Origin of the sequence: Saccharopolyspora hattusasensis (genome assembly GCF_050972075.1) — a bacterium.
Taxonomy (GTDB): Bacteria; Actinomycetota; Actinomycetes; order Mycobacteriales; family Pseudonocardiaceae; genus Saccharopolyspora; species Saccharopolyspora hattusasensis.
The window spans coordinates 2,515,385-2,573,055 of the sequence record NZ_JBPCDC010000001.1; the positions used below are offsets into that span (position 1 = coordinate 2,515,385).

General features: G+C 68.0%; 48 protein-coding genes and 1 pseudogene (1 of these 49 cut by a window edge). 23 read left to right on the plus strand and 26 right to left on the minus strand.

Going from position 1 to position 57,671, the window contains the following annotated elements; all coding sequences use genetic code 11:
* From murG to ACRXBZ_RS11125, 7 genes are all read right to left on the minus strand, one after another.
* Positions 1–742 carry the 5' portion of an undecaprenyldiphospho-muramoylpentapeptide beta-N-acetylglucosaminyltransferase gene (gene murG, locus ACRXBZ_RS11095; RefSeq protein ID WP_168589793.1) on the minus strand. It extends 374 nt beyond the left edge of the window, so the window shows 742 of its 1,116 coding nt (coding positions 1–742); it begins with the start codon at positions 740–742; its stop codon lies beyond the left edge, outside the window.
* Between the two features lie 35 nt (positions 743–777).
* Entirely contained in the window at positions 778–2,193 is a 1,416-nt protein-coding gene (ftsW, locus tag ACRXBZ_RS11100) for a putative lipid II flippase FtsW (RefSeq protein WP_433879046.1), read from the minus strand.
* 6 nt (positions 2,194–2,199) lie between these two features.
* Complete coding sequence (murD, locus tag ACRXBZ_RS11105) at positions 2,200–3,633, minus strand: UDP-N-acetylmuramoyl-L-alanine--D-glutamate ligase (RefSeq protein WP_433879047.1); 1,434 nt, start codon at positions 3,631–3,633, stop codon at positions 2,200–2,202.
* A gap of 367 nt (positions 3,634–4,000) precedes the next feature.
* Positions 4,001–5,074, minus strand: coding sequence for a phospho-N-acetylmuramoyl-pentapeptide-transferase (mraY, locus tag ACRXBZ_RS11110; protein ID WP_190822296.1), 1,074 nt, complete (start codon positions 5,072–5,074; stop codon positions 4,001–4,003).
* Positions 5,071–6,540 carry a UDP-N-acetylmuramoyl-tripeptide--D-alanyl-D-alanine ligase gene (locus ACRXBZ_RS11115; RefSeq protein ID WP_433879048.1) on the minus strand — a complete coding sequence of 490 codons (1,470 nt, stop codon included), beginning with the start codon at positions 6,538–6,540 and terminating at the stop codon, positions 5,071–5,073. The genes mraY and ACRXBZ_RS11115 overlap by 4 nt, the downstream gene beginning before the upstream one ends.
* A complete protein-coding gene (locus ACRXBZ_RS11120) occupies positions 6,537–8,105 on the minus strand; it encodes a UDP-N-acetylmuramoyl-L-alanyl-D-glutamate--2,6-diaminopimelate ligase (RefSeq protein WP_433879049.1) in 1,569 nt (522 codons plus the stop codon). The genes ACRXBZ_RS11115 and ACRXBZ_RS11120 overlap by 4 nt, the downstream gene beginning before the upstream one ends.
* Before the next feature lie 857 nt (positions 8,106–8,962).
* A complete protein-coding gene (locus tag ACRXBZ_RS11125) occupies positions 8,963–9,217 on the minus strand; it encodes a hypothetical protein (RefSeq protein ID WP_433879050.1) in 255 nt (84 codons plus the stop codon).
* A gap of 685 nt (positions 9,218–9,902) precedes the next feature.
* Between ACRXBZ_RS11125 and ACRXBZ_RS11130 the strand changes: the two genes are divergently transcribed.
* Both ACRXBZ_RS11130 and ACRXBZ_RS11135 read left to right on the plus strand, forming a co-directional pair.
* Positions 9,903–10,784, plus strand: a complete 882-nt coding sequence (locus ACRXBZ_RS11130) for a helix-turn-helix domain-containing protein (protein ID WP_433879051.1) — start codon at positions 9,903–9,905, stop codon at positions 10,782–10,784.
* Positions 10,741–10,929, plus strand: a complete 189-nt coding sequence (locus ACRXBZ_RS11135; protein ID WP_433879052.1) for a DUF397 domain-containing protein — start codon at positions 10,741–10,743, stop codon at positions 10,927–10,929. The genes ACRXBZ_RS11130 and ACRXBZ_RS11135 overlap by 44 nt, the downstream gene beginning before the upstream one ends.
* A 256-nt stretch (positions 10,930–11,185) precedes the next feature.
* Here the strand turns inward: ACRXBZ_RS11135 and ACRXBZ_RS11140 are convergent, their stop codons facing one another.
* The 4 genes from ACRXBZ_RS11140 to mraZ form a co-directional block, all read right to left on the minus strand.
* On the minus strand, positions 11,186–13,039 hold the full coding sequence (locus ACRXBZ_RS11140) for a peptidoglycan D,D-transpeptidase FtsI family protein (protein ID WP_433879053.1): 1,854 nt from the start codon (positions 13,037–13,039) through the stop codon (positions 11,186–11,188).
* The gene (gene ftsL / locus ACRXBZ_RS11145) at positions 13,039–13,896 is read right to left on the minus strand and encodes a cell division protein FtsL (RefSeq protein ID WP_433879054.1); all 858 of its coding nucleotides are present in this window, start codon (positions 13,894–13,896) and stop codon (positions 13,039–13,041) included. Before ftsL ends, ACRXBZ_RS11140 begins: the two co-directional genes overlap by 1 nt.
* A gap of 22 nt (positions 13,897–13,918) precedes the next feature.
* Positions 13,919–14,938, minus strand: a complete 1,020-nt coding sequence (gene rsmH, locus ACRXBZ_RS11150) for a 16S rRNA (cytosine(1402)-N(4))-methyltransferase RsmH (RefSeq protein ID WP_433879055.1) — start codon at positions 14,936–14,938, stop codon at positions 13,919–13,921.
* Between the two features lie 219 nt (positions 14,939–15,157).
* Complete coding sequence (gene mraZ / locus ACRXBZ_RS11155) at positions 15,158–15,589, minus strand: division/cell wall cluster transcriptional repressor MraZ (RefSeq protein ID WP_168584823.1); 432 nt, start codon at positions 15,587–15,589, stop codon at positions 15,158–15,160.
* A gap of 608 nt (positions 15,590–16,197) precedes the next feature.
* Here mraZ and ACRXBZ_RS11160 point away from each other — a divergent pair.
* From ACRXBZ_RS11160 to ACRXBZ_RS11170, 3 genes are read left to right on the plus strand one after another with little or no spacing between them, the layout of a single operon-like run.
* Positions 16,198–17,211 (plus strand): AAA family ATPase, encoded by a 1,014-nt coding sequence (locus ACRXBZ_RS11160; RefSeq protein WP_433879056.1) that lies wholly within the window; start codon positions 16,198–16,200, stop codon positions 17,209–17,211.
* 2 nt (positions 17,212–17,213) lie between these two features.
* Positions 17,214–18,467, plus strand: coding sequence for a DUF58 domain-containing protein (locus ACRXBZ_RS11165; RefSeq protein ID WP_433883847.1), 1,254 nt, complete (start codon positions 17,214–17,216; stop codon positions 18,465–18,467).
* Positions 18,464–20,713, plus strand: coding sequence for a transglutaminase TgpA family protein (locus tag ACRXBZ_RS11170; protein WP_433879057.1), 2,250 nt, complete (start codon positions 18,464–18,466; stop codon positions 20,711–20,713). The genes ACRXBZ_RS11165 and ACRXBZ_RS11170 overlap by 4 nt, the downstream gene beginning before the upstream one ends.
* Positions 20,714–20,921: 208 nt before the next feature.
* On the opposite strand, the gene ACRXBZ_RS11175 is transcribed toward ACRXBZ_RS11170, so the two are convergent.
* Together ACRXBZ_RS11175 and ACRXBZ_RS11180 are read right to left on the minus strand one after the other, a co-directional pair.
* Positions 20,922–21,338, minus strand: a complete 417-nt coding sequence (locus ACRXBZ_RS11175) for an SCO2097 family morphological protein (RefSeq protein ID WP_168584827.1) — start codon at positions 21,336–21,338, stop codon at positions 20,922–20,924.
* A 310-nt stretch (positions 21,339–21,648) separates the two neighbouring features.
* Positions 21,649–22,380 (minus strand): class I SAM-dependent methyltransferase, encoded by a 732-nt coding sequence (locus ACRXBZ_RS11180; protein ID WP_433879058.1) that lies wholly within the window; start codon positions 22,378–22,380, stop codon positions 21,649–21,651.
* A 202-nt stretch (positions 22,381–22,582) separates the two neighbouring features.
* On the opposite strand from ACRXBZ_RS11180, the gene ACRXBZ_RS11185 reads away from it, so the two are divergent.
* Genes ACRXBZ_RS11185 through ACRXBZ_RS11195 form a run of 3 tightly spaced genes read left to right on the plus strand, consistent with a single transcriptional unit; the run spans position 22,583 to position 24,841 of the window.
* Entirely contained in the window at positions 22,583–23,419 is an 837-nt protein-coding gene (locus ACRXBZ_RS11185) for a ParA family protein (RefSeq protein ID WP_433879059.1), read from the plus strand.
* Positions 23,416–24,054, plus strand: a complete 639-nt coding sequence (locus tag ACRXBZ_RS11190) for a LysE family translocator (protein WP_433879060.1) — start codon at positions 23,416–23,418, stop codon at positions 24,052–24,054. Before ACRXBZ_RS11185 ends, ACRXBZ_RS11190 begins: the two co-directional genes overlap by 4 nt.
* Positions 24,055–24,061: 7 nt before the next feature.
* Positions 24,062–24,841, plus strand: coding sequence for a DNA-formamidopyrimidine glycosylase family protein (locus tag ACRXBZ_RS11195; protein WP_433883848.1), 780 nt, complete (start codon positions 24,062–24,064; stop codon positions 24,839–24,841).
* 191 nt (positions 24,842–25,032) lie between these two features.
* Here ACRXBZ_RS11195 and ACRXBZ_RS11200 read toward each other — a convergent pair whose 3' ends face one another.
* From ACRXBZ_RS11200 to rimO, 7 genes are all read right to left on the minus strand, one after another.
* The gene (locus tag ACRXBZ_RS11200; RefSeq protein ID WP_433879061.1) at positions 25,033–26,310 is read right to left on the minus strand and encodes a uracil-xanthine permease family protein; all 1,278 of its coding nucleotides are present in this window, start codon (positions 26,308–26,310) and stop codon (positions 25,033–25,035) included.
* Between the two features lie 161 nt (positions 26,311–26,471).
* The gene (gene pspM / locus ACRXBZ_RS11205; RefSeq protein ID WP_433879062.1) at positions 26,472–27,317 is read right to left on the minus strand and encodes a phage shock envelope stress response protein PspM; all 846 of its coding nucleotides are present in this window, start codon (positions 27,315–27,317) and stop codon (positions 26,472–26,474) included.
* Positions 27,318–27,328: 11 nt separating this feature from the next.
* Positions 27,329–28,165: a PspA/IM30 family protein gene (locus ACRXBZ_RS11210; RefSeq protein ID WP_433879063.1), complete on the minus strand. Its 837-nt coding sequence runs from the start codon at positions 28,163–28,165 to the stop codon at positions 27,329–27,331.
* Between the two features lie 383 nt (positions 28,166–28,548).
* Entirely contained in the window at positions 28,549–29,022 is a 474-nt protein-coding gene (locus ACRXBZ_RS11215; RefSeq protein ID WP_433879064.1) for a helix-turn-helix domain-containing protein, read from the minus strand.
* A 181-nt stretch (positions 29,023–29,203) separates the two neighbouring features.
* Positions 29,204–29,695 carry a CinA family protein gene (locus tag ACRXBZ_RS11220; RefSeq protein WP_433879065.1) on the minus strand — a complete coding sequence of 164 codons (492 nt, stop codon included), beginning with the start codon at positions 29,693–29,695 and terminating at the stop codon, positions 29,204–29,206.
* Entirely contained in the window at positions 29,692–30,315 is a 624-nt protein-coding gene (pgsA, locus tag ACRXBZ_RS11225) for a CDP-diacylglycerol--glycerol-3-phosphate 3-phosphatidyltransferase (RefSeq protein ID WP_433879066.1), read from the minus strand. Before pgsA ends, ACRXBZ_RS11220 begins: the two co-directional genes overlap by 4 nt.
* Positions 30,312–31,748, minus strand: a complete 1,437-nt coding sequence (gene rimO, locus ACRXBZ_RS11230; RefSeq protein WP_433879067.1) for a 30S ribosomal protein S12 methylthiotransferase RimO — start codon at positions 31,746–31,748, stop codon at positions 30,312–30,314. Before rimO ends, pgsA begins: the two co-directional genes overlap by 4 nt.
* A 444-nt stretch (positions 31,749–32,192) precedes the next feature.
* Here rimO and ACRXBZ_RS11235 point away from each other — a divergent pair.
* The 5 genes and pseudogenes from ACRXBZ_RS11235 to ACRXBZ_RS11255 all read left to right on the plus strand — a co-directional run.
* Positions 32,193–32,505, plus strand: a pseudogene (locus ACRXBZ_RS11235) (GNAT family N-acetyltransferase); the annotation flags it as partial.
* A gap of 57 nt (positions 32,506–32,562) precedes the next feature.
* Positions 32,563–33,096, plus strand: coding sequence for an amino-acid N-acetyltransferase (locus tag ACRXBZ_RS11240; RefSeq protein WP_433883849.1), 534 nt, complete (start codon positions 32,563–32,565; stop codon positions 33,094–33,096).
* 121 nt (positions 33,097–33,217) lie between these two features.
* Complete coding sequence (locus ACRXBZ_RS11245; RefSeq protein WP_433879068.1) at positions 33,218–33,787, plus strand: phospholipase; 570 nt, start codon at positions 33,218–33,220, stop codon at positions 33,785–33,787.
* Between the two features lie 133 nt (positions 33,788–33,920).
* The gene (locus tag ACRXBZ_RS11250; protein ID WP_433879069.1) at positions 33,921–35,135 is read left to right on the plus strand and encodes an alpha-hydroxy acid oxidase; all 1,215 of its coding nucleotides are present in this window, start codon (positions 33,921–33,923) and stop codon (positions 35,133–35,135) included.
* Positions 35,136–35,316: 181 nt separating this feature from the next.
* The gene (locus ACRXBZ_RS11255) at positions 35,317–36,627 is read left to right on the plus strand and encodes an IS701 family transposase (protein WP_433879070.1); all 1,311 of its coding nucleotides are present in this window, start codon (positions 35,317–35,319) and stop codon (positions 36,625–36,627) included.
* A 531-nt stretch (positions 36,628–37,158) separates the two neighbouring features.
* Here the strand turns inward: ACRXBZ_RS11255 and ACRXBZ_RS11260 are convergent.
* The gene (locus ACRXBZ_RS11260; RefSeq protein WP_433879071.1) at positions 37,159–39,651 is read right to left on the minus strand and encodes an FtsK/SpoIIIE family DNA translocase; all 2,493 of its coding nucleotides are present in this window, start codon (positions 39,649–39,651) and stop codon (positions 37,159–37,161) included.
* Between the two features lie 119 nt (positions 39,652–39,770).
* Here ACRXBZ_RS11260 and ACRXBZ_RS11265 point away from each other — a divergent pair, with 119 nt between their 5' ends.
* The 4 genes from ACRXBZ_RS11265 (at position 39,771) to ACRXBZ_RS11280 (ending at position 43,524) form a co-directional block, all read left to right on the plus strand.
* On the plus strand, positions 39,771–40,607 hold the full coding sequence (locus tag ACRXBZ_RS11265; RefSeq protein ID WP_433879072.1) for a lysophospholipid acyltransferase family protein: 837 nt from the start codon (positions 39,771–39,773) through the stop codon (positions 40,605–40,607).
* A gap of 200 nt (positions 40,608–40,807) precedes the next feature.
* Positions 40,808–41,467: an HNH endonuclease family protein gene (locus ACRXBZ_RS11270; protein WP_433879073.1), complete on the plus strand. Its 660-nt coding sequence runs from the start codon at positions 40,808–40,810 to the stop codon at positions 41,465–41,467.
* 9 nt (positions 41,468–41,476) lie between these two features.
* On the plus strand, positions 41,477–41,731 hold the full coding sequence (locus ACRXBZ_RS11275) for a hypothetical protein (protein WP_433879074.1): 255 nt from the start codon (positions 41,477–41,479) through the stop codon (positions 41,729–41,731).
* Positions 41,732–41,967: 236 nt separating this feature from the next.
* The gene (locus tag ACRXBZ_RS11280) at positions 41,968–43,524 is read left to right on the plus strand and encodes an alpha/beta hydrolase (RefSeq protein WP_433883850.1); all 1,557 of its coding nucleotides are present in this window, start codon (positions 41,968–41,970) and stop codon (positions 43,522–43,524) included.
* Positions 43,525–43,578: 54 nt separating this feature from the next.
* Here the strand turns inward: ACRXBZ_RS11280 and ACRXBZ_RS11285 are convergent, their stop codons facing one another.
* Both ACRXBZ_RS11285 and ACRXBZ_RS11290 read right to left on the minus strand, forming a co-directional pair.
* Positions 43,579–45,678 carry an AIPR family protein gene (locus ACRXBZ_RS11285; protein ID WP_433879075.1) on the minus strand — a complete coding sequence of 700 codons (2,100 nt, stop codon included), beginning with the start codon at positions 45,676–45,678 and terminating at the stop codon, positions 43,579–43,581.
* Between the two features lie 48 nt (positions 45,679–45,726).
* Complete coding sequence (locus ACRXBZ_RS11290) at positions 45,727–47,295, minus strand: class I SAM-dependent DNA methyltransferase (RefSeq protein ID WP_433879076.1); 1,569 nt, start codon at positions 47,293–47,295, stop codon at positions 45,727–45,729.
* Positions 47,296–47,543: 248 nt separating this feature from the next.
* Between ACRXBZ_RS11290 and ACRXBZ_RS11295 the strand changes: the two genes are divergently transcribed.
* The 4 genes from ACRXBZ_RS11295 to ACRXBZ_RS11310 are packed head-to-tail and all read left to right on the plus strand — an operon-like array spanning position 47,544 to position 50,575.
* Positions 47,544–47,870 (plus strand): hypothetical protein, encoded by a 327-nt coding sequence (locus tag ACRXBZ_RS11295; RefSeq protein ID WP_433879077.1) that lies wholly within the window; start codon positions 47,544–47,546, stop codon positions 47,868–47,870.
* Between the two features lie 7 nt (positions 47,871–47,877).
* Positions 47,878–48,465, plus strand: coding sequence for a DUF3558 domain-containing protein (locus ACRXBZ_RS11300; RefSeq protein WP_433879078.1), 588 nt, complete (start codon positions 47,878–47,880; stop codon positions 48,463–48,465).
* A 20-nt stretch (positions 48,466–48,485) separates the two neighbouring features.
* Entirely contained in the window at positions 48,486–49,748 is a 1,263-nt protein-coding gene (locus ACRXBZ_RS11305; protein WP_433879079.1) for a hypothetical protein, read from the plus strand.
* Complete coding sequence (locus tag ACRXBZ_RS11310; protein WP_433879080.1) at positions 49,745–50,575, plus strand: ESX secretion-associated protein EspG; 831 nt, start codon at positions 49,745–49,747, stop codon at positions 50,573–50,575. Before ACRXBZ_RS11305 ends, ACRXBZ_RS11310 begins: the two co-directional genes overlap by 4 nt.
* A 159-nt stretch (positions 50,576–50,734) precedes the next feature.
* Here the strand turns inward: ACRXBZ_RS11310 and ACRXBZ_RS11315 are convergent, their stop codons facing one another.
* Entirely contained in the window at positions 50,735–51,049 is a 315-nt protein-coding gene (locus ACRXBZ_RS11315) for a hypothetical protein (RefSeq protein ID WP_433879081.1), read from the minus strand.
* Between the two features lie 251 nt (positions 51,050–51,300).
* On the opposite strand from ACRXBZ_RS11315, the gene ACRXBZ_RS11320 reads away from it, so the two are divergent.
* Both ACRXBZ_RS11320 and ACRXBZ_RS11325 read left to right on the plus strand, forming a co-directional pair.
* Complete coding sequence (locus tag ACRXBZ_RS11320) at positions 51,301–52,161, plus strand: helix-turn-helix domain-containing protein (RefSeq protein WP_433879082.1); 861 nt, start codon at positions 51,301–51,303, stop codon at positions 52,159–52,161.
* Between the two features lie 15 nt (positions 52,162–52,176).
* Positions 52,177–52,380 (plus strand): DUF397 domain-containing protein, encoded by a 204-nt coding sequence (locus tag ACRXBZ_RS11325; protein ID WP_433879083.1) that lies wholly within the window; start codon positions 52,177–52,179, stop codon positions 52,378–52,380.
* Between the two features lie 57 nt (positions 52,381–52,437).
* On the opposite strand, the gene ACRXBZ_RS11330 is transcribed toward ACRXBZ_RS11325, so the two are convergent.
* Both ACRXBZ_RS11330 and ACRXBZ_RS11335 read right to left on the minus strand, forming a co-directional pair.
* Entirely contained in the window at positions 52,438–53,949 is a 1,512-nt protein-coding gene (locus ACRXBZ_RS11330; protein WP_433879084.1) for a restriction endonuclease subunit S, read from the minus strand.
* On the minus strand, positions 53,946–57,524 hold the full coding sequence (locus tag ACRXBZ_RS11335; protein WP_433879085.1) for a type I restriction endonuclease subunit R: 3,579 nt from the start codon (positions 57,522–57,524) through the stop codon (positions 53,946–53,948). The genes ACRXBZ_RS11330 and ACRXBZ_RS11335 overlap by 4 nt, the downstream gene beginning before the upstream one ends.
* Positions 57,525–57,671: the final 147 nt, after the last annotated feature.

Here is a 57,671-nt window from a genome sequence, read left to right on the forward strand (position 1 = left end):
CCGGAACCTGTTGCACCGCAATGGTGTTCTTCGGTCCGTGCGCGTGCAGCACGCCGATCCCGGCGCGCCCCAGCGCTTCCGCCGCGCCGGAGAACGCGGTGTTCAGGGTGCGAGCGCCCTGCGAGCCGCCGAACACCAGGATCGTCGGGGCGTGCGGGTGCAGCCCGAAGTGCTGGCGGGCCTGCATCCGCAGCGCCCAGCGGTCCAGCCGGGTGATCGACTCGCGCAGCGGGATGCCAATGGTCTGCGCCCCGGCCAGGCCGCTGTCCGGGGTCGCCGCCAGCACGCGTTCCGCGAACTTCGCGCCGACCTTGTTCGCCAGCCCGGCGCGCGCGTTCGCCTCGTGCACCACGATCGGCACGCGGCCGCGCGCGGCGAGGTAGGCGGGCAGCGAGACGTAGCCGCCGAAACCGATCACCACGTCCGCGCCGACGCGTTCCAGCACCTCGCGGGTCTGCTTCACCGAATTCCGCACCTTCAGCGGCAGCTTCAGCAGGTCGATGTTGGGCTTGCGCGGCATCGGCACCGGCGGGATGAGCTCCAGCGGATAGCCGCGGGCCGGCACCAGCCGGTTCTCCAGGCCCCGCTCGGTGCCCAGCGCGGTCACCCGGGCGTCCGGCCGCAGTCGGCGCACCGCGTCGGCCAGCGCCAGCGCGGGCTCGATGTGCCCGGCGGTGCCGCCCCCGGCGACGACCACCGACAGCGGCCGCCGGCCCACGGCGGCACCCCGAGGGTCGGCCATCGCGGCCTGGTCGATGCGGACCGTCTGGTCCCCGCTCAACGGTGTCCTCCTCGTGTCTGCGCCCGGGATCCGGGCCCGCTGCGCGTACCACGCGCCCGCGTGCTCCCGCCTCCCCGGCGAGTTGCCGCCGCCCCGGAGCTCTTCGCGCCGGGCCGGCTTCGTGGGGTCGGTCGTGCCGGACGCCGCTTGGCCGGTGGCCGGTACGGCGCCGGGGTCGGCAGCCGCAGCAGCTTGCCGACCCGACCTGGTCCCAAAGACCGTAGCGCGGCGATCGCCTCGGGCTCGTGCCGGGCGAAGTTCGCGAGCAGGCCGAACACCAGCATCGTAGTGACCACCGACGATCCTCCGGAGGAGATCAGCGGCAGCGGCAGCCCGGTGGTGGGCAGCAGGCCCACGACGTAGCCGACGTTGATGATCGCCTGCCCCACCAGCCACACGGTCAACGTCGCCGACACCAGCCGGATGTACGGGTCGGTGTTGCGGAACGCGATGCGCATGCCCACGTAGGCGGTGGTGGCGAAGAGCATCAGCACGATCGCGCAGCCGACGAACCCGAGCTCCTCGCCGATCACCGCGAAGATGAAGTCGTTGTGCACGTTGGGCAGGTACTGCCACTTCGACCAGCCCTGCCCCAGCCCGCGGCCGAACAGCCCGCCGTCGGCCAGCGCGAACAACGACTGCCGAGCCTGGTAACCGGAACCGGACGGGTCACCGAGCGGATCCAGGAACGAGGTCAACCGCGCCATCCGGTAGTCGGCGACCATCGCCAGCGCCACGCCGCCGGTCACCGCGCCCAGCAGCATCACCACGAACAACCGCAGCGGCGCGCCCGCGAACCACAGCAGCGCCAGCAGCACGATGAACAGCGTGATCGTCGAGCCCAGGTCCGGCTGCATCATCACCAGCGTGAACATCAGCAGCGCGGCCGGCACCACCGGCACCAGCAGGTGCCGGTACTGCGTCATCAGGCCGCGCTTGGTGACCAGCACGTGCGCGCCCCACAGCGCGAAGGCGATCTTGGCGAACTCCACCGGCTGAAAGGACACCCCGGCGACCATGAACCAGCTCTTCGCCCCGTTGATGTTGGCGCCGAGCGGGGTCAGCACCGCCACCAGCAGCCCCAGGCAGATAGTCAGCAGGATCAGGCTGTACCGGCGCATCAGCCGGACCGGTATCCGCAGCGCGGCGTAGAACACCCCCAGCCCGGCCAGGCAGTACATCACCTGCTTGCTGAACACGCTGTAGGACGAGCCGTTCTTGTTGAACGCGTCGACGCTGGAGGCCGAGAGCACCATCACCAGGCCGAAGATCGTCAGCAGGCCGAAGACCGCCAGCAGCAGGTGGAACGACGCCAGCGGCCGGGTCAACCAGGCGGTCAGCGGCGACAGCACGCCCAAGCCCGCGCGCTTCCTCGCAGCGCGCTTGGGCGCGGGCTTGGTCGCGGCGGTCACTGCGGATCACCCGCCGTGCGTGGCAGCCGTAGCGTCCGCCAGCACCGCGCGCACCGCGTCGGCGAAGGCCCGGCCCCGGTGGGCGTAATCGGTGAACATGTCCATCGACGCGGCGGCCGGGGCGAGCAGCACCACCGAACCGGGCCGCGCGAACCCGTTGGCCACGCGAACAGCTTCCAGCATGCCCGCATCGTCTCCTGCCGCGACCTCGCGGACCGGCACATCCGGGGCGTGTCGGGCCAGAGCGGCCGCGAACCGGTCCCGATCGCGCCCGATCAGCACCACTGCCGCCAGCCGATCGGCGTTGGCCGCGACCAGGTCGTCGACCTCGGCGCCCTTGAGCAGGCCGCCCGCGATCCACACCACTCTCGGGTGCGCGCGCAACGCCGCGTCCGCCGCGTGCGGGTTCGTCGCCTTCGAATCATCCACATAGGACACACCGGCGGCCTCGGCCACCGGCACCGACCGGTGCGCCCCCGGCTCGAACGCGCGCAGCCCCTCGGCCACCGCCGCCGGCGCGACGCCGTGGGCCCGCGCCAACGCCGCCGCGGCCAGCGCGTTCGCCACGTTGTGCGGGCCCGCCGGATGCACGTCCGCGAGCGATGCGAGCACCACGCCGTCGCCGAAGGCGCGATCCACCAGCGAGGCGTCCTCGACGCCGAGCTGGCCCTCCCGCGGAGCGCCCAGCGTGAAGGAGACCCTCCTGGCGTCCGCCGCGGCAGCGGCGGACAGCCGGGTCGACCACGCGTCGTCGGCGTTGGCGACGGCGACGGAGTTGCCGGAGTAGACCTTCGCCTTGGCGTCGCCGTAGGCGGCGAGGGAGCCGTGCCAGTCCAGGTGGTCCGCGGCGAGGTTCAGGACGACGGCGGCGAACGCCGCCACGGAGTCCGACCAGTGGAGCTGGAAGCTGGACAGCTCCACGGCGAGCACCTCGTGCCCGGCGCGGACCGCGTCGACCACCGGAAGCCCGACGTTGCCGCAGGCCACCACGTCGACCCCGGCGGCGCGCAGGATCGACTCCAGCATGCTGACCGTGGTCGTCTTGCCGTTGGTGCCGGTGACCGTCAGCCAGGTAGCCGGCGCTGTTCGCCGGCCCATCGCCACCGTGGCGGGCGTCGCCTTCTCCTGGTCCAGCCGCCAGGCGAGCTCGACCTCCCCGATCACCTCGACCCCGGCCGCGACCGACGCCGCCAGCAGCGGCGAATCCGGCCGCCAGCCGGGGCTGGTGACGATCAGGTCGGTGCCCGCCGGCGGCTCGCTGAGCCCGGTGACCAGCTCCGCGCCCTGCGCCTGCAGCGACGCCAGCGCGGCCAGCCGGTCGGCGGCGGCGTCGGTGACGGTGACCGCCGCACCCACCGCAAGCAGCGCCTCGGCGGCCGAGCGGCCGGACACCCCGGCACCGGCCACCAGCACGTTCCGCCCCTCGAACCGCCCTGCCACCGAGTCGTCTCCCTAGTCTCCTCGTCCGCCGCGCGTCACCGCCGCGCGGATCGGAAACGCCTGCAACGGCACCGGCGTCGAATCTGGTCTTGGTCTTCGCCTTTGAAGCGGCGCCAGCCGCTTAGCCCACCGACGGAGACAGCCTCTCAGAGCCTGTTGGTGAATGGTCTGGGTGGGTGGTCGCTTAGCGGAACCTGAGAGAGGTTCCCTGGACTGCGGGTGCCCCTCCTGATGTATGTCCAATACACGGCGGAGGGGCCGTCCTCACCAGAAAACCTCTCAGAACCCGCCGATGGTCGTCTTGGCAAGGTGAATGCAAGCGGCTACGCCGCTTCCAAAGGCGCGGACGGCATTCGCCGACAGGCTCTCAGGGATTGGCCAGCGCCAGCCAGTCCGCGTAGAACAGGCCCACGCCGAACATGCAGCTGATCCCGGCCAGCACCCAGAACCGGATGATCACCGTGGTTTCCGCCCACCCGGCGAGCTCGAAGTGGTGGTGGAACGGCGCCATCCGGAACAGCCGCCGCCTGGTGGAGCGGAACACCACGATCTGCAGCACCACCGACAGCGCCTCGACCACGAACACACCGCCGATGACGATCATCAGCAGCTCGGTGCGGGTGACCATCGAAAGCCCGGCCAGCAGGCCGCCCAGCGCCAGCGAACCGGTGTCGCCCATGAAGATCTTCGCGGGCGCCGCGTTCCACCACAGGAAGCCGACACAGGCCGCCATCGCCGCCGCGGCGACCACCGCGATGTCCAGCGGGTCCCGCACCGTGTAGCAGCCCGCCGTCGGGCCGGCCTCCCCGAAGCAGTCGTTGCGCAGCTGCCAGAACGAGATCAGCACGTAGGTCGCCAGCACCATCGCCGCGGTGCCGCCCGCCAGGCCGTCCATGCCGTCGGTGAAGTTGACCGCGTTCGACCAGCCGCTGATCGCCACGTAGGCGAAGATCACAAACCCGATCACGCCGAAGGAGATCACCGAGATGTCGCGCAGGAACGACAGTTCCACCGACGCGGGTGTGACGCCGTGCTTGTTGGCGAACTGGATCGCCAGGATCGCGAACAGCACCGAGGCGATCAGCTGGCCGACCAGCTTCGCCGTCTTGTTCAACCCGAGGTTGCGCTGCTTGCGGATCTTGATGAAGTCGTCCAGGAACCCGACGATGCCCAGGGCCGTGGTCAGGCCGAGCACCAGCAATCCGGACGCGGTCATCGGGTCGCCGCCCATCAGGTGGCTCACCAGGTAGCCGACCCACATGGCCACCAGGATCGCCACGCCACCCATGGTCGGGGTGCCGCGCTTGGCGGCGTGCTGGCTCTGCACCTCTTCCCGGATCTCCTGGCCGAAGCCCTGCCTGGAGAACACCCGGATCAGGTACGGGGTGAAGAGGATCGAAACAACGAGCGACACGGCGGCCGCCACCAGGATTGGTTTCACGGCTTGCGCCCCCCTGAATCTCCCTCGGCCAGCAGGGCTTCGGCGACCCGCCACAGCCCGGCGGAGTTCGACGCCTTGGCGAGCACCACGTCACCGGGACGCAGCTCGGCGCGCAGCAGCGCGACGGCCGCATCGATGTCCGGCACCAGAACCGACTCCTCTCCCCACGACCCTTCCAGCGATGCCGCCTGGTGCATCGCCCGGGCCTGTTCGCCGACCACCACCAGCCGGTCGATGTTCAGGCGGACGGCCAGCCGCCCGATCTCGTCGTGCGCTTCTACATCCAACTCGCCGAGTTCGGCCATCGGCCCCAGCACCGCCCACGCCCGGCCCGGGCGCCCGCGGGTCATCGCGGCCAGCGTCTTCAGCGCCGCCCGGACCGATTCCGGGTTGGCGTTGTAGGCGTCGTCGACGACCGTGACGCCGCCCGGTGTCTCGCTGACCTCCATGCGCCGCGCGGACACCCGGCGCACCGAGCCGAGCCGCTCGGCCACCTGCTCGACGGTCGCGCCGAGCTCCAGCGCGATGGCGGCCGCGGTCAGCGCGTTGCCCACGTGGTGCTCGCCGAAAAGCGGCAGCGTCACCCGGGCCTCGCCCTGCGCGGTGACCAGCGTGAACGTCGGTCGCGCCAGCTCGTCGACCTCGATGTCCGCCGCGCGCACCTGCGCGCCGGGGCTTTCCCCGACGAAGACCACGCGGGCCTTCGTCCGGTCGGCCATCGCCGCGACCAGCGGGTCGTCGGCGTTGAGCACCGCCACGCCGTCGGCGGGCAGCGCCTCGACCAGTTCGCCCTTGGCCTGCGCCACCGCCTCCTGCGAGCCGAACTCGCCGAGGTGCGCGTGGCCGACGTTGAGCACCGCGCCGATGCGCGGCGGAGCCACCTCGCACAGGTTCGCGATGTGCCCGACGCCGCGCGCGGACAGCTCCAGCACCAGGTGCCGGGTGCCCTCGTCGGCGCGCAGCACGGTCCACGGGTGGCCGAGCTCGTTGTTGAACGAGCCGGGCGGCGCGACCGTCGGCCCCATCGGTTTCAGCAGCTGCGCGATCAGGTCCTTCGTGGACGTCTTGCCCGACGAGCCGGTCACGCCTACCACGGTGAGCTGCGGCAGCCGGTCGACCACGTGGCGGGCCAGCTTCGCCAGCCCGGCCAGCACCGCAGCGCCGGAGCCGTCCACGTCGCCGGCCAGCGCCAGCGCGCCCGCCCCGTCGCCGCTCACCGGCGGCACGATCACTGCCGGGGCGTCGACCTCCCGCGCGGCGAGAACGCCCACCGCACCATTCGCGACGGCCTGCGCCGCGAAGTCATGCCCGTCGACCCGTTCCCCGGGCACGGCCACGAACAGCCCGCCGGGTTCGATCTTGCGCGAGTCGAACTCGACACCCGCGCTTACGATCTCCGAGCTTTCCGCACGATGAAGCCTGCCACCCACCGCTTCCGCGATGTCGGCGAGGCTGAGCCGGATCAACTTGCCTCCTCGTCGCCCTGCCCCCGACGAACATCGGTTTCCTCTGGCTCCCTGGACCTTTGGCCCAAACATAGACGCAGCGCGGCGGCGAGTTCCTCCCGGTCGGAGAAGGGGTGCACCACACCCGCCACCTCCTGCCCCGTCTCGTGGCCCTTGCCCGCGACGACGACGATGTCGCCCGGCTCGGCCCGTTCGACCGCGGCGGCGATGGCCGCACGGCGGTCGCCGATCTCGATCACCTCGCCGCGCTGGTCGGCCGGCACCTCCTGCGCGCCGGCCAGCATGGCCGCCCGGATGCCGACCGGGTCCTCGCTGCGCGGATTGTCGTCGGTGACGATCAGCAGCTCGGCCCGGCGGGCGGCCGCCTCGCCCATCAACGGCCGCTTCGCGACGTCCCGGTCGCCTCCGCAACCGAGAACGACGATCACCTTGCCGTCGACCTGCGCGCGGGCCGCGTCGAGCACCGCGGCCACCGCTCCGGGCTTGTGCGAGTAGTCCACCACGGCGGTGAATTCCTGCCCGAGCGCGACACGCTCCATGCGGCCCGGCACGTCGACCTCCGCGAGCCCGCGCTCGATCGCCCAGGTGGGCACCCCAGCGGCGTGCAGGACCCCGATCGCGAGCAGTGCGTTTGCGACGTTGAACGGCCCGGGCAGCCGCAGCCGGACGTGCATCTCCAGGTCGTCGGGCCCGTGCGCGGTGAAGGTCTGCTCCCCGGTGGGGTACGCCCGCACATCGGTGGCGGACCAGGTCGCGTCGCCCGCGGTGGACACCGTGATGGTGTGCGGCTTGACCAGCCGCCCGCCCCACTCGGTATCGATGCAGACGACCTCGTGCTCGGCGCGGCCGTCGAACAGCAGTGCCTTGGCCTGGAAGTAGTCCTCCAGGTCGCGGTGGAAGTCCAGGTGGTCCTGGGACAGGTTGGTGAACGCGCCGACGGCGAACTTGGTGCCGGAGACCCGGCCCATCGCCAGCGCGTGGCTGGAGACCTCCATCGGCACGTAGGTCACCCGGTGCTCGACCATCACGGCCAGCAGCGCCTGCAGGTCCGGCGCCTCCGGCGTGGTGAACGCGCTGTCCAGCCGGTCGCCGGCGATGCGGGTCTCGACGGTGCCGACGAGCCCGGTGCCGAACCCGGCGGCCTGCAGCGCGGACTCCAGCAGGTAGGTGGTGGTGGTCTTCCCGGAGGTGCCGGTCACGCCGAGCACCTTCAACCGGCTCGACGGGTCGCCGTAGATCAACGCCGAGGCCGCGCCGAGCACGCCCCGCGGATCGTCGTGCACGAGCAGCGACACCCGGCCCTCGCGGACGGCGGGGTGCTCGATGAGCGCGGCCCGGTCGATCCCGGCCTGGTCGGTGAGCACGGCGACGGCGCCGGAATCCAACGCGTGCTGCGCGAAGTCGGCGCCGTGCACGCGGATGCCCGGCAGGGCGGCGAACAGGTCGCCGGGGCGCACGTGTTGAGCACGCAGGGTCACCCCGGTCACCGGCGCTGCGGCAGCGCTGTGACCTGGGGCGCGAAGCACATGCGCGCCGATGACATCGGCGAGCTTCTCGATCTTCACCGGCTCGACGTGGGCCGGGCGAGGTGGAGCTGTCGCAACCGCGGAAGGCACGTCGCGACAGGCTACCGGTACCACCTGAGGAAGCATCCCGATGGTCGGCCACCTGTCCGGTCGGGCAACGCCTAAGCCGTTCAGCGCGACTCGTTTTCATCCGCGTCGCGGCTGCGCGGCGATCACGTAGAACTTCCCTAACTCGATTCAGGAGGAGGAAAACGAGGAAAACCATGTCGCTGGAGTTCGGCTCAGATCCAGCGCAGGCGAAGCGCGCGATCCAGCAGTGGCCCAACGGCGGAATCGGGAAACCGGGCATCGCAGCCGGCCCGAGCCAGCTGCACGCGCGACGAGGGCACACGCACCGTGATCACCCACCCGTGACACAACGTCACCGATGATCACTCAACCCCGACCAAGTTCGAAGAGCCCGATAACGAGGCCAGATTTCTTCCCGCCATGTAGCGCCGGTGCGGCAGGCCCGGCGATTTCGCGCGAAATCGACACCCCGCCCGAGGGGGAAACGGCGATTTCGCGCGAAATCGACGCCCCGCCCGAGGGGGAAACGGCGATTTCGCGCGAAATCGCCAGACCGCAAGTGCCGGATCAAGTCTCGCCGAGCCGAACCGGCTCCGATCACACTGGGCGGAACCCGGAACCCGGAACCCCCGTGGAAAGCATTGTTCGGCGATATCGAGCCGGGTCTTACAGCTCGTGAAGGCGTTGGATGATTCGGTCTCTGAGGTGTAGGTCAATGTGGGTCCAGAGGGTGGATGCGTTGAACACCCAGACGTGGTCCTCGGCCGTGAGGCTGCCGTCCGGTCCTGGGGCGACGGGGGTGCCGTCGGGCCAGCGCAGAGGCGCTTTCATGTCGGACATCCCTTCATCTGCTTCAGCAACGTGTTGCAGTCCTGGCAGGTTTTGGCGTGAATCCAGTCCATTTCGGACGGTTGGGCCAAGGCGAAGGTGATGCCGCAGAACGATTCACCGGCTGCGCCCGCGTCCAGGCGTGTACCGGCAAAGGCGTGGCGTGCCAGGCCGTAGTCGCTGGACTCGTCTGGTACCGGCAGCCAGAAGTAGCGCTGCTGGTTCGGTGTCGTGCTCGGGTGCGGTGTTGCCATGATCAACCTCTCGGTGTGTGAGGCGAGGTGGGGTGGCGGGCAGCGCGCGGAGCCCGAGGGGGCGTGCGGCGCTTCGGGGGCACCGCTCGGTCTCGACACGGCGCCGCCCGCCTCATGTGCCCGGCCCGTCCCGCCGGGAAGCCACGGGGCGGACCGGGCAGGTCTCAGCTCCGGATGGACGCGAGAGCGGTCCGTTCGGCGTCGATCGCTTCCGCGTGATCACGCAAGTTGTCGGCCAACCTGCGGGCGGCTTCCGACGTCATAAGAGTCACCTCGGCCGATGGAGCCGCCAGCATGACTCGCCCGTCCCTGATCCACGTCGAGACACTCTCCGGACACTGAAAACCGTTGCCGCAGGCGACATTTCGCCTGGTCGGATGCGAATACGCCGGGGCTGTGGGCGCGGGCATACCGGATTCCCTCGTGACCGGAAAAGCTTCGGCGATAGCCGGATGACGCGGGTAACGGAGTGCTCGCACTACGTCCGTGGCGGGAAGCCCCTCCACATTCCGGCATTCCGGCACTGGCAAGATGCCCTCACCCGGCATGAATCCTCCAAAGAGTGTTGACCCAACAAGTACGCTAGGTTTGCAACGGTTGACCTGCGTTGGCTTGAGAGTGGGTGAGGTAACCACAACCTCGCAATTGCCCTAATCGGGCGATCAACATCCGATCACACGTAAGGATGGATCGCGTGCCTACAGCCAACGGACCGCGCGCCAGAGCGCTAGCCGCTGCTTTGCGTCAAGCTCGCCAGGAACGAAACATGAGTATTCGCGAACTTGGCCGCAAGTTGTCCTTCGACCAATCAAACCTGTCCAAGATCGAAAATTGCAAAAAAGTTCCCAGCGTAGAGCTTACGGCCCGAATTTTGGGCGCTCTAGGAGCTACACCGGATGAGTGCGAGAGGATTCTCGCGCTTGCTCGGAGGGCGAGTGAGCCCAACTGGCTCGCCGTCGGCATACCCGGCCTGCCCGAACAACTGGCAGGCGCGATGGAAAGCGAGCGCGAGGCAAAGTCGATAGTTGTATGGTCACCCATGACCCTGCCTGGACTGCTCCAGATTACCGATTTCGTCCGTGCTCTAGCGGTAGCCAATGAATTGCCCAAGCACGAGATCGAACGCCGGGTCACAGTTCGGATCGCCCGGCGCGAAGTGCTCACCGGTAGAGACCCCGTAAGACTGGAAGCGCTGATTAGCGAAGCAGCGTTGCGGGAGCCTATGGCTTCACCCGAGGTAATGACCGAGCAACTCCGCCACCTACTTACAATGGCCGATCAGCCTAACATTACGATTCGAGTCATTCCTCTTGGTGTCGGTTGGCACCCCGGCTCCGCTGGCCCATTTGTTCTTTACGAGTTCGCGGATGCGCCGCCGTTCGTGCACTTTGAACATTATAGCTCTGGCGCATTCGTCACCAACTCCGATGACATTGAGGCGTACCGGACGGCCATTAGGATGATCAGTCGACACGCCCTGAGCCCTGCCGATTCGAAACGATTTATCGCACAAGTTATTGCAGATGATTGGAGTGCAAGTGATCAAACAACGCTGGCGCAAAAGTAGCCACAGCAACCCTAACGGAGACTGTGTCGAATTAACCTCGACTCTTGACCGAATCCGGGACTCGAAAGACCCGAACGGTCCCACGCTTAAGGTCGATGTCCCTGCGTTCGTTCGCGCCGTGAAGAACGGTCGTTTTGACCGCTGAATGACGATGCCCCGGTACGTGGTACCGGGGCATCGTTGCCTCCCAGGCGTCAGTGGGCCGAGCCATCCGGATGCATGGCAGTTTCCTGAAGGTTCTTCGCAGTCAGCAAACAGGAAGAACGACCCGCTCACGGCCGCATGTCGCTGACCACCCGCCATCCGCCGCTCATGGTTCCGCAATTTCAATGGAAATCGAAGGTCCAATTTCCATTGAAATTGCGGTCAACAAGGCCGGATGACCGCCCGCCAGCCGCCCGTCAGCCGGCCTGGAGGAGTTGGAACGGGGCCTGCTCCTTGGACAGCGGGATCTGGTAGCGCTGGGTGAGGAACGCGCCGATGTTGTGGAACAGCGGCGCCGCCGAAGACCCTTCGGGGCTGCCGTACGCGGGCTGGTCCAGCATCAGCCCCACCACGAAGCGCGGGTTGTCCGCGGGCACTATCCCGGCGAAGGTGATCCAGTACTTCGACTGGCTGTAGCAGCGGCAGTCCGGGTCGATCTGCTGCGCCGTTCCCGTCTTGCCGGAGATCTGGTAGCCCGGCAGCGCCGCATCCGGACCGGTGCCGCGGTTGGGCTGCGGAGCCTTCTGCACGACCGCGCGCAGCATGTCCTTCACGGTGTGCGCCGTCTCCGGGCTGACCACCTGCACCCCCTCCGGGCGCGGGCGCTCCACGCGCGTGCCGTCCGGCCGGACCTCCGCGGCGATGATGCGCGGTGGAACCCGCACCCCGTCGTTGGCGATCGCCTGGTACATGCCCGCCATCTGCAGCACCGTCATCGAAAGGCCTTGGCCGATCGGCAGATTCGCGAACGTCGACCCGGACCAGGACTCGCGTGGCGGCAGGCTGCCCGCACTCTCCCCCGGCAGCCCGCTGCCGGTCCGCTGGCCCAACCCGAACTTCCGGGCCAGGTCGTAGAACCGCTGCTCGCCGAGCTGTTGCGCGACCATCAGGGTGCCGACGTTGGAGGACTTGCCCAGCACGCCGGTGAAGGTCATCGGGACCGGGCCGTGGTCCCAGGCGTCCCCGACGGTCCGGTCGGCGACCTTGATGGAGCCCGGGACCTGCAGCACGGTGTCCGGTTTGACGATGCCGTTCTCGATCGCCCCGGCCGCGGTGATCACCTTGTTCACCGAGCCCGGCTCGTAGGGCGTGGTCACTGCCGGGTTGGCGCCGGGGTTCTCCCCCCACGAACCCGCGCGTGGATCGAAGGTCTTGTCGTTGGCCAGCGCGTAGATCTCGCCGGTCTTGGCGTCCAGCACCACCGCGCTCGCGCTCCGGGCCCTGGCCTGGCGGGCGTAGTCGGCGAGTTCGCGCTGCAGCGTGAACTGCAGGTCCGAGTCGATCGTCAACTCCACGTCGGAGCCCGGGATCGCCGCTTTCAACTCCCGCTCGGTGCCGGGGATTACGAGGTTCGACCCCATCGCGGTGTCGGCGACCTTCGCCCCGTCGGTGCCGGCCAGCAGCGGATCCAACGAGGCCTCCAGGCCCATCTGACCCTTCAGCTTCTGCTCGTCCGGCCGCCAGTTCGCCGCACCGATGATGTTCGAGCCCAGGTCGCCGGCCGGGTACTCGCGGGTCCCCCGGTAATCGGCCCCGATGTGCGGGTATTTCTCGGTGATCAGCCGCGCCTGGCTCGGATCGATCGGCGGGCCGAAGTAGATGAACTGAACGTCTTTGAAGAGCGCGTTGAGCACTTCCTGCTCGGAGATCTTCCCCTGAGTGACCTGCGGGATGTAGCGGGCGACCTCCTTCTTGTACTGCTCCGCCGTGGGTTTCGAGGCATCCTTGGCGTGCTCGTCGTCGAAGGTCTTGGTCAGTAGCCTCGGGTTGGCGAAGAGCTGCCGCGCTTCACCGCTGAACGCCAGCACGTTCCCGCTGCGGTCCACGAAGGACCCGCGCTCGGCCTGGATGACCTGGCTGGCCGCCCGCTGCCGCTGCGCCTTCTCGGACAGCGCACTGGCCTCGAACCCCTGCACCTGGATCAGCTTGCCCGCGGTCAGCACGAGCGCGATCACCAGCAGCAACCGGCCGACGAGCAGCCGCCGGTTGCTACCGGCCACATTGGTCCGCGCGGTGCGCCTCCTGATGCCGCTGGTCGCCCCACGGGCCATCAGCGGCCCGCCAATGCGGCCGCGTCCGGCTGCTGGCCCGCCAATGCGGCCGCGTCCGGCTGCTGGCCCGCCAATGCGGCCGCGTCCGGCTGCTGGCCCGCCAATGCGGCCGCGTCCGGCTGCTGGCCCGCCGGCGGCTGCTGCGGGGCCTGGTTCTCCGCCGGAGGCTGCCCCGCCGGGGGTTGCTGATCCTGCGCGGGCGGGGCGGCCGGTTGGTCCGCCGAAGGCTGCGCAGCGGTGACCTTCCTGGGCTCGCCGACGACGATCACCGAGCCGTCCGGCTGCTGGACGAGGCGCGCCGGAGACGGTGCCGGCCGCAAGCCGGCTTCCTCGGCGCGACGCTGGATTTCCGGCGTCGAGCTCATCGAGCTGACCTCGCGCAGCAACCGCTCCTTGCTCTCGCCCAGCGCGTTGAGGCTTTCCTCGCCCTGCTGCAGCTGGTAGCTGCCGCTGACCGCCGCGATGGACAGCCACAACGTCGCCGCCAAGCCGGTGGCCAGCACCGACATCACGACGACCACCAGCGGCAACCGCTGGAGCGAAACCCGCTCGTGCAGCTGCTTCGCCTTCGGCTTCGGCTTCGCCGCCGGACGCCGTTCCTCCACGCCTTGCCGCACCTGGCGCGGCCGCCTGGCGGCGGGCTCCCGCGCCGACCGCTCCCGCCGCTCCTCGCGGCGCGCGTACGCGCGCTCAGCCGCAGCCGACCGCGTCCGCGGCTTCTCGGTCTTCTGCCCGGACTTCTGGGCAGACTTCTGCCCGGTTTTCTGCGCAGGCTTCTGGCTGCTCTTCTGCGCAGACTTCTGGGTGGCCTGACCCGTCCGCGAAGCGGCTTTGCCGACGCGTGTAGGTGCAGTCATCTCGCCTCCCTCGCCTTGCAGCTCATGCGTTCCCCCGACCGATCCGCTCCGCAGCCCGCAGCCGCACCGACGCGGCCCGGGGGTTGGCCTCGATCTCCTGCTCACCGGCGAGCTCGGCGCCCCTGGTGAGCAATCGGAATTCCGGTCCGTGTCCCGGCAGTTCCACCGGCAGGTCGACCGGGGTCCGCGACTTCGCCCGCTCGGTGAAGGCCCGCTTGACCATCCGGTCCTCCAGCGAGTGGTAGGACATCACGACGATCCGGCCGCCGGCGGCCAGCGAATCCAGTGCCGCCGGAAGCGCGCGGTCCAGCACGTCGAGCTCTGCGTTGACCTCGATGCGCAGCGCCTGGAACGTGCGCTTGGCCGGGTGTCCGCCGGTGCGCCGGCTCGCCGCCGGCACCGTGTCGTAGAGCAGCTGGACCAGCCTGGCGCTGTTGGCGAAGGGCTCCTTCTGGCGTTCCCGGACGACCGCGGCGGCGATCTTGCCCGCGAACTTCTCCTCGCCATAGGTGCGCAACACCCGCGCCAGCTCGTCCGCGCTGTAGGTGTTGAGCACGTCCGCGGCGGTGCGCGGCGCCCCCGGGTCCATCCGCATGTCCAGCGGCGCGTCGTGCGCGTAGGCGAAGCCGCGGCCGGTCTCGTCCAGCTGCAGCGAGGACACCCCGAGGTCGAACAGCGCGCCGTCCACTTCGGACATACCTAGGTCGTCGAGCACCTCCGCCCACTGGTCGTACACCGCGTGCACCAGATGGATCCGGGAGGCGTACGGCGCCAGGCGCTCACCGGCCAGCCGCAGGGCGTCTGGGTCCCGGTCCAGGCCGACCAGGGTCAGGCCTGAGTGCGCGGCGAGCATCGCCTCCGAGTGCCCGCCCATGCCGAGCGTGGCGTCGACGACCACCGCGCCCTCGCGGGACAGCGCCGGCGCGAGCAGCTCCAGCGTGCGGTCGAGCAGTACTGGCACATGCTTGTCGCGGGCGGATCCGCCCCGATCATGCCGCTGTTCGGCCACGGCGGTCCCTCCCTCCCGCGTGCCCGTTCTCATTGAACATCGCGATCGAATACCTCGATCGCCACGCGCGGAACCACGCGTGGCGATCATCGGTAAGCCCCCTCGTAGTCCGGATCCCGTCAGGTCCCCGCCCGCCCGTCGCGTCCTGGTGCCGGGGAAGATGCACCAGGCATGCGATAGCCGAGCGGACCGAGGCCTCACGAAACCCGGATCACTTGCCGTCAACTCCCGTCCCGCCGGTCGGCGGAACGCTCAGAACACGCCGGGCAGCACCTCCTCCTGCGCCTTCGCATAGCTCTCCTCGTGTTCGTCGAGGTAGCTCTGCCACCTCTCCGCGTGCCAGATCTCCAGGCGGTTGATCGCGCCGATGACCACGCACTCCTTGGCCAGCCCCGCGTAGCGCCGCAGCTCCGCCGCGATCGAGATCCGGCCCTGCCCGTCGGGCTGCTGCTCGTCGGTGCCGGCGAACAGGTACCGCTGGTAGGCGCGGACCGCCTCGTTGGTGAACGGTGCCTCGGCGACCTTGCGCGCCATCTGCTCGAACTCGTCGCGCGGGAAGACGTAGAGGCAGTGGTCCTGTCCCTTGGTGACCATCAACCCCCCCGCCAATGCCTCCCGGAACTTCGCCGGCAGCGTCAGACGCCCCTTGTCGTCGAGCTTCGGGTGGTGGGTACCGAGAAACATCCCGGTCCACCTCCCCCGCCCAGGCCGCCTGCGTGACGGCCCCGGACCCGCCCCGACGGCGCCCACTCCCTGAACGACGACCGGGCCGGTACTTCCGCTGGACGCGATCATCTGTGGCCATTGGAAGTGGTAGGACCCCGTCTGCCCCACCTTCCCCCACAGTACCCCACTTCACTCCACCGTCAACACGAGTTGCCACGGTTCCCCCGGCAGTATTGGCACCGTTTGCGCTGGTAGCACAGCGTGGCGGCGAGGTGGGGGAACGGCTGGCCCAGCCTTGATCAACCCGTCGGGGTGCGCGGTTATGCTCGTGACCCGCCCGTCCCGGCGCCCGGCGGCCCGTCGCGGTGGGGCGAAGTGGGGAGGCCGTCCGCCGCGTTCGGCCGAGGTTCGATGCGGGTGTCCCACCGGGCATCGCCCGGTTTGGCACACTGCACGTGCACGCCGGACTCGATCAGGCGATCGCTGCCGCTTCGCCGGAGGACGCCGGCGCGGACCACCAGAGCCGCCCACCGGCCGCAGACTTTGGAGGTTTGCATGCGCGACCGCTCCGGCGAGCCGACGCCGCCGCACCGGGTGATCGCGCGCCGCAACGCTCAGGAGGTGGCGTGACGCCGAAAACCCAGCTGTCCGATGCCGCGGCCGACGCCGCGACGCCGAGCATCGACCAACTGCACAGCACCATCCAGCGCATCGCCGCCAACATCGAGCAGGTGCTGGTCGGCAAGCCCGAGGTGGTGCGGGTCGCGCTGGTCACCATGCTCGCCGAGGGCCACCTGCTGGTCGAGGACGTGCCGGGCGTCGGCAAGACCTCGCTGGCCAAGGCGCTGGCCCGGTCCATCGACTGCACGGTCAGCCGAATCCAGTTCACCCCGGACCTGCTGCCCAGCGATATCACCGGCGTGTCCATCTACAACCGGCAGACCGAGTCCTTCGAATTCCGGCCCGGCCCGGTGTTCGCCAACATCGTCGTCGGCGACGAGATCAACCGGGCCTCGCCGAAGACACAGTCGGCGCTGCTGGAGTGCATGGAGGAGAACCAGGTCACCGTCGACGGCGAGACCTACCCGCTCAGCGCCCCGTTCATGGTTATCGCCACCCAGAACCCCATCGAGATGGAGGGCACCTACGCGCTGCCCGAGGCGCAGCGGGACCGCTTCACCACCCGCGTGTCCATCGGCTACCCGGACGCCAAGGCGGAGCTGGCGATGGTGGACGAGCACGCCGGGCACGATCCGCTGCGCGACCTGCGCCCCGTCGCCGACGGCGGCGAGGTGCAGGCCCTGTTGCGGGCCGTGCGCCGGGTGCACCTGTCCACCGAAATCCGGCGCTACGTGATCGGCCTCGTCACCGCGACGCGCCAGCTGCCCGAGCTGCGGCTGGGTGCTTCGCCCCGGTCGACCCTGCAATTGGTCCGCGCCGCCCGGGCGCAGGCCGCGCTGGCCGGACGCGAATTCGTCGTCCCGGACGACGTCCAGGCCATCGCCGTCCCGGTGCTGGCCCACCGGCTGGTGCTGACCAGCGAGGCGCGCGCCGCGCGCCGCTCGGCATCGGACCTGGTATGGCAGCTGCTCAACCGGATCCCGGTGCCGCGCGGCGACAGCGACAGCGAACGCAGGTAGTCGTGCTCTCCGGGCTGACCATCCGCGGGCGCTGCCTGTTGGCAGCGGGCGCGGCCGCCGGCATCTGCGCTCTCGTGCTGGACGAACGGGATCTGCTGCGCGTGTCGGCGTTCGTGCTCGCGCTGCCGCTGCTGGCGCTGCTGCTGTCCAGCCGCATCCGGTTCGGCATCGCCGCCCGCCGGCAAGTGGTGCCGCCGCGGATCCCGGTCGGCTCCGAGGCCACCGTCCAGCTGCACGTCACCGGCAGCGGACGGCTCCCGGTCGACGGTTTGGTGCTGGAGGACAACACCCCGCATGCGCTCGGCGGGCGGCCGCGGTTCCGGCTGGACGCGGTGCCCCGGCACGGCGGCACGCTCCTGGAGTACGCGGTGACGCCGACGCTGCGCGGCATCCACCACATCGGGCCGCTGCGCACCCGGATCGGCGATCCGTTCGGGCTTTCCGAGTTCGAGCGGGAGCTCGCCGACCGCAGCCGCCTGGTGGCCGTGCCGAAGGTCTTCCCGCTCACCGGACTGCCCGCCGGTTCCGGGCTGGGCACCGGCGAGGACGGCACTACGCGCCTGCGTTCCGGGCACGGCGAGGACGACGCGATGGTGCGGCAGTACCGGCATGGCGACGACATCCGGCGCGTGCACTGGAAGTCCACCGCGCGCCGCGACGAGCTGATGGTGCGCGTCGAGGAACGCCCCTGGCACGGCGGCGTCACGGTGCTGCTGGACCGGCGGTCGGCCGCGCACCGGGGCAGCGGCGCGGGCAGCAGCGTCGAGTGGGCGATCTCCGCGGTCGCCAGCATCTGCCTGCACCTGCACCGCAGCGGCCAGCAGGTCCGGCTGGTCACCGAGGACGGGCACGTGCTGGCGGGCGGCGCCGGGCCGTCCGACGGCGGGCACGACGATGATGCGGTGCTCGACTCGCTGGCCGCGGTGCGCAGCTCGCCGCAGCGCGACCTGGTGGCCACCCGCGATCCGGGCGGCGGCCACGAGCTCATCGCGGTCCTCGGCGAAACGACCACCGCGGCGGTCACCGAGCTGACCAAGCTCCGTCCACAAGAGACTCGGAGCCTCGCGCTGCTGCTCGACGTCGGGGCCTGGAACGGGGACAACGGCGGCGGTTTCGACCCGCGGCAGACCGCCCGGCGGCTGCGCGCGGCCGGCTGGACCGTGGTCATCGTGGGCGGCCCCCGGGCCTCGATCGCCGAGGTCTGGCAGCGGCTCTGCCGGGAGACCACGGCACCCGAATCGGAGGTCGTGACGTGACCGCGAACCGGACGACCGCCGCCATCGACACGTCGTTGGTGGCGACCGCGGCCGGTGCGCTGTCCGTGCTGTGCGCGTCGACGGCGTTCGCGGGCGTGCTGGCCGACGGCCGGTGGGTCTTCCCGGCGATGGTCACCGTGGTGGCCGTCGCCGCGGTCGGGACGTTGGGCCGGCGGTTCCGCAGGCCGGTCGCGGCCACCGTGATCATCCAGCTGGTCGGCCTGCTGCTGGTCCTGGCCGCGCAGTTCGCCGAGCGCGCGATCCTCGGGTTGCTGCCGGGCCCGGCGGCGATCGCGGATCTCGGCAAGCTGCTCGGCGACGCCTCCGAACTGGTGCGCACCGGAGTTCCGCCGGTGCCCGCCGAACCGGCCTTGCAGGCCATGGTGTGCCTCGGCCTGGGCCTGGTCGCGCTGGTCGTCGACCTCATCGTGGTGATCTACCGCAGCCCGGCGGTGGCCGGGCTGCTGCTGCTGTGCGTCTTCGCCATCCCCGCGTCGCTGGCCGACGACATGCTGCCGTGGTGGTCCTTCGTCGCCGGTGCGCTGGGCTACGCCATGCTGCTGGCCTCGGGCGGGCAGCATCGCAGGTGGCGCCGGCACGAAGACCGCAGCCAGGTCGCGCAGACTCTGTTCGGCCGCACCACGGGCGCGATCGCCTGCACCGCCGGGGTGATCGCGCTGCTCACCGGCGTGGTGTTCACCGGGGTCGGCACCGAGGGCCGGCTGCCGGGGGCCGTGCCAGCGGAGTTCGGCGGCACCGACGGGATCGGGCTACAACCGTTCACGTCGCTGCGCGGCCAGCTCAACCGCGACCGCGTCGTCGAGCTTTTCCGGGTTCGCGGCCTGCGGGAGGGCACCTACCTGCGGGCGATGACGCTGCGGAAGTTCGACCCGGAACGCGGCTGGGAGCTGGAGGGCCTCACCCAGGGCGTCGACGCCAACGCCAAGCTCGCGCTGCCGGAGGGCACCGGCATCATGCTCGGCGACAGCGAGCGGGTCGAGATCCAGCCAATCGGCTACCGGGACCCGTGGCTGCCGGTGTTCGGCATCCCGCTGTTCGTCTCCGGGATGGGCACCAACTGGCGTTACGACCCGGCCGCCGGGATCGTGTTCACCCAGACCAGCCAGGAAAGCCGCCCCTACGTCGAGCAGTTCCTCGTCCAGCGGCCCACCCCGGACCAGCTGCGCGAAGCCCAGGGCCCGATGCCGATCGCCCCGTCCTACCTGGACACCGCGGGAATCCCGCCCCAGGTGGCCGACCTGGCCAGGCGGTTGACCGCGAACGCGCCCACCGCTTTCGACAAGGCCGTCGCGCTCAACCGGTACTTCATCGATCCGTCAAACGGTTTCCGCTACGACCTGAAGACCGCCCCGGCGACCGGCAACGACGCCCTGTCGGACTTCCTGTTCCGCGGCAAGCGCGGGTTCTGCGAGCAGTACGCCTCGTCAATGGCGGTCCTGCTGCGCGCCGTGGGCATCCCGTCCCGGGTGGCGATCGGCTTCACCCCCGGCTACCGCGACGGCGACGAGCGGGTGGTCACCACCGAGGACGCGCACGCCTGGGTCGAGGCGTACTTCCCGGGCTGGGGCTGGCAGACCTTCGACCCGACGCCGCGCAGTGACGGCCGCACGGCGCTGCCGGAGTTCCTCAACAGCGAGCTGAACCCGTCGCAGCCGCAAGCACAGGCGCCGGGTCAGCCGGTGCCGAGCACGCCGCCCACCGCCGGTTCGCAGCCCGGGTCGGCGCACCCGGACGGCGCCGATGTCGGCGCGGCGCGCACGCCGCGCGAAACGGCGGGCACGAACCCGTGGCCGATCACGATCGGCGTCCTCATGTTCGGCTTGGCGCTGCTGGTGACGCCCGCGCTGGTGCGCGAGGTGCGCAGGCGGCGGCGACTGCGCGCGGTCGCCGAAGGCGCCGAAGGTGCTGCGGGGATCGCGTGGCGAGAGGTGCTGGACGAGTTCCAGGACCGGGGGACCCGACCGGCGGCCACCGACACCGCGCGACGCGTCGCGACAGGCTTCATCGACGATCATGGCCTCGACGAATCCGGTGCCAAGGCGATGCGGGCGCTCGTGGTGGCGGTGGAGCGGGAGTGGTACGCGCCAGCGGGGCAGGAGCCGGCGGCGACGCTCCCGGAGACGCTGCACGGTGTGCTGGACAGCCTGGGCCGCGCAGCGCCACTGGACTGGCGCTCGCGCCTGTTCCCGCGCTCGGTGCTGCAGTTCCGCCACGCCAACCGGTGATGCCAAGGCATTCCGCGATGCTTTTAGTCGCTTGCAGGCTGCTCTGGAGGCGGTTTTGAGCTGCCTTTTTGAGCACCGAAGGCGGCGTCCGACGTTCCGCTACCCGCACCGCCACCCGAAACTAGCCTGGGGAGAGAAGCCAGCGCACAGCGATGATCGCCGCCGGTCTGCCCATTGGCAGCCGACGGCGATCATCAGGTCTCAGCCGTTATTGATCGAAGCGCTTGCGGAAGCGCTCCTCCATTCGCTGGGCGAAGGAACTGCGTCCAGCACTGCGGTTCGCGCCCCTCTTCGGCCGGTCACCACCGCCGTGTGCCAGCCCCGATTCGATGTCGTCCCCGCCACCGCGCAACGCGGACAGGACGATCACTGCTCCGCCGAACATCACGAGGAAGCCGACCACGCTCAACACGGGGATGTCGGCCGGCCTGAGGGCCGGGATCACCGCGCCGATTACCAGCAGGGCCAACCCCAGGACGAAGACGGCTATGCCCTGCAGCCGCCGACGTCTGGATGGGCGATGCAGCCGTCCTCCGCGCACGGTGGAGGCGAACTTGGGGTCCTCGGCATAGAGCGCGCGCTCGATTTGTTCGAGCTGTCGCTGCTCGTGCTCGGAGAGTGGCATGACTCCTCCTCCGGCACAGGTTTCTCAGTGGCGCCGGAGACCGGGTGGGCTGGTTGCCCACGCAGGCTGGGGGACCGGCGAACGCTTGGGGGCGTCACCCACGAGGATACGGTTCCCGAGACGGGACGACTACCCGGTCCCAGCACCGGAACTGTGCGAGGTTGCCGACATCATCCCCTCGGGGCAGTGACCGATCAGCGTTCCGCCCCGCCGCAGGCATCCACCCAGCGGAAAGGGCGTCGCCGAAGGCCCACCTCGACGTTTTTCGCTCCTCGTCTTCGAAGCGGCGCAGCCGGCTTGGAAGCAGTCGTCAGGCGGGCCTGCGGGCGATTGCGTGCAGTCGGGTTGCGATGTCGCGCAGCGGGGAGCGCAGCGCTGCCATTCGCTCCAGTTCGGCCATCGCGTCGGCTGCCCTGGGGTTGTTGTCCAGCACCGATCCAGGCACCAGGTCGCTGAGCACCGCCTGCCCCTGCACCAACTCCACCGAGAGCCCGGCTCCTGCCAGGAGCTGCTGCAGGCCGTCGGTGTCGAACCGCCGCTGCAAAGTGTCCGAGGCCGCGTCGAGCCGGCCGTCCGCGTCCTGGATCAGTTGCAGCGCCTCGGCGACCCGCCCGGCAAGCGCCCATCCGAGGACCGCCGCGTACCGGTTGGCGACCAGCACCGACACGGCGCCGCCCGGTGCGGTGGCCGCCGCCAGCGCCGCAACCGCGGTCTCGACGTCGTCGACGACCTCCAGGAGGCCGTGCGCGAGCACGAGATCGGCGCCGCCTTCCGGGCTGAACGCCGCCAGTGCGTCGGTATCGCCCTGCAATGGGATGATCTGGTCGGCAACCCCGGCGTCGACGGCCCGGCGCTGGAGCATCGCCAGCGCGTTCGGGCTCGGATCGACCACCGTCACCGAGCATCCCGCCGATGCCAGCGGCACAGCCCACACGCCGCTGCCGCCACCGACGTCGAGTACCCGCGGCGGGCGCCCGCCGCGGCGACGCCGAGCGTCGTCGAGTTCGGTTTCCAGCACCTGGTGGACGGCGTCGGATCTCATGGTGAGCAGCGTAATGCGGGGTCGCGGGCGGGTTTCACCGGCGTGCGGAACCCCGGAGGCCGGTGGCCGCTCCGGGGTTCCGCCTTCGAGCAGAGCGAGACGGCGACAGCGGCTCCGGCAAGGGGCCGCCACCCGCGCCGCCAAGCGGATCAAGTTTCAGGCAGCAGTTCTGGGGCGGCCGCCGGTTCCGTAGGCTACGACCGTGCAGACGGTGGCAGTGCTGAGTCTCAAGGGTGGCGTGGGCAAGACGACCGTGGTGCTCGGGCTTGCCTCGGCCGCCATGCGCCGAGGGGTTAGGACGCTGGTCGTCGACCTCGATCCGCAGTGCAACGCGACCGCATGCCTGGAGCCGGACAAGACCACCAAGGGCCTCAGCGACGTCCTGGCTGATCCGCGCCCGGAGGTCCTGCGGGCGGCGGTGGCCGGCAGCTCATGGGGCGAAGAGGTCGACGTCCTGGTGGGCTCCGAGGACGCCGAGAGCCTCAACGGCCAGCACTCCGACGGCGATCACCTGTCCCACCTCACCGACGCACTGTCCGAACTGGACGGTCTGATCGCCGAGGGCGAGCTGCCGTACCAGCTGGTGTTGCTGGACTGCCCACCGTCCCTGGGGCGGCTGACCCGCTCCGCGCTGGTCGCCGCCGACCGCGCGCTGCTGGTCACCGAGCCGACGATCTTCGCGGTCTCCGGCGTGCAGCGGGCGTTCGAGGCCGTGCAGGCCGAGCGCCAGTCGAACAACCCCGATCTGCAGCCCCTCGGCGTCATCGTCAACCGGGTCCGGCCGCGCTCCCACGAGCACCAGTTCCGCATCGACGAGCTGCGGGACATCTTCGGTCCGCTGGTGCTGCCGGTCGCGCTGCCCGATCGGTTGGCCGTGCAGCAAGCACAAGGCGCGTGCATGCCGATCCACCAGTGGGGCACGCCGGGCGCGCGGGAGGTCGCACTGGCGTTCAACCTGGTGCTCGCCCGCACCCTGCGGGCCGGTCGGCAGCGCCGCTTCGAGCCGGACGACGACGAATTCCCGGAGGACACCGAATGAGCACGGCGGCGTACTCCGCGTTCCTCGTCGTGGCGCTGATCGGCATCATGACGCCGGGGCTGGACACGATGCTGATCCTGCGGCATTCGCTGCTCGGCGGGCGCCGCGCCGGGGTCGCGACGTTCCTCGGCATCAACCTCGGCTGCGTGATCTGGGGCACCGCGAGCGTCGCGGGGCTGACCGCGCTGCTCACCGCCTCCCAGATCACCTACGACATCGTGCGGGTGGCGGGCGCGGCCTACCTGCTGTGGCTGGGCGGCTCGGCGATCTGGAAGTCCTTGCCGCGCAACAAGTTTCAGCAGCCCGAAGACGTCCCTGCCGAATCGGTCCGGCTGACCGGTTGGATGGCGCTGCGGGCCGGGATCACAACGAACCTGCTCAATCCCAAGGTGGGCGTGTTCTACATCAGCTTGCTGCCGCAGTTCCTGCCCGCCGGGCCGGCGGCGTTCGTCTGGGGTCCGCTGCTGGTCTCCACGCACGTCTCCATCGGCCTGCTGTGGGGCACCGCGCTGGTGTGGGTCGCCAGCCGGGCCCGCGCGCTGTTCGAGAAGCAGCGGGTGCGCGCCTGGCTGGACCGGCTCACCGCGACGGTGCTGATCGGCCTGGGGCTGAAGCTGGCGGTCGAGGGGCGGTGAGTCGGCCCTGCCCGAAGGCGACACGGTCTTCCTCACCTGCCACCGGTTGCACGAGGCGCTGGCCGGGCAGGTCCTGACCCGCGGCGAGCTGCGGCATCCGCGACTGTCCACCTTGGACCTCGCGGGACGCGGGGTGCGCGAGGTACGGCCCGTCGGCAAACATCTGCTGATCCGCTTCGACGACGGCCACACCCTGCACAACCACCTGCGCATGGACGGCGCCTGGCATATCTACTCCCCCGGCACCCGGTGGCGGCGACCGGCGCACCAGGTCAGGACGGTGCTGAGCACGGCCGAACGGGTCGCGGTCGGGTTCAACCTGCACGACCTGCGCTGGCTGCCGACCGCGGCGGAATCGCGGCTGGTCGGCCGCCTGGGGCCGGACCTGCTCGCCCCGGAGTGGGGCGACGAGCACGCGGCCGAGGCGGTCCGACGGCTGACCGCCGACCCGGAACGGGAACTCGGCCTCGCGTTGCTGGACCAGACCGTCATGGCCGGGGTCGGCAACCTCTACAAGACGGAAGTGTGCTTCCTGCTCGGCCGGTCGCCGTGGACGCCGGTCGCGGAGGTCGACGCGGCCCGAACGGTGCGGCTGTGCCGGGAACTGCTGCTGCGCAACGCCTGGCATCCGGAACAGTCCACCACCAACAGCCTGCGACGCGGCACCCAGCATTGGGTCTACGACCGCCGCACCTGCCTGCGCTGCGGAGGCCCGGTCCGCCGCGGCACCCAGGGCGACGGCGTCGAAGCCCGAGTCGCATACCACTGCCCCAACTGCCAACCCTGATCCGCCCAGCCCGCAGGTGCGGACAATTTCGCGAGAAATCGCACCGACCCCTGATGAAGCGACCCACCACGTTCCGTGATCACCCCGCGCCGTGCCGTGAGGCGGGGTGCAATTTCGCGAGAAATTGACGTTCACCCGGGTGACGGTCAATTTCTCGCGAAATTGCGCCAACCCCGGCTTGCGGGCTGGCGTCAGTGCTCGGCGGCGGCGCTGCGGGCGTCGGCGAGGCTCCGCAGGATCGGGTAGACGAGCACGATGCCGACCGAGCCCCACACCATGCCCGTGACCCGGAGTTCGCCCAACCGCAAGGTCAGGTCGCCTACCCCGGCGATCACCGCGGTGCCCAGCACCACCAGGTTCACCGGATCCGCCAAGTCCACCTTGGCGTCCAGCCAGATCCGCGCCCCGACCAGCGCGATCAGCCCGAACAGCACCAGCGTCGCGCCGCCGAGCACCCCGAGCGGGACCGTGTTGATCAAGGCGCCGAGCTTCGGCGAGAAGGACAGCACGATCGCGGACAGCGCGGCCACCATGCACGCCGCCGTCGAATACACCCTCGTCGCAGCCATGACCCCGATGTTCGCCGCGTTGCTGCTAGGCGCGGAACCACCCGCCGAACCGGCCAACGTGGTGGCCAACCCGCCGCCGATCAACGCGTCCCCGACGTACGGGTCGAGGTTCCGGCCGCTCATCGCGGCGACCGCCTTGAGATGCCCGACATGCTCCGCGACCAGCACGACCACCAGCGGAAGCACGAACGGCATCACCGAGATGTGCACCTGCGGGGCGATCAGCTGGGGAAACCCGACCCAGGGCGCGGCGGCCAGTTCGTCGAGCCGCTCCTGGACCAGGTCTCCGGCCAACGCGGCGTAGATCCACCCGACCAGCACGCCGATCAGCACCGCTGCCCGCCCGGCCATGCCCCGGCTGATGACTGTGAGCAACACGACCGTGCCCAGCGTCAACGCCGCGGGCACCGGCTGCTGCCCGAAGGAGGACACCGACTGCGGCGCGAGGCTCAAGCCGATCATCAGCACGATCGCCCCGGTGACCACCGGCGGCATCGCCGACTCCAGCAGTCGCACACCCAGCGCCTTGACCGCGACGCCGACGGCCATCACCACCAGGCCGACCGACATGATCCCGCCGAGCAGCGCGGCCGGACTCGCGCTGGCCTGGTCCGCGGCCGCGCCCAGCGGCACCACGAAGGCCACCGACGCGCCCAGGTAGCTGGGCACCCGGTTGCGGGTGAGCAGCAGGAACAGCAGCGTGCCAACACCGGACAGCAGCAGCGTGGTCGTCAGGGGGAAGCCGGTGAGCAGCGGCACGAGCGTCGTGGTGCCGAACATCGCCAGGAGGTGCTGCAGACCGAAGCCGATGGTCAGCGGCCAGCTCAGCCGTTCCCCGGATGCCACGACGGCATCGCGCACCAGGCGTCGACCGTTGCCGTGCACGGTCCACAACGCCACATCGTCCTCCCCCGAGCCGCCCGGTCGGGCGAGGCCCCGCCACGGCATGTGATGACTGGAGGAAGATTACTATTTCGCATCACACGATCAAGCCAACTCACCGGTAGGTCGACGATACGTCGACTACCAGCAGTGATATCGGCGCGGCGCGGCGTGTCGCCTCAGGCCGGATCGGACCGGTGCTCCGGATCGGATCCCGGCCCGCCGGCCCCGAACATCTCCCGCAACCCGGCCGCGAGCCCGGCCAACCGATCGGTCGCGTCCTGCATCAGGTACTTCTGCTCCGACGCACCGCTGGCGGCGACCGCCCGGCCCGCGGCGGCGACCAGCGCGCCGTACCCGTCGAGGCCTTCGCCCAGCTCCTCGCGCAGCCGCTGCACATCAGCCCGCAACGCGGACTTCTGCGCCGCTGGCGCGTGCGGGATCGCCGCCTCCACGGCGACCAGCCGCTCCCCGACCCGCCGCAGCTCCGCTGCCGCGCTGGCCGCGGTGCCCCGCGCGTCGGCTGCGGCGCTGCCCGCGCCCTCCGACGTCAGCTGCGCCAACGCGCGGTGCAGGCTCTGCTCCGCATCGCGCAGCCGCTGCATCGGTTCCCGCGCCGCCGACCCCTGCTGGGGCAGCGCCGCGGGCTCCGGCAGCGGCTCGGGCAGCGGCGTCTTCATAAGTCGCCGGTACTTCAGTCCCGCGCTGACCGCGCCCACGCCGCTAGCGACGGCGACCCCGCCGAGGCCGACGGTCGCCACATCCTGGAACAACCACCCCAGTTCGCCCCACATGCCCCAGAACGTCGGGGTGGACGCCGAGACGAACGCCCCAGCGCCGAACACCCCTGTCGAGACCGCGCTGCCCGCGGCGGTCCGCTTGGCTCGCTTGCGCTGCCGGAGCAGCCGAGCCCGCGGATCGCGCCAGGTGGCGAACTTGCGCCGCACCTCGGAGAGGAGTGGACCGCGCAACTGTTCAAGCGCGGCCTCGCCCAACTGCGCCAGCTCCTGCTTGCGGGACTTCACCCCTCGCTCGCTCAGGCTTGGCCGGCTTGCGGGTTCTGCTGCTGCTGTGGGTTGGTCGCCGGCTCAGCGGAAGTGGCCGGACCGCCCGCGATCTGCTGCTGCTGACCGCCGGTCACCTGCTGCTGCCCGCCGCCCATCGAGGCGCGCAGCTGCGCGAGCCGGTTGGCACCGGCGGCGTCGATGGACGCCTGCTGCACCTCGAGCATCCGGCCCTGGACGCTGTTCTGCGCGAGTTCCGCCTCGCCCAGCGCGGTGGTGTAGCGGCGCTCGATCTTGTCCCGGACCTCTTCCAGCGACGGCGTGTTGCCGGGCGCGGCGATCTCGGTCATCTGCCGCATCGACGCGGAGACCTGCTCCTGCATCTTCGCCTGCTCCAGCTGGCTGAGCAGCTTGGTGCGCTCGGCGATCTTCTGCTGCAGGATCTGCGCATTGCGCTCCACCGCCTGCTTCGCCTGCTCGGCGGCGCCCAGCGACTGGTCGTGCAGGGTCTTGAGATCCTCGACACCCTGCTCGGCGGTGACCAGCTGGCCGGCCAGCTGGGTGGCGGTCTCCTCGTACCTCTGGGCGGTGGCCTCGTCGCCGTTGGCGCGCGCCTGGTCCGCCATCACAAGCGCCTGCTTGGCCGAGGCCTGCAGCTTCTCGACCTCGCCGAGCTGGCGGTTGAGCTTCATCTCCAGCTGCCGCTGGTTACCGATCACGGAAGCGGCCTGCTGGGAGAGGCTCTGGTGCTGCCGCTGCGCTTCCTCGATGGCCTGCTGGATCTGCACCTTCGGATCGGCGTGCTCGTCGACCTTCGACGAGAACGACGCCATCAGGTACTTCCAGGCCTTCACGAACGGATTGGCCATCTCCTCCGCCTGCCTTCTCCTGTGCTTGGCTGCCCCATGCCGACACATCCACACCGGGCGTGCCCGCTGGTTCCATCGTGTCAGGTAGTCGTGTCGGCTTCCACCAAACACGGTAGATCCCCGGGATTTACCCGGAGCCACGACCCAAGATCGAACCAGAACGCCGCGGCCCGCCGACCACCGACCCCCGACGTGAATGCCAAAGCGGGCATCCCAAGACCTGGCCGCCGGTCAGTGCACAGGCCGGGAACGCCGTTCGGCGGGAGGAGCGCCGAATGCGACCATCGCACCTGGGGGCCCGCGGGGGCTCGGCTCCCGCGATCAACACTGACGGCGACCCCGGGCTGCGCTTTCTGCAGACACAGTGCTCCCAACCGTCGCCGTCACGCGGCCACCACGACGCCTCCGGGCTTGCGCACCGGCGCGCCGATCCGCTGGCTGAGCATCGGCTGCAGCCGCTCCGCGCAGGCGCGCGGGTCGGCGTCCGCGCCGGCTTCGGCACCGGCCAGCTGCTGCTGGGCCAGTTCCGCGTCGGAGAGCTCGGTACCGATCAGGCTGGGAACCAGGCGGCCACCGTCGACCTCCGCCGACGTGGCCTGCTCGACGCCCGACGGCACCAGCAGCGTCTCGTCGAGGTCGCCGGCCACGGTCACCAGGAGTTCCGGCAGCGGCAGGTCCAGGGCGCCGCAAATCGAGGCGAGCAGCTCGCTGGACGCCTCCTTGCGGCCCCGTTCCACCTCGGAGAGATATCCGAGGCTCACCCGGGCAGCGCGCGAAACGTCCCGCAAGGTCCGAGACTGTGCGGTCCGGGCGCGGCGCAGCCGTTCACCGACCGCCTCCCGCAACAATACGGTCATCGCGCGCCTCCCTTCCTTCGTCGCCTACCGCGTGCACCACGCGTGAACGCCACCTACGTTACTCATCCGAGGGCACGAACGAGAACGATCGCCGGCAAGTCCGCCAAGGGCGAACGTCCCGTGATCGGTCGGCAGGGCCGACCGCGCGCGCTCTTGTACCAGCGCACAGCATCCTGCCGCATCAACGCAAGAGGCCCGCGAAGTGTTCCAGCGACACCCGAACGGCCGCAGCCCGCACGGCGTACCGATCGCCGTCGAGGCGCACCGTGTGCACCGTCGCGCCGCCCGGCCCCGCGAATCCGAGGTGCACGGTGCCCGGTGCCACGCCGTCTTGCGGATCGGGGCCGGCGACCCCGGTGAGCCCGATGCCCCAGTCCGCCCCGCAGCGCTGCCGAGCGCCGTCCGCGAGCATCTCCGCGACCCGCGGGTGCACCGCGCCGTGCGCCGCGAGGAGATCGCGATCGACTCCGGCCAGCTCCGCCTTCAGATCGGTCGCGTAGACGACCAACCCGCCCCGGACGACGTCGCTGGCGCCCGGCACCTCGGTCAGCACCACGGATACCAGCCCAGCGGTTAGCGACTCCGCGGTCGCGACCGTTTCACCGCGCCGCCGCAACGCGGCGAGCAGGGCCGCCACCTGCGACAACGGCAGCCCGATCTGATCGAGGATCACGCCTTGGCCTTGGCGCGGCCGGCGGCGCGCAGCCGCACCGCGCGCACGACGTAGTCGAGTCCGGTCCCGACGGTGGCGACCAGCGCCGCGCCCATCACGATCCAGCGCGGTATGTCGGCCCAGCTGCCGAGCGGCAGCAGGTAGAGGCCGATGGCGAGGGCCTGCAGCAGCGTCTTGACCTTGCCGCCGTGGCTGGCCGGGATCACGCCGTGCCGGATCACCCAGAACCGGAGCAGCGTGACGGCCACCTCGCGGCCGATGATCACCCAGGTGATCCACCAGCCCAGGTCGCCGAGCAGGCTGAGCCCGACCAGCGCGGCGCCGGTCAGCGCCTTGTCCGCGATGGGGTCCGCGACCTTGCCAAAGTCGGTGACCAGGCCGCGCTTGCGGGCCAGGTCGCCGTCGATGCGGTCGGTGATCGAAGCGATGGCGAAGACTCCGGTGGCGATCCACCGCCACAGCGTGTCGTGACCGCCGTCCCAGAACAGCGCGACGAGGAAGACCGGTACCAGCGCCAGCCGGGAAACGGTCAGGATGTTGGCGATGTTGACCAGCGGCACGGGCGGCGGCTCGGTCGGGTTCACCGCTGCGGAATCGGATGCCGCGCCATCGGCCGTCATGGCTGCTCCCCGGACCGGTTCTGTGCGGGCGTGCTGTCGCTCGGGCGCACCACGAGGTCCACGCCAACGCTATCCACCACCCGGCAGTGCAGCACATCGCCCACGTTGACCTCTCCAGGATCAGCGACGAGGCATTCCCCGTCCACCTCCGGTCCCTGGTGGTCGGCACGACCGGCGCACTCCTCGTCGCTGACGCGCTCGACGAGCACCCGCACCTCGGTGCCGATGCGGTCCTCGGCGCGCTGCGCGATCAGCTCGTCCACCAGGTCCGAGAGCTGCGCGACGCGCTCGTCGACGACGTCCGGGTCGATCTTGTCGTCGAACCCGGCGGCCTCGGTGCCGTCCTCGTCGGAGTAGCCGAACACGCCGATGGCGTCCAGCCGCGCGCGGGTGAGGAAGTCCTGCAGTTCGGCGAAGTCGTCCTCGGTCTCGCCGGGGAAGCCGACGATGACGTTGCTGCGGATGCCCGCCTCGGGGGCGAGCTCGCGGATCTGCTCGATGAGCGCCAGGAACGACTCGGTGGAGCCGAAGCGGCGCATCCGGCGCAGCACCGGCTCGCTGGAGTGCTGGAACGACAGGTCAAAGTACCGCGCGACGCCGGGCGTGGTGGCGATGGCCCGCACCAGGCCGGGCCGGGTCTCGGCGGGCTGCAGGTAGGACACCCGCACCCGGTCGATGCCCTCGACGGCGGCCAGCTTCGGCAGCAGCACCTCCAGCGCCCGCGCGTCGGAGAGGTCCTTGCCGTAGGAGGTCGAGTTCTCGCTGACCAGGAACAGCTCCTTGGCCCCGTGCTCGGCCAGCCAGACTGCCTCGCCGAGCACCTCTTCCGGCGGCCGGGACAGGAAGGAGCCGCGGAACGACGGGATGGCGCAGAAGGAGCAGCGCCGGTCGCAGCCGGAGGCCAGCTTCAGCGCGGCGACCGGCGAGTCGTCGAGCCGGCGGCGCGCCACCGCGCGGGCTGCCGGGACCCAGCCGTGCCCGGGCACCGCGACCTCGGCGGCCGCGGCGGGGCGGGCGACCGGGCTGATCGGCAGCATCTTGCGCCGGTCCTGCGGCTGGTGCGGCTGGATGGCCTGCCCGGCGAGGACGTCGTCGAGCCGGTCGGCGAGGTTGGCGTAGTGGTCGAAGCCGAGCACCGCGTCGGCCTCCGGCAGGTGTTCGGCGAGCTCGGCGCCGTAGCGCTCGGCCATGCAGCCCACCGCGACGACCTTCGCGCCGGTGTCGGCGGCGGCGAGCAGCGTGTCGACGGAGTCCTTCTTCGCGGATTCGACGAAGCCGCAGGTGTTGACCACCACGACGTCGGCCTGGTCGGCCTCCACGAGGTCCCAGCCGCGGCCGTGCAGGTTGCCGGCGAGCTCTTCGGAATCGACCTCATTGCGGGCGCAACCGAGCGTGACCATGGCGACTCGGCGGTGATTTTGCTCGGTTGACATGCGACGAGCGTAACGTCCCCGTCGTCACGCCCTGCGCACGAGCCCACCAGCCGAAAACCGTTCACGAAACGTGTCAAAACGTTCCGTGAGCAGATGACTTGCGCCACCTGCGTTGACCATCAGGAAGACTGGTGGCCTTCACGCTTCCTCGACCACTGCCAGCACGAACGCTGGTCTGACACGGTCTCCACGTGCGTTTGGCCTTGCGGCCGGTTCCCACGCAACTCGCGGTACCTGACGTGTTTCACCTGCCGCCGCAGGAAAACCGCTGACCGGGCTTGGCTTTCGCTCGGTCAGCAGGCAACACACTACACCACGCTCTGTCACACATTGACACAGGATCCGGAACTGTCAGTAACCCCCGCCGTGGCCGAGATTACGGCCGGCCGGTGACCAACTGAGCCGATCGCTGGTTAGGCTTGCCTAAGGTAAGAGCTCGCGCCGGTGCGACCGACCCGAGCGCGCGACGCCCGCGCGATCAAGGCGTTGATCGACCACGACGCGGGAAAAGTGTTGCTGGGCAAGGAACTCGTCACGCTCTACGAGGACATCCAGGAGTTATGGGTCGCCGAGCAGGCAGGCCGGGCCGCGGCGCGCTGCACGCGCCCCGGGAAGACCTCGCCGAGATCCGCGCCGTCGCGGTCGACCCGATCGCCAAGGGCCGCGCATCGGGCACGCGCTCGTGGCGCGCCTGATCGCCGCCGCCGGCGAACTGGGGCTGTCGCGGATCTTCGTGCTGACCGTCGATCGACATGGCGTGACGCACACCGCGAATGCGCATGCTGCGGCCGGATCGCGGCGTTACGATGCTTGCATGAATGACTATGCATCCTCGGCGATAATAATTCGACGGGCTCGGATCGCCGACGCGCGGACGATCAAATCCCTGGTCGACACCTATGCCGGAGAGGTGCTGCTGGCCAAGGAACTCGTCACGCTCTACGAGGACATCCAGGAGTTCTGGGTCGCCGAGCTGACCGATCCCGACCAACCCGGCCGCGTGGTCGGCTGCGGCGCGCTGCACGTGCTCTGGGAAGACCTCGCCGAGATCCGCACCGTCGCCGTGGACCCGGTGGTGAAGGGCCGGGGCATCGGCCACCGCCTGGTGCACCAGCTGGTCGGCCTGGCGCGCGAGCTGGGCCTGTCCCGGGTGTTCGTGCTCACCTTCGAGACCGAGTTCTTCGGCCGCCACGGCTTCCGCACCATCAACGGCGCCCCGGTCAGCCCGGAGGTCTTCGAGGAGATGCGCCGCTCGGTCGACGCCGGCGTAGCCGAGTTCCTCGACCTGGCCAACATCAAGCCCAACACCCTCGGCAACACCCGAATGCTCCTCGACCTGAACAGTTAGCACCCGTCTGGTCGAATCCCCCGCCACCGTTCTCGTGTTGGACGTTCAACCGCCCCGCAGGTATCACCAGCACCGGCTATAACACGGGATAATGATCCTTCGGCTTCGAGGAGACCAGCCCGTGGAACGTTCCGCTGCTTACCGCGGCTTCATCGCCGGCGCCGCCGCGGCCGGCGCCCTGTTGCTCACCGCCGGGACCGCGCACGCCGACCTCAGCCAGACCCAGCTGCGGAAGGTGACCGACGATTACCTCTTCGAGACCTCCCTCGACTCGTTCACCGCGGCCCGCGCCGAGCAGCCATACGCGGGCCAGCTCGACTGGTCCACCGACGGCTGTTCGATGTCGCCGGACAAACCACTGGGCTACAAGTTCCGCACCAGCTGCGAACGGCACGACTTCGGTTATCGCAACTACAAGAAGCAGGACCGGTTCAGCGAGGACAACCGCAAGAAGATCGACGACAAGTTCAAGTCCGACATGTATTCGGTCTGCGGCACCGACATGGTCTGCAAGGGCACCGCGAACATCTACTACTACGCGGTGCGGGAGTTCGGCGGGACGAGCGGCTCCACCGCCGATGCCGTCGACCAGGCGCAGGTCAAGCCCGTGCTCTCCGGCAACGGGTTGCTTCTGGAGTTCCGCGCGGTCAACTCGGAAGGCCTGCTCGTGCGGCTCGGCACGACCGGCTGAGCACCGGTCCGACCACGGTCTGCGAAGGGCGCGTCCGAGCGGGCGCGCCCTTCGTCGTTCGGCCGGGTTTTTCGTCGCTGTGGAAAGGTAATATGCCCTTCGCGCCCCGGCGCACGGCGAGAAGGGAACACGCATGGTCAAGCGGCAATTTCCGCGCTGGTCCGAACTCCGTCCGCTGCTGCGGGTCAAGCCCCCGCAGGTCAACCCCACCGAGCGACGCCTGTCCGCCGCGCACTCGATCGCCGACCTGCGGGCCATCGCACGCCGCCGGACGCCGCGCGCCGTGTTCGATTACACCGACGGCGCCGCCGAGGCCGAGATCAGCCTGCGCCGCGCCCGGCAGTCCTTCCGCGACGTCGAGTTCCGCCCCTCCGTGCTGCAGGATGTGTCCAAGGTGGACACCAGCACGACGGTTTTCGGCAAGCGGTCCGAGCTGCCGTTCTCCTTCGCCCCAACCGGTTTCACCCGGATGATGAACCACGAGGGCGAACCGGCGGTGGCCCGCGTCGCGAAACGCGCGGGCATCCCCTACGCGCTGTCCACAATGGGCACCACGTCCATCGAGGACGTGGCCGCCGCCGCGCCGAACTCCCGGAAGTGGTTCCAGCTCTACCTCTGGCGCGACCGCGCGGCCAGCCGCGAGCTGGTGCAGCGAGCCCAGGACTCCGGCTACGAGGCAATGCTGCTCACCGTCGACACACCGGTCGGCGGCGCGCGCCTGCGCGACAACCGCAACGGCCTGACGATCCCCCCGGAACTGACGTTCAAGACCATCGCCGACGGCGCGATGCACCCGGCGTGGTGGTTCAACCTGCTCACCACCGAGCCGCTGTCGTTCGCCTCCTTCAAGCACTGGTCGGGCACCGCGGAGGACCTGGTCAACGCCATGTTCGACCCGTCGCTGAACTACGCCGACCTGGAGTGGCTGCGGGAGCTGTGGCAGGGGCCGCTGATCGTCAAGGGCATCCAGAACGCCGACGACGCCCGGCGCGTGATCGACCTGGGCGCCGACGGCGTGGTGCTGTCCAACCACGGCGGTCGGCAGCTCGACCGGGCCCCGACGATGCTGGAGCTGCTGCCGTCGGTCCGCGAGGCCATCGGCGACCGGGCCGAGGTGCTGCTGGACACCGGGATCGTCAGCGGCGCGGACATCGTCGCGGCGATCGCGCTGGGCGCGGATTCGTGCCTGATCGGCCGCGCCTACCTGTACGGGCTGATGGCCGGGGGCGAGCGGGGCGTCCAGAAGGCGGTGGACATCCTCCGCGCCGAGATCGTCCGGACCCTCCAACTGCTGGGCGTCCACTCCATCGGCGACCTCAACACCACCCACGCCACGCTCCGCCGCTGACTCCCCCGCAATTTCCATTGAAATCGAAGGTCCGATTTCCATTGAAATCAAAGGTCCTGAGGTTTCGCAGTTTTGGTGGTGACACGATCGGTTGATCTTGGTGTCGGGTGGGGGTGGCGGGGCCGGAGATAGCGGAAGCATCGGCGTGCTACTAACCGCCCGCTGATGGGGAGATTCGCCGATGCTTCCTGCTGGAACCGTACTCGCGTCCTTACTGTCTGTGCTGGAGGGGGTGCGGTTGGTGTTCACCGCGCCGACGTTCATCACGTTCACGCAGCTGGTGACGGGGCTTTTGGCGGCCACGGGCCCGCGGACGGTGACCGGGATGTGGGGCGCGGCGGGGCTGGCGGGGGTGTCGCATCACGCGCGGGCGCACCGGTTTTTCTCCGATGCCCGCTGGAGTCCGGACGCCCTGGGGCTGGCGCTGGCCCGGCTGGTGGTGGCCCGTCTCGTCGATGACGGCCGGCCGTTGCGGGTCGGCATCGACGACACACTGTTCCACCGCTACGGTTCCAAGACCCACGGGGTGTTCTGGCAGCACGACGGCTCGGCCAAAGGCCGTGACGGTATCGGCCGCGGTAACTGTTTCGTGGTCGCCGGGCTGATCGTGACACTGCCGTTCATGGCACGCCAGGTGTGCCTGCCGGTGCTGTTTCGCTTGTACATCCCCAAGAACAAGTCCGGGATCTCCAAACCCGATCTCGCGCGGGAACTGGTAGGGCTTGTGGCGGCAGCGTTTCCCGGACGCCAGATCGACGTCGTCGTCGATGCCGCCTACCGTGGCCCGGCCTGGCGCACCCCGTTCCCGGCCAAGGTCACCTTCACCACCCGCCTGGCCTCCAACGCCGTGCTGTACGGCCCGCGCCCGCCGCGCACCCGCCGGCGCGGGCGCCCCCGGCTCAAAGGCGACCGGCTGGGTACCCCCGCGGACCTGGCCGCTACCGCCACCTGGCGGCGCACCCGGGTGCGCCGCTACGGCAGTACCGACACCGTGCTGATCGCGGTGATCCCGTGTCTGTGGTGGGGATCGCTGTACACCACCCCGGTGGTCGTGGTGCTGGTCAAAACCCCCGACTCCACCAAGCCCTACGACATCGCTGTGGTCTCCACCGACACCACCGCCACCGGCGAAGCCCTCATCGCCCGCTACGCCGACCGCTGGTCGATCGAGCAAACGATCAAGGACTGTAAAACCCTCCTCGGCACCGGTGAGACCGCCAACCGGGTACCCGCCGCCGTGCAGCGCAGCGTGCCCTTCACCATGCTGGGCCTGACCATCCTTATCCTCTGGTACGCCCAGCACGGCAACGCCGTGACCGACCTGGCCATCGCCCACGCCGGCCGACCCTGGTACCGCCGCAAGACCCACATCAGCATCGACGACATGCTCATCGCCTTCCGCCGAGCCCGAATAACAACGATCAGCGCAGGTCACAACACACCTGATCAAAACCCGACCAGTCCCCCGACCAGCACCCCCACCGCCGCATAACCGCGAAACCTCAGAAGGTCCAATTTCAATGGAAATTGCGGACCGTCGGCGTGTCGCACCACGACACGCCGACGGCTGTGGACAACTTGCGCAAGTTCAATGGAAATCAGACATCTGATTTCCATTGAACTTGCGTCCGACCCCCTCGATCGGGCGGGTCGCGTAGAACACTCGCACGGTCCGCCGATGTACTTCTCGAAGTCCGTGGTGATGTGGATGACCGGCTTCCCGTCCGACGTCGGCAGCACGATCGGGCTGAAGTTGCGGCAGACGCTGCCCTAGTTGTAGCTGAGCTGCACCGGCGACGGAATCTCCCGCCATCCCCTGGCCAGGTAGGACGCAGGTAGGACGGGTTGTCGTTGACCATCAGCGTGCGCCCGTTGCCCGGCGCCCAACCGCCGTTTTCACCGCCGGGCATCTGGTACGCCAGCAGCAGCCCCGCCGCGAGAATGTTGACCTCGCCTGGTGAAAATGCGGCAAACGGCAACGTCCCCGCATCCGGGGAGATACGGGGACGTCGGGTTCACCGGGTCATTCTGCGTCCGGAGACGGCCCGCCCCGGATCATGTACAGCGTGTTCTCCAGCTCGTCCGGCTTGATCAGCACCTCGCGGGCCTTCGACCCCTCCGACGGACCGACCACGCCGCGCGACTCCAGCAGGTCCATCAGCCGACCCGCCTTGGCGAACCCGACCCGCAGCTTGCGCTGCAGCATCGAGGTGGACCCGAACTGGCTGGTCACGACCAGCTCGGTGGCCTGCAGCAGGACGTCGAGGTCGTCGCCGATGTCGGAGTCGACCTCCTTCTTCTCGCCCGCCTTGGCCGCCGTGACGCCGTCGGTGTAATCCGGGTCGGCCTGGTCCTTGGTGAAGGAGACGATGCGGTGGATCTCGTCGTCGCCGACGAACGCCCCCTGCACGCGCACCGGCCGCGACGCGCCCATCGGCAGGTATAGCGCGTCGCCCATCCCGATCAGCTTCTCCGCGCCCGGCTGGTCCAGGATGACCCGCGAGTCGGTCAGCGACGAGGTGGCGAACGCCAGCCGGGACGGCACGTTGGTCTTGATCAGACCCGTCACCACGTCCACCGACGGGCGCTGGGTGGCCAGCACCAGGTGGATGCCGGCGGCCCGCGCCTTCTGGGTGATCCGCACGATGGCGTCCTCGACGTCCCGCGGCGCGGTCATCATCAAATCGGCGAGCTCGTCGACGATGGCCAGGATGTACGGGTACGGCCGGTATTCGCGCTCGCTGCCCAGCGGGGTGGTGATCTCCCCCGACTTGACCTTCCGGTTGAAGTCGTCGATGTGGCGCACCCGGTTGGCCTGCATGTCCTGGTAGCGCTGCTCCATCTCCTCCACCAGCCAGGCGAGCGCGCCGGCGGCCTTCTTCGGCTGGGTGATAATGGGCGTGATCAGGTGCGGGATGCCCTCGTACGGGGTCAGTTCCACCATCTTCGGGTCGATCAGGATCATCCTGACCTCCTGCGGGGTGGCCCGCGCGAGCAACGACACCAGCATCGAGTTGACGAAGCTGGACTTACCGGACCCCGTCGAACCGGCCACCAGCAGGTGCGGCATCTTGGCCAGGTTCGCGGTGACCATGTGGCCTTCGATGTCCTTGCCCAGCCCCATCACCAGCGGATGGCTGTCCTTGCCCGCCTCGGCGGAGCGCAGCACGTCGCCGAGCCGCACCATCTCGCGGTCGCTGTTGGGGACCTCGATGCCCACCGCGGACTTGCCGGGGATCGGCGCCAGCAGCCGGACGTTGTCGGTCGCCGCGGCGTAGGCGATGTTCTTGGTCAGCGCGGTGATCTTCTCGACCTTCACGCCGGGGCCGAGCTCGACCTCGTAGCGGGTCACGGTCGGACCCCGGGTGAAGCCGGTGACCTGGGCGTCGATGTTGAACTGCTCCAACACCGCGGTGATCGCCTCGATCATGCTGTCGTTTGCCCGGCTGCGGCTCTTCGGCGGGTCGCCGTCGGTGAGCACGTCCAGCGGCGGCAGCTGGTAGTCGCCTTCGACGCTCCGGCTGATCTGCGGCTTGCTGCTTTTCTTCGGCTTCTCCTCGGCAGCTTCAGCGACCGGCTTGGCCGGCACCGCGGCGGCTTTCGGCTTGGCCGGCTTGGGCTGTTCGTCGGGCACGTCGTCCAGCGAAAGCTGACGGTCCTCGTCGGACATCGCCGCCTGGCGACGCCGCGACGGGCGGCGTAGCTTGACCGAGGCGGTATCGCCCTCGATCCCCTTGGTATCGGCCGCCGACCGGGCCTCCTCGGCCTCCTGACCGAGTCCGCGCAACCGCGCCGCGACCTCGCGCACCGGCGTGCCGGTGAGCACGAGCAGCCCGAACAGCCCGATCAGCACCAGCACCGGCACGGCGACCCAGCCGGTGAGGCCGTGCGCGAGCGGCCCGCCGGCGACGAAGCCCAGGGCCCCGCCGGCGTTCGGCCAGTCCTCGGGGTTCAGCGGGGAACCCGCCACGATGTGCAGGACGCCGAGCGTGGTGAAGATCAGCAGCATCGACCCGATCACCACCCGGGGCCGTGCCTCCGCGCTGTTCTCGGTGCGCATCAGCAGGACGGCCGTGACCAGCAGCACCGCCGGCAGCACCACGGCGGCCATGCCGATGACCGACCGCAGGGCCCAGTCGAACCAGTGCCCGACCGGCCCACCGGCCTGCCACCAGACACCGGCGGCGGCGATCACCGCGGTCGCCAGGAAGATCAGCGCCAGTCCGTCGCGGCGGTGCGCGGGGTCGAGCGTCTTGGTCTTGCCGACCGCCCGAACCACGCTCCCGACGCCGCGCGCGAGGCTCCCTCCGCTCCTGGAACGGGTCTTGGTGGACCGCTTGGGCGCCGGCCTGCGGGGCGCGTGCGTCGATCCGGGGCGGGGCTTGGCGCTCCCGGTGCTCTTCCGCGCGGTGGTCGACCTGGCCGATCCACCACTCCTGGCAGTGGAGCCGCGGCTCTTGGTCGCGCTCTTGCCGCGCGACGAGCCACGTCCCCCGTTCGATGTCCGGCTCGCCATGCCCCACACGGTATCTTCACCGGCCTCTCGCGTCACACCAGCCACGGAAGATCGCTGGTCGGACGTTTTTCGGGCGATCCGCTCCAACCGGGGCACCGCGCGTGAGATCCTCAACCATCATGGTTGCTTTACCTTCCAGCCCGCACGAGCCGACACGCCGAACCGACCGCGAGAAACTGTTCCGCGACGCGCCGCTGCTGTGGCGCGTGCTGATGCGGGTGGACCGGGCGGTCGTCGGGCTCACCGGGCGGCTGGAAGTGACCGGCGACGTGCCGGATTCGGTGCGCGGCAGGCCGCTGCTGCTGGCCGCCAACCACATCGGCAACCTCGACGCGCTGGTGCTGATCGCCGCCTGCCGGACCCGGCAGCTCGCGCCGCGGTTTCTCGCCACCGGCGGACTGTTCGACACTCCGGTGCTGGGCAAGGTCCTCCGCGCCTGCCGACACGTCCGCGCCGACCGCGGCAAGAGCACCGCGGGCGAGGCGCTGGGGCGGGTCGTCTCGGCGCTGACCAGCGATCATCACCCGGTGCTGATGTACCCGGAGGGTCGCATCACCCTCGAACCGGACATGTGGCCGGAGCGCGGGAAGACCGGCGTGGCCCGGATGGTGCTGGCGTCCGGCGCCACGGTGGTGCCGATCAGCCAGTGGGGCGCCCACGAGGCGATGTGCTACGGCACCGTCCGCGTCGAGGGGTTCGGCGACCTGTGGATCCTGTTCGCGTCGTGGCTGTGGGCCATTCGCCGCAGGCCGAAGCTGAAAGTCCACTTCGGAGCGCCGGTGGACCTGAGCGACCTGTCCGCCGACCGGGTCGGCGACGCCGCCAGGGCCCGCGACCGCATCATGCGCGCCATCGCCGCCGGCATGGTGCCGCTGCGAGCGGGCGAGCTCGGTGCTCCTCGCCACTTCGACGCGACCCGCCCGGCCACCGGGAAACCCAGCCCATGGCGCCCGTGACTGAAGCCGATTAGCCCGGTCATCCGCACGCCAGCGGCCGAACGCCGTACGGCGCCGTGCTAGTCCACATCGGACCCCGGCGCGGCTCTTGCCACCGTTGTTCAGCTCCAGGTAGCGCGGCGGCTACGCAGCGAGCAAACGCGGGACATATTCACGCGTGATCGTGGTTTGTCCGTTTCTCGCTGACCGGGAAGGCTGCCATGCGATTACCACGCGCCCTCATCCGCAGACTCTCGTTACTCGTCCCTCTCGTCCTCGTCCTGGCCCTGGCTTTCTCTGTCGCATCGGCACCGAGCGCGCTCGCCTTCCCGCCCGACGTCCCCGGGAAGTCTCAGCTGCAGTCCGAGCTCAACAGCCTCAGCGTGCAGGCAGAAGGCTCGATGGACGGCTATTCACGGGACCTGTTCCCGCACTGGCACACCGTTTCGGGCACCTGCAACACCCGTGAGACGGTGCTCAAGCGCGACGGCACCAACGTCGCCGTGGGCTCGGACTGCTACCCCACCTCTGGCAGTTGGTACAGCTACTACGACGGCATCACGCGGACCTCTCCGTCGCAGATCAGCATCGACCACGTCGTCGCACTGGCCGAAGCCTGGCGTTCCGGCGCGCGCAGCTGGACCACCGCCAAGCGTGAGGCGTTCGCAAACGACCTCACCGGCCCGCAGCTGATCGCGGTGACCACCGAGGTGAACAGCGCGAAGGGCGACCGCGACCCGGCGTCGTGGAAGCCGCCGCGCACCGCCTCGCATTGCGGTTACGCGAAGTTCTGGGTCCACACCAAGTACCGTTGGGGTCTGACCCTGCAGTCCGCCGAGAAGACCGCCCTGCAGAGCATGCTCAATGCCTGCTCGTACTGATCTGGAACTATGACCGAACTGACGTCCATCTTCACCGCCACGCCGGACGGGGTGCTGACCAACGAGGTCGGCGTGATCACCGGCGAGCTGGAACTGCGCACCACCTGTATGGATGACGGCGCGCTGCGGCTGGCGATCCGCTACGCCGGGGCGGCGGAGTGGTACACGGTTCGGGGCGAGAACTACCGGTTGCACGACCCGCGCGACCACGAGGTCGTGCACCGGCTTCTCGTCAATGTGCTGCACCGGCCGGTCGCGTCCTGACGCCGATCGCACCGGTCGCGTCCTGACGCCGATCGCGCAGAGTGAGCCCGCAACCAGCCAGGTGATCCCAGCCGGGGACCGCATCCGCTGAACGAAAGTCGCCCGGGCAGAGCAATTCTCGCCAACTGAGCCGCTGGAACAGCGATCATCCCGTTTACTGTCCACATTGCTCGCCACTGGAAGGTGGGCCCAACAGGACAGACGGGACAATCGTGAGGAAAGTCGTCACTGCTGCGATGGCCGTCGGTCTGCTGGCCGGCCTGCCGCCGGCCGCCGGAGCCGCAACCGCCGCGCCCGCACCGGTTTTCGAGCCCACACCGGTTCAATGGGGCCAGTGCAAGGGAGAGGGCCTGCAGAAGGCCGGGGCGGAATGCGGGATGGTGAAAGTCCCGCTGGACTACGCCGACCCAGCGGGTGAGCAGGTCTCGCTCGCGATTTCGCGGATCAAGCACACCGTGCCCGACGACCAGTACCAGGGCGTGATGCTGGTCAACCCGGGCGGCCCGGGCGGATCCGGCCTGTCCCTGTCGGTGCTCGGCGCCTACGTGCCCAAGAACGCCGGCGCGGCCTACGACTGGATCGGCTTCGACCCGCGCGGAGTGGGCGCCAGCGAGCCCGCGATTTCGTGCGACCCGAACTACTTCTCCTACGACCGCCCGCACTACGTGCCGACCACGCCGGAGCTGGAGAAGGCCTGGCTGGACCGGACCGAGGGCTACGCGCGGGCGTGCGGGAACAACGGCAAGATCCTCGACCACATCAAGACGACGGACGTCGTCGGGGACATGGACAGCATCCGCAAGGCGCTGGGCGCCGAGCAGATCAACTACTACGGCTTCTCGTACGGCACCTACCTGGGCCAGGTCTACGGCACCCTGCACCCCGAACGGATGCGCCGGGTCGTGATGGACGGTGTGGTGAACGCAGGCGACGTCTGGTACGACGCGAACCTGAACCAGGACGTGGCCTTCGACCGCAACATCAAGATCTTCTTCGACTGGATCGCAAAGTACGACGGCACGTACCACCTGGGCACCACCGGCGCTGAGGTGGAGAAGCTGTACTACGAGCAGCTCGCCAAGCTCGACCAGCAGCCGGCGGGCGGCGTGATCGGCTCCGACGAGTGGACCGACGTGTTCCTGGCGGCGGGCTATTCGCAGTCCGCTTGGGACCGCCGCGCCAAGGCGTTCTCGGGTTGGGTGCGGGGCGGCGACTGGCAGACGCTCAAGGCGATCTACGACGACGCCAACACACCGGGCGACGACAACGGTTTCGCCGTCTACCTCGCGGTCCAGTGCACGGACGTCAAGTGGCCGGCGAGCTGGGAGCAGTGGCGCAAGGACAACTGGGCCGTCCACGAGAAGGCGCCGTTCGAGGCGTGGGCGAACGCCTGGTACAACGCGCCGTGCCGGAACTGGCCCGCGAAGCCGGGCAAGCCGGTCAACGTCGACGGCAGCAAGGTGGCCGGCGCGCTGCTGATCAGCGAGGAACTGGACGCCGCAACGCCGTTCCCCGGCGCGCTGGAAGCACGCAAGCGCTTCCCCAACGCCAGCCTGATCAGCCTGACCGGCGGCACCACGCACTCGGGTTCGCTCGGCGGAAACGCCTGCCTGGACGACCAGATCGCCGACTACCTGGCCACCGGCAAGCTGCCGGCGCGGCAGCCCGGCGAAGGCCCGGACACCAAGTGCGAACCGCTCCCCCGGCCAACCCCTGAGGGTGTGGGCGCGCTGAACGTCCGCCCGCAACAACCCGCGGTCCTGCAGGAAGCCCTGATGTCCAACTGGCACTGATCACCGAAGCACAAACACAAGTGGCTAGCCTTCCCCGGGAGGCTAGCCACTCAATCAATCCGGCGCTTCCGACTGGGTACTTCGGATCCGATCCGCGATCTCCCGCAGTGATCCTTCCGCTGGAACCACCCATCGCGTCGTGCCTTGAACCGCCTTTATGGAGTTTCCGGCAACATTGCTCAGCATATGCATCACAAGCCCGCTGGGTGAGTACTGCGTTTCGTCGGCTGCCCATAGGATGGGCTTCGATCTGTGATTCACCCAAGTCGCTTTTCCACGCCGTGGGTCTTCAGCCAGCCAGCCGGCGAGATGGCGTTGCTCCGGACCTGTCACGGGTTTGAATTCCAGCGGCGTTCCGTCCGCCAGATACCTAGAGTCGATTATCGCCACTACGGCGTTTGGCGATCGCCTCCCCTTCCTACGCGATCTCGGCAGATATTCATCCGGTAGCACCGGTATCTGCCCTCCCATATTCATGGTTTCCTTCGCCTGCTCAACGAGGGACCTGCAAAGGTTCAGATCACTGAAGATCGCACTAACTGCTGGCACCTTGCTTCGCATTCGGTCCACCAGATGAACAAGCAACTTCAGGAAATCTTCCACCAGGCCGGGAATACTCGCCAGCGCCTGCGCCCAAACGGCGCCACCGGCATCTTCGAGAACGGCCGACCCGAGTTTCTGAAACACCAGGTGGGCGATAACCAGATCCCCGTGACTGGAAACCAGCTGCGCCCGCCCTTCCCACTGGTTCTTCTTACGGGCCAGCTCATCCTTGATCGAACGCAAGACTCGCACGCAGTTCCACACCCGGCGAGCTGACACATTGCCCGGGAAGATCGACGAATAAGTTTGTTCTTCCCAAAGCAATTCGCGGTCACGCTTCGCCCGAAACACCATACGTGCATCATCGTCCGCGCAAGCCAATGCTTCCGCAGCTTCGCCAACGCCGCACCCGTCGTCTGCCGCCGGCTCAGGAGCTCCGCGCTTCACGACGTAGTTTTTCTGCAGGTCGAGGGCGAAATCCAGCGCTAGTCGCTCTTGCACTTGATCCAGTGCGATAAAATCTTGCTCGACGACCACATTCTGCGTATTCGTTGCCCGAGTAATCTCTGCGGCGAAGCCGGGCGGGCAGTTCTCCAGCGAGATCAGCCGAACGAGAACCCGGGCCTCCGTCACTACATCTGGGCTTTCTTGTATAGCGGCGTGGATTCCTGTGACCGTCTGGGCGCCGTTCACCACACTGGCTCCCTCGGCACGCAGGGTGACGGGGCCGTTGGTCCTACCCGCATAAAGTCCGCTGCGCGAAAGGGCATCACACAGGACCGTTATACCATTGTTGAAATACCAGAATTCCTGCGGCGATTTTTTCAACGTCGCCGCGATATCTCTGTTAACCTTCGTCACACCCAGCGAGTGGCGAATGTTCTTGTCGAACAAAGCATCCTTATGCTGATCATACCATTCTGCGATGATATGTGCGGGCACGGTGCCGTAATATGCTTTGTGTGGATCGTCAAGAAGTGCCGCTTGTTCAAGCAAGACGTCAACATTGACCTTCCGGGCCTGCACACCCTGCCGCACTATCTCATGCAGCTCCTCTATACCCAACTTCGTGTAGCTGACAATCGGTTGCCCGGAATTCAGTTCAAGGCATCGCCGGTTCAAAATATCACGAACCGAGACCGAAAAGTCATTGCTGCCCGTTACCGCGAAAACGAGATCGATCTTCATATCGTAGCTATTGACAACATTGCGCACTCGGTCAGCAAAGTCTTGAAATCGATCGTTGAACGCACTGAGCTCATTGTTTAGTATCAGCTCTAACCCGTAAAGAAGCTTATGTGCCGCCTCTTCGCTGACGCCTGCGCGTCCTTTGTCGCTCCATTTTGCCTGGATCAACCAAAGGCGACTCGTGTCCTCATCGACTCCGATGGCATCTATACCCTTGTCCGCAAAATCGTCAATAACCGCCATCGCCGCTTGACCACTGTCACATCCAGTGAGCTCGCGGACCGCTAATGCAGCCAAACAACGGGAATATAGTTTTTGCTCTCGTTCATGCTCTGGTCGCTTCCGCAGATCTTCGACATCGATGTGCGTAGTAAATTCGCTTTCGAGGAACCGTCGAATCCGTTGAACGGGGATCGGGGTCACCCCCATGTTATTCCTCCGGGCTGCTCGACGAAACTCCAGTTCCCCACGCTATACCGATCCCTCGGATGTTCCAGCACCCAATTCAGTGTCTTCCGGAGTTCCGCCGCCCAGAGCTTCGGCGACGGCGGCGAATTCGGAGAGTGCAGCTTGCAGGTCCTCGACGATCTCCGCCGCGATGACCTCGGGTGGCAGCAGCGAATCCGCGTCGTCGGCCGATTCGTCCTTGACCCAGCCGATCAGATCGAGGTTGACCTTGTCCCGCGCGATCAGCTTCGCATAGTCGAAGAGCTGCACGCGGTCGTTGAGCTTGCGGTCTTCGGGCCTTTCCGCCGACAGGTACCACTCGACGAAGTCGTCGAGGTGCTCGGCACGCAGCGCCTTGGTCTTGAGGGTGAAGTGCTGATTGGTACGGAAGTCGTAGACGGCGAGCTTGCTGGTCAACGCCTGATCGACACCGGCGGGAGGCTTGGCGTCGAAAAACAGCACATTGGCTTTGACACCACCCGCGTAGAAAATCCCGGTGGGCAACCGCAGCAGGGTGTGCACGTCGTAATCGCGCAGCAGGTTCCGGCGAACGGTTTCGCCCGCACCACCTTCAAAAAGCACGTTGTCCGGTACGACAACCGCGGCCCGGCCGGGGATGTCGAGCTGCCTGGCAATGTGCTGGACGAAGTTGAGTTGTTTGTTGGTCGTGGTGACCCAGAAATCGTCACGTTTGTACGCGACGTCTTCGCGGGTGGCTTTGCCGTCCTCGTTGACGACAGTGATCGAAGACTTCTTGCCGAACGGCGGGTTGGCCAGCACCAGGCTCGCCTTGCGCCCGCCCTTGGCGAGCGCGTCTTCGATCTGAATCGCCGGTTGGTCATCCCACGAACCGATGCCGTGCAGCAGCAGGTTCATCGCAGCCAAGCGCGCGGTCCCGTGGACCAGTTCCGTGCCCCAGATGTTCTTGGCGATCCGGCCGAGCTTCTCCCGGTCTCGATCGAGGCCGTTGGGACGCACGTAGTTGTCCACGATGTAGGCGTGGGCGGCGAGCAGGAACCCACCGGTGCCGCAGGCGGGGTCGGTGATCGTGTCTTCTGGAGCGGGCTGCGAGCACCGCACCATGGCATCGATCAGGGGGCGCGGGGTGAAGTACTGGCCTGCGCCTGACTTGGTGTCGGCAGCGCCACGGGACAGCAGCTGCTCGTAGGCGTCGCCGTTGACATCGGTGCCGTGCACCGACCAGATCTCGCGCCCAATCAGGTCGTTGACCAGCCGGGACAGGTTCGCCGCGTTCTGGATCTTGTTCTGCGCCTTACCGAAGATCAGGTTGTGCGCTGTGTTCGCAGGCTGTTCGCCAAGGTCGGTAAGCAGCTGCTCGTACCGACGCTTGAGCTCGGAGCCGGTTTGGTCTTCCAGTTCGGTCCAGCCTCTATTCGTCCAGCCCCTCGGGAGCAGATACTCCTGGACGATCGGGTCGTTCTTCTTCTCGTCGGCGATCTTTAGGTAGAGCAGGAAGGTCAGCTGCTCGACATAGTCGATGGTGGACACGCCCTCGTCCCGGAGAACGTTGCAGTAACTCCACAGCTTGTCGACCAGCCGACGCGTCTCGGCCTGACTCCCAGCAGCGCTCACCGTTCTCCTCACAGACCCCATGTCGACTCGCCCAACCCGCGCACTCTACCGGCCAAGCCGGAGACGACGGGCCGCAACGCTGCCAGATACACACTGCGACTTTTAGGTGAAGGCCGGAACGATTCGGGCATCTCAGCAAAGTGATCGCTGCCATAGTGCTGACCGATTCAATCTGCCGTAGTCACGCGCGGTGATCACACAGAATTGATCAACAACCAATGGGGTGTCACGAGGAGGGGACCGTAGACATGGCAGGGTACGGCGTTGATCCCAACGCGCTGGAGAGCGCCATCAAGAAGCTCGAAGACATCCGGGACCAAGCCCAGGCATTGCTCATCAGCGCTGAAACGGTGACGCCTGGCGAGCTGACGGCGAACGACGGCTACACAAACAAAGCCCGTCAGGCGATCCAGGAGCGTGCAACGGGTGACCAAGGGTCCCTGCGCATGGCTTCGAGTGAGCTCTACGACAAGCTGGGCGAGAAGATCGAGGCTTACAAGGCGACGCTGGAGGAGTACCGGCGGAACGATGTTGCTTCGGCGGCGGACGTGAGCCGAGTCCAGCGAGAGGCATGATCAAGGCATGAAGACGAAGTTGATTGGGCTCAAACGCAGTACCGTGATCGCCGCCAGCGCGCTCGTGGTCGGCGGGTTGGCAGCATGCTCCGGCCCAGATTCGAGCGGCGGCGAGCCCCCCAGGAATCCACCGCAGGAAACGGCTACTGGACCGAAGGTCAGCGACCCCAGAGATCCGTCTGCCGTAGACCTTTGCAGCTTGCTGCCCGCCGACAAGGCAGTTTCGCTCGGATACGAGGGGCAAGGCAAGGTTTTGAAGAGCCCGTCGCCGGACTCCCCCGAGACATGCAGCTGGGGAACCGCGGACAGGAACAACACCGTTTCCCTGGCGCCGATCAAGGATCGGTCGATCCAGGACTACTACGACAACAAGTCGAAGTTCGTCGACTTCCAGGAATTGACCATCTCCGGACACCCGGCCGTGCGCGCGAACAAGGGCGACCCGGCGAAGGATGGCTGGTGCTCGATCTATTTGGCGACAACGGACAGCAGCCTGCTTTATGCATTCGCCCGTGACTCCAGTAAAGCCGATGCTTGTGGCATCGCACAGAAAGCGCTGGAAGCATCAGTTCCAACCTTGCCCGCTGCGAGATAACAAGTACCTGGGGAGAGAAAATGCTTGACATGTGCTATGCGAGTAGCGCCAAGGAGTACCGCAAACAGATGGGCGGGGCTCCGGACGCTGCCAACCTTCCGACGCCAAGCGATGAAGGCATCAAGACCTGGGAGAACGTCGCCAAGTCCTTCGACCAGATGGTCACCGACATCGAGGACGCGCTGCGCGCGGCCGAGGCCGCGCACCACGGCCGGGCCGCCGATGCGGCGAAGGCTTCGATCGCCGAGATCAAGCCCTTCGCCGAAGCTGCTGCCAACACGTCTCGTGGTGTGAAGGCCGCGCTGGAGGAGCAGGCCACCTACCAGCGGGAGGCGTTCCAGTCACTCCCCCGGCAGGGAGACAAGTTGGCGAGTGGGCAGGAGGCAGTTCTTGATCCGCCGCAGAAGGGGTGGGTTGAGGACTGGGGCCTCGATTCCAACCCCATCACCGGGTGGATGAGCGACTACGAGGACCGCCAGCAGGCCTACGTCGACACCAACCAGCAGGCCAACACCGCCATGGAGCGCTACAGCGCCCAAACCGAAGGCGTCCTCGCGCGGATGCCGGAGTTCCAGCCCGCCGACCAGCCGCCGCCTCCCCCGCGGCAGGACCAGCAGTCGTCTACACAGATCCCGAGCGGGTACTCGTCGAACCACAGCACCCCCAGCAGCCACACCAGCGGACTGTCCACTTCGGCCACTGCCTCCGGCACCTCGTCGTCGTGGGCGACGTCGGCGCCGCACGCCCCTTCCTACGTTCCGCCGTCGTCCCCGCCGTCCACACCGCCGGCGAGCACCGCTCCGTCGTGGACGACGCCGCTGCCCGGTCAGCCCTCCACCCTGCCGCCCGGCGTGGTTCGCGGCCCGGACGGCACGCTGTTCCGGCAGAATCCGCAGACCGGCGCGTGGGAGCGGCAGAACCCGTACAACGGTCGTTGGGCTTCGTCGCCGGGCGGCGGCCCCGGTGGGGCCGGGATGCGCGGCGGCACAAGCGGGCTCGGCTCGGGGTCCGGTGGCCAGCTCGGTGCCGGTGGGCGCGCGGGCGTCGGTGGTCTCGGCTCGGGCACGGGTGCCGGTGGCTCCGCTGCTGCGGGTGCTGGGGCGCGCGGCGGTGCGGGCGCGACGGGCGGTGCCGGTGGCGCTGGCCGCGGGAAGCCGCAGGGCGAGGAAGACCAGGAGCACGAGCGCCCGAGTTGGTTGCTGGAGGACGACGACGTCTTCACCAACGACATGGAGCGGACCGCACCGCCGGTTTTCGGTGACTGGTCCGACGAGGGACGGTGACCGTGGCGGGGCGTGAGATCAGCCTGCCTCCCGCTGCGGCGAACTACCTGTGCACTCGTTTCGATCTGCAACTGCATCCGCTGCTGCGGGTGGGCTGGTTGCCAACGGAAGCCACCGGACAGGACCGCCGCGAAGCGGCTGAGCTCGGGCGGCGGCAACTGGCCCAACAGGGCCTTTTCGATGACGACGACCTGCACCCGTTCCTAGAAGATGCGATCCATCTGCTGGCCCGACCGCCACTGGCGGTCGCAGTCGCGGTCAATTCCCGGGACGGCGAAAGCTTCAACGCGGTGCTCGTCGAACACGGCCGCAGCACCGTTCAGGCGTATCAGGCCGATGGTGACTCACAGGACGACCTGCGGGACATCCGCATCAAGCGCCATGAACACGGCGGCCCGGCGGGCAATGCGGTCAACCTGCTGGGCCGAGTCGCCCCCGCCGAAGGCATCTCGGTGTCAGTGCCCTGCGAACAGCTGGATCGGGTCGGCAAGCGGATGGGGGCTGGCGAGACGAGCCTGACCTCGGCCTTGAATTCCAACGGAATCCGCGGCAACGACGCCAAAACGCTCGCCCAGGCCTTCACCGCGAAGCGGACCATGGACAGCCTGTTCACCGTCCGCGCCTACGACCAGAAAGTCCGCCGGACTCGCACACTGCCGTTCAACCTGCAGTTCTTCACCACCGAAGCGGGCTGCTACCTGGCCCAGCGGAAGCCTGGCCGCGACGGGCGCGAGTGGTACACGCTCGCCCCCGCCGACGGGCGCAAGCTGGTCGCCACGATCGACGAGATGATCAAGGTACTCACCGGGTCCGCAGCCCGCATCTGATGCGATGGGCCCGTGAGTGTTTTTGGGTGCCGTAGCACCTTAAAGCGCTCACGAGACCATAGGGGTGACCGGTCGGCGCACCGGGAGGGGGAAGTGTGCGCCGACCGGTCGGGTGGTTCGATGCCGGGTCGGGGGCGTCAGCGGCATCGAACCTGGTCATCAGGATTCGCCAGGACTACCGCGCTGCTCGCCGACGAGAATTCCGTTGCATTCCAAGCAGGTCGGCGCGGTGCACCAGTCCATTTCGTTCGGCTTGGCCATCGCCACCTGCTTGCCGCACACTGTCGTGTCGGAAGACTGGCTTTCCCAGCGACGCCCGCGGAACGCGTGCCGGACGAACGCGCGCGCATCCGGATCCGGCGTCGGAAGCCAGTAATGGCGTTGCACCTGCTCGGTCACTTCTGGCCTCCGGAAGTCGCCATCATCCGCCGGATCTCGCGAGTGGTGCGCCGAGTTCGACAGCGGGTCAGCCAAGCCCGCACCGCCGCAAGCTCCCGCGCGACCAACACCCACGGCAAAACCGCCACCAACGCCATGAGTAGCAACAACACGGCCGACTGTGGCGTGAAATGTGAATCCAATTCCATGCTCCGATCTCCCAGTTGATCGTGATCTCAACTTAAACATGCGATCGCAGGTTATGGAATTGCCGAATCGGGTGATGTTCTTGTGGACGCGGGATGCGGAACACTTAACGGCAACAGACCCCGAACCGGAGGCGATCGATGACAACTCCCACCGTGCGACGGCTTCAACTCGGCAACGAACTGCGCCACCTACGCCTGAAGACAGGCCGTGAGCAGGCCGAAGCCGCCGAGGCTTTGGACTGCGGCATCGGCAAAATCAGTCGCCTGGAGCTCGGCCAGGGCGGAGTCAGCAAGGGCGATCTGAAGCTACTGCTGGAGTTCTACGACGTCGATCCGGGCGAGATGCAGTGGATGTTCGAGCTGGCACGAACCCGCAGCAGCCGGGGACGCTGGGGCAACTACCGCTCCGTGTTTCCCGATTGGTTCCGGATGTACGTCGACCTTGAGACCGACGCCAACGACATGCGGCAGGTTCAGGGCGAGATCATCCCGGGCATCCTTCAGACGGAGGGATACATCCGCGCTATGGACACCGCATCCGTACGCGGCGAAAGCGAGGACATCGACGCCAACGTCGCGGCGCGCCAGGAGCGACAAGCGATTCTCACTCGCGCCAAGCCCGTGACGGCGTCGTTCATCCTCTCCGAGTCGTGCTTGCGCCGGCAGGTCGGCACGGTCTGGGTCATGCGCGAACAGCTTGACCACTTGTCAGAGATGGCGCTGCAGCAGAACTTCAACCTCCAGGTCCTGCCGTTCGACGCAGAGACACCCGGTGGTGGTATCTCCTTCGACTTCACGATGCTGCGCATCCCATCCGACGGAATCGCAGCCGACCTGGAGTTCGTATACATCGAATGTCTAGACGACGCCCGCTACCTGGACGACAAGAGCGCCGTTTCGGCTTACACCAGGCTGTGGAACCAACTTCAGGCTGCCGCACTCTCCCCGAAGGAGTCGCTGGATCTCATACGATCGGTGCGCAAGCAGTACTCGGAGTGAACGCGAGGTCGCACCATGATCGAACTACGTATCCCGGCAGACGCGACGTGGTTCAAGAGCAGCTACAGCGCAACACAGAACGTTTGTGTCGAGGTGGCAATGGTTCCTGGCGTCGTTGGCGTGCGTGACACCAAGGACAGGGACGGCGGCATGCTCGTCTTCGGCAGCGCCGCCTGGTCAGGGTTCCTGACCCACATCAAGGCAGGACACCACGGCTGAGGCCCCAAGGGTCGTGAGTGCGTAATCGGGTTAGAGCCCGCTTTCGCACTCACGACCTCACAGCCCCAGCTCCAACGCCCCCTGAGTCCCGTTCCCAACCGGCCCCGGCAACGGCCGATCCCGGTCGATCTCCCGAACCGGCCCGGCCGCCACGGCCTTTGCCTTCCGCCCCCGCTTCGCCTTCGGCGCACTCTCCCGCTCAGCCCAAAACCGCTCCAACAAAGCGGAAGCAGGCTCATCAGCAGGATCCTGAGCCACTAACCGCCCACCAAAAGCCTCCCGCAACACAGCCTGTCGTAGGTGCTCGGCTCTACGCAAGCCTTGCTGAAGCAGCTGCTCTGTCTCGTCGAACATCGAGAGGTACTGCTCAGCAGCTTGCACCAGGGACTCTTGGACCTCCAGCGGAGGCACCGGTACTGGTAGTAGCTTCACCTTGGACAAGCTGATCGAAGCAAGGTTTACGCTCTGTTTTCCGTTGTCGAAGAACCAGCGCTTCCCAAGCCCGTTTGCGTGCCACGCGAGCAGCTTTGGATGCAGCACACTGTCCTTGATACGAGCCCGGAACACATGGTTCTGGTGAATGCAAGAATCAACCTGTCCTTCCCAGATCCAGCCCCTACCAAGCTTGTCGCGGTCGCCCCCCTCATTTAGCAGTACGTCTCCTGGAATGAGCCGAAGCTTCTCTAGCTTCTCTGACGCAACGCGAATAAGCGCAACGTCGTCAAGATCAAGCCGCCCGCGCTGCACGTTTGCGACACGAAGGTAGGGAACCTCTGGCATAGACGGGTCAGACTGCTTCTTGGAATCCTTCGTCACCCCGCCGACAACATCGGCGATCTCGCCAAGCCGCTGCCATTCCCAGGAGGCGGGGACATCCGGAAGGTCACCGTCAACAACACCTGCGTATTCTGGGATCGCGGCAACCTTGGACATATCTTGTTCAATCAAGGCACCGCTCGCAGCCGCTGCAAGAACACGATCCCGGAAAGAATCGATCCGATCAAGAAGACTACTAACGAGCCCAGTCCCCACATCCACGCGGGACAAGTGGTCTTCGAGTGCGGCAACGATGCGGCGCTGCTCCGCCAGCGGCGGCAAGGGAATTTCCGCCTTTTTCAGCTTGGACACGCTGAGGGTCATCAGCCCACTGGTAGAACCCGCCAACACACGAAGCTGACTGGCCACTTGCGGAGAATTCCAGACTAGTTCAAGGTAGCGTTCGTCGAGGAGTTCAGCGATGGGACGAAGCCTGATCAGATGGTTCTGGTGCACCGCGTTTGGGATTTCGCCACGCCATCTTGCCGCACGTCCGATGTGCCCCGGACTACCATTGCCCTCGACGACTAGAAGGTCCCCGTCGCGCAAGCAGTATTTCTCCAGCTCGCCGTCAAACAGCTCGACCTCATGAACTTCACCAAGGTCAAGCTGCCCACGAAGAACGTTCGCTACTCGCAGAAACGGATAGATATTGCTGACCGGGCGACGCTTCTGTTGTTTCTGGATGCCACCCTGGATCTCAGTCACATCGCCGATCGTTGTCCAGGCCCAGCCGGTGGGTAGGTCGGTCACGCGCTCAGCTCCTGGTTCAGGTCTTCGAGGATGGCTTTCGCCTGGTCACCGCCGAAGGCTTTGGCGAAACCAAGGCTTCCGCCTCGCTTGTTGAATGGTACGTGGTTGAGGTCCTTCGGTTCGAAGGTGACGTTGCTGGCGATGCTGGCCACCACCTGGTCCAGCCACCACCGCTGGTCCGCGTTGAACGTGCGCCCGGCCTGTTCCTGGCGCAGCAGCCAGGCCGCGAACCGCTCCTCCACGATGCTGCGATACGGCCGCACCTGCTCGTCCAGCCCCAGCTCGTGACGCAGAATACCGATGAAATCCGCGACACCAGCGGCAGAACCGTTGCGCGCGGCCGCCTTGCCCAGCCTGTCGTAAGCGTCCAGCAGCCGCTCTGCCGTCCAGCTCCGCGGCGGCTTCTCCAGCTGCTTGGCCAGTTCCTTCAGCTTTGCGAACACCTCGCGCGGACTGCGCCGCTCACGGAACGCGATCTCGAACGCCGCGATCTCGCCCGAGTGCGTGTTCAGGTAGTCACGGAACGAATCGACCGTCTGCTGCGCGCGTTCCTCCGCGGTGAGGCCCCGGCTGACCGTAATCTCGTCGACGCTCACCTCGTCGATCACCATGTCGTGCGCGCGCCGCGCCTGGAGGATCCGCTCGCGCAGCTCCGGGTTCTCCGTGAGCGGCCGGATCGCGTTCTCCTCCAGCTCCCGCACCGCCTTCTCCCCTGCCACCTCATCGCCGCCGGCGGCATTGATCGCCTGCTCCCGCACCTCCTCGCGCCGGTCCGGGTCGACCGCAGCCTGCAGCCCACGCGCGATGTCCTGCAGCGACTGGCCGCCCAGCTCCGCCAACTCCTGCTTCTCGTCCGCGTTCAGATCCCTGTTCAGCTTCGACAGCCGTGCGGCCAGCGTGGCCACCTCATCGGTGTCCAGACTCAGCGATCCGGTCTTCTGCAACAGCTTCTGCAGGCTGATCTGCCGCTCGGTGAACCGCTCCAAGCGCTGCGTCTCCGGCCTCGGCGCATCGGTGACCCCGACCGCATCGACGACCACGAAATGCGTCTTGGCTCGCGCGTCCGGAGTCACCCGCCGCAGCTCCGCCCGATCGACCGTCCGCGCGCCCCGCCCCTTCATCTGCTCGAACAACGACCACGTCCCTGGCTCCCGCAGGAAGAACACGCACTCCAACGACCGCACATCGGTCCCGGTCGAAATCATGTCCACGGTGACCGCGATCCGCGGAAACCGCGAATTGCGGAACTCCTGCAACCGGTCCTTCGGCTTGTGCGCCAAATAGGTGATCTTCTGGCAGAGCTTGTCGCCCTTCCCGAACACCTGCCGCACCGTCCGAACGATCTCCTCCGCATGCTCGTCGGAACGAGCGAAGATCAGCGTCTTGGGAACGACGGAACGTTCGCCGCAGACAGCAGGCGGGAAAATGTGCGTGAAAAGCTTGGCGCGGAACTCCTGGATGACCGTGCGCAGGCGATCCTTTGAGATGACCTTCTTGCCCTCCTGCTTGCCGGTGTAGACGTAGTCTTCGTCCAGGTCCTCCATCCGCTCGCGGCGAGTCTTGGCATCCCGCACCGGAACCACCGTCCCGGCCTTGATCGTCGCCCCCTGCTCGCCGATCTTGCTGCTGATCTTGTACACCTCGAACGGGACGTTGACCTCGTCGATCACGGACCGGTCAAAGGAGTAGTCGCTGACCAGGTTCTGCTCGAAGAACCCGAAGGTCTCCGGCACCGCGGTGGCGGTGAGCCCGACGAGATAAGCGTCGAAGTACTCCAGCACCGCGCGCCAGCGGCCATAGATCGACCGGTGGCACTCGTCGACCACAATCAGATCGAACGTTTCCGGCGGGATGCCGGGGTTGTAGCCGACCTCGGCTGGACCCTCCAACTTCTCGTCCAGCTTGCTGTCGTCCCCCGACGATCCCTCGGGCACCTGCTGACCGGTCAGCTTCAACCACATCCGCTGGATCGTCGAAACCACCACGCTGCTGGAATCCAGCACCGTAGACCCGCTCAGCCAGTCCACGTTGTACTGCTCGCGGAACTTGCGCCCGGTGTCGGGCGTGGTGAAGTTCTTGAACTCCGCCTCCGCCTGATCGCCCAACGTCGTCCGGTCAACCAGGAACAGAACCCGCTTGCCCTTGGCGTGTTCGAGGAAGCGATACGCGAAGCTGGCCGCCGTGTAAGTCTTGCCCGCGCCAGTGGCCATCTGGATCAACGCACGCGGATCGTTGCGCGCCCACGACCTCTCCAAGCCCTGGATGGCCTCGACCTGCGCATCACGCAGCCGGGATCCATCCAGGAAAACCTCGGGCAACCGTTGCAACGCCGACCGCAGCGTCGGATTCGCCGCATCCTCGTCAGCGCGCCGCATCCACGCCTGAATAGTGTCCGGCTGGTGCACCGCGAAAACACGCCTGCTGCGCGGCTTCGGGTCCAGCTGGTTGAGAAACCGGACAACATTCCCGTCCGTGACGTACTGGAACGGCAACACGCCCCGCCGCCACGCCCTGATCTGCTGATCCTTGGTCAGACCGGCGGCGTACTTCGCGGCCTGAGCCTGCGCCTTCGACAGATCCTCGCCCTCCCGCTTGGCCTCGATGACACCGACCAGTTTCCTGTCCACGTAAAGCAGATAGTCGGCGTAACCGGCGCTCGTGTGCAGTTCCCGGACCGCCACGCCCACCTTGGCGGTCACGTCCTGTTCGTTGCGGTCCTGCAACGCCCACCCAGCAGAACGCAGCGTCTCGTCCAGCCGCTCCCGCACCTGCGCCTCGGTCAACGGCGGCTGGCACGCGCGCCGCGACCGTCGCAGGAAGTCCTCGCGCTCCCGGGCGGAAACCCTCTTGAACGCAGCGGCTTCCCGCTCAGCCTCCAGCTGCTTGACCAACCCGTCGAGTTCGGCCTCGTGCTGCCGCCAGCGCTCCTCCTCGAGGCGGAACTGCGCCAGCTCCGCCTCAACCTGCCTGCGCGCCGAATTGGCGTCAAACAGCGAGTCCTGCGCGTGGCCCAACTCGACTTTCAGATCCACCAGAAGCCGCTGATACTCGCTGATCCTGGCGTCCAGCTCGGCCATCCTGGCCCGCTCCTGCGCGGACTCCGGCTTCGGGCGGTCAGCCGGAAACGGCGGCGGCGTGAACGTCAGCGGCGTGCGGTCTTCGGTCTCCGTCCGGTACCGCCAACCAGCCAACTCGAAGCACAACGAAACAGCTTTCAGCGCGCAGGCACGCTCGGCGTAGTACTCATGCACCGCCTGGTTGCCCAACTCCTTCAACCGGTTCAGCACATCGATCTTGGCTTTGTCCAACGCCCCGTGCTTGTTGAGCTCCGCGATCACATTTCCCAGCATGGCCTTCTTGGGAAGCTGGATCCCGGCCTCCCGGCACGCCCACTTGCTGATCAGCTCGGCGAACTGCCGCACCCGGAACATCGTCACCGACGGCTCGGTGAACAAGTGGTACTCGGCGCTGGCCCCCAAGAACCCCAGCAGCGGATCGATCTTGCTCAACCGTCCGAAGTTCTTCGACTTCGTGACCAACTCGGCGACTTCAACGCGGCGATCCGCCCTGGCCATCGCGTACCTTCCCCAGTCCAGTGAACGAGAACAGGACAACGTAGCAAATCGATCACCGAGCGTACAAGCATTTAGTGCATCGTCGCCACACACCCCATATCGGGCGAACCAAAGAAGAAGGGCCGACCTCCCGAGGAGGTCAGCCCT

What these genes read in the sequence shown, in the direction of transcription:
- ACRXBZ_RS11125 (WP_433879050.1), bottom strand. Translation starts at nt 9,217, where the DNA reads ATGGCAACACCGCACCCGAGCACGACACCGAACCAGCAGCGCTACTTC.
- ACRXBZ_RS11130 (WP_433879051.1), top strand. Translation starts at nt 9,903, where the DNA reads ATGGATCGCGTGCCTACAGCCAACGGACCGCGCGCCAGAGCGCTAGCC.
- ACRXBZ_RS11135 (WP_433879052.1), top strand. Translation starts at nt 10,741, where the DNA reads ATGATTGGAGTGCAAGTGATCAAACAACGCTGGCGCAAAAGTAGCCAC.
- ACRXBZ_RS11140 (WP_433879053.1), bottom strand. Translation starts at nt 13,039, where the DNA reads ATGGCCCGTGGGGCGACCAGCGGCATCAGGAGGCGCACCGCGCGGACC.
- ftsL (WP_433879054.1), bottom strand. Translation starts at nt 13,896, where the DNA reads ATGACTGCACCTACACGCGTCGGCAAAGCCGCTTCGCGGACGGGTCAG.
- rsmH (WP_433879055.1), bottom strand. Translation starts at nt 14,938, where the DNA reads ATGAGAACGGGCACGCGGGAGGGAGGGACCGCCGTGGCCGAACAGCGG.
- mraZ (WP_168584823.1), bottom strand. Translation starts at nt 15,589, where the DNA reads ATGTTTCTCGGTACCCACCACCCGAAGCTCGACGACAAGGGGCGTCTG.
- ACRXBZ_RS11175 (WP_168584827.1), bottom strand. Translation starts at nt 21,338, where the DNA reads ATGCCACTCTCCGAGCACGAGCAGCGACAGCTCGAACAAATCGAGCGC.
- ACRXBZ_RS11180 (WP_433879058.1), bottom strand. Translation starts at nt 22,380, where the DNA reads ATGAGATCCGACGCCGTCCACCAGGTGCTGGAAACCGAACTCGACGAC.
- ACRXBZ_RS11190 (WP_433879060.1), top strand. Translation starts at nt 23,416, where the DNA reads ATGAGCACGGCGGCGTACTCCGCGTTCCTCGTCGTGGCGCTGATCGGC.
- ACRXBZ_RS11210 (WP_433879063.1), bottom strand. Translation starts at nt 28,165, where the DNA reads ATGGCCAATCCGTTCGTGAAGGCCTGGAAGTACCTGATGGCGTCGTTC.
- ACRXBZ_RS11215 (WP_433879064.1), bottom strand. Translation starts at nt 29,022, where the DNA reads ATGACCGTATTGTTGCGGGAGGCGGTCGGTGAACGGCTGCGCCGCGCC.
- pgsA (WP_433879066.1), bottom strand. Translation starts at nt 30,315, where the DNA reads ATGACGGCCGATGGCGCGGCATCCGATTCCGCAGCGGTGAACCCGACC.
- rimO (WP_433879067.1), bottom strand. Translation starts at nt 31,748, where the DNA reads ATGTCAACCGAGCAAAATCACCGCCGAGTCGCCATGGTCACGCTCGGT.
- ACRXBZ_RS11240 (WP_433883849.1), top strand. Translation starts at nt 32,563, where the DNA reads ATGAATGACTATGCATCCTCGGCGATAATAATTCGACGGGCTCGGATC.
- ACRXBZ_RS11250 (WP_433879069.1), top strand. Translation starts at nt 33,921, where the DNA reads ATGGTCAAGCGGCAATTTCCGCGCTGGTCCGAACTCCGTCCGCTGCTG.
- ACRXBZ_RS11255 (WP_433879070.1), top strand. Translation starts at nt 35,317, where the DNA reads ATGCTTCCTGCTGGAACCGTACTCGCGTCCTTACTGTCTGTGCTGGAG.
- ACRXBZ_RS11260 (WP_433879071.1), bottom strand. Translation starts at nt 39,651, where the DNA reads ATGGCGAGCCGGACATCGAACGGGGGACGTGGCTCGTCGCGCGGCAAG.
- ACRXBZ_RS11265 (WP_433879072.1), top strand. Translation starts at nt 39,771, where the DNA reads ATGGTTGCTTTACCTTCCAGCCCGCACGAGCCGACACGCCGAACCGAC.
- ACRXBZ_RS11270 (WP_433879073.1), top strand. Translation starts at nt 40,808, where the DNA reads ATGCGATTACCACGCGCCCTCATCCGCAGACTCTCGTTACTCGTCCCT.
- ACRXBZ_RS11275 (WP_433879074.1), top strand. Translation starts at nt 41,477, where the DNA reads ATGACCGAACTGACGTCCATCTTCACCGCCACGCCGGACGGGGTGCTG.
- ACRXBZ_RS11280 (WP_433883850.1), top strand. Translation starts at nt 41,968, where the DNA reads ATGGCCGTCGGTCTGCTGGCCGGCCTGCCGCCGGCCGCCGGAGCCGCA.
- ACRXBZ_RS11295 (WP_433879077.1), top strand. Translation starts at nt 47,544, where the DNA reads ATGGCAGGGTACGGCGTTGATCCCAACGCGCTGGAGAGCGCCATCAAG.
- ACRXBZ_RS11300 (WP_433879078.1), top strand. Translation starts at nt 47,878, where the DNA reads ATGAAGACGAAGTTGATTGGGCTCAAACGCAGTACCGTGATCGCCGCC.
- ACRXBZ_RS11305 (WP_433879079.1), top strand. Translation starts at nt 48,486, where the DNA reads ATGCTTGACATGTGCTATGCGAGTAGCGCCAAGGAGTACCGCAAACAG.
- ACRXBZ_RS11320 (WP_433879082.1), top strand. Translation starts at nt 51,301, where the DNA reads ATGACAACTCCCACCGTGCGACGGCTTCAACTCGGCAACGAACTGCGC.
- ACRXBZ_RS11325 (WP_433879083.1), top strand. Translation starts at nt 52,177, where the DNA reads ATGATCGAACTACGTATCCCGGCAGACGCGACGTGGTTCAAGAGCAGC.
- ACRXBZ_RS11335 (WP_433879085.1), bottom strand. Translation starts at nt 57,524, where the DNA reads ATGGCCAGGGCGGATCGCCGCGTTGAAGTCGCCGAGTTGGTCACGAAG.